We start from the raw sequence: 57,671 nt of genomic DNA, 5'->3' as shown, positions 1-57,671 counted from the left end.
GTCATTTTCCGGGACAACCGATATCCCTGAAATATTATTTTTTATAATCAGCCCGTCAAAATCACCGGTGAACAGAACATTGCTGCCTCCGCCAAGAATGTATTTTCTCCCGGATTGAAATTCCGGTAATTCCATGACCCGAAAAAGGTCGTCTGCATTATGCAGCTCTGCCCACCGCGAAGCAAAGGCTTCAATCCGGAAGGTGTTGTATGGTTTCAGATCAACCCCGGTTTTGATAGTGTGTTTCCCGGTAATTTTCAAAAGGTCGCTGCAATAGTTTGGTGATCAATACTTGCAAAAAGGTAACAAACTTCACAACTAAAATCCCTGTACATCGTATAACATTAGAGAAGGCATGCATATCTGTATTTTGGAGTAATTGCTTTTCAGCTGGTTACGATTGTCTGTTTGAAAAAACGGGTAGCCTGTCGATTTCTGGTATGGAATTGACAGGACATGGCAGTCCGGGCAGAAACCGGATTGTCTCAGTGCCGGTTTGCCACCGCCGGTACTGTAGCAATGTGGCCTCTATATGTTACTATGTAAACTCAGAGGTTAGACATGTCATTGTACAAGTGGAAGAAAGATAACGCCGATTTGAGAGATTACTACATGATTAATCTCCAGGCAGGGCTGATCGTCACGCTGATTGTGTTCATAGTTATCTTCCGGATCAACCTGACATTCAGCCCGGAATTCACGATCAGTCATGTTGAGCCGGAAATCATTGAGATGGAAGATATCATCAGGACGGAGCAGATCATGCGCCCGCCACCGCCACCGCGGCCTCCTGCACCAAGAATGGTTCCCAACGAGGAAATTGCCGACGAAGTTTTCTATGACCTGGGTACAGATTTTACTCTTGAGGAAGGACTTTTCGTCTCAGCTCCCCCCGCTTTACCTGAAGATGATGAGGAAGAGTTTGATGAGCATGAAATATTTACCATAGTTGAAGAAATGCCCGTGCTGCTGGGTGGCATGTCCGCAGTTTACAGAAATCTGCGGTATCCGGAAATCGCACGCAATGCAGGTATTGAAGGAAGGGTGGTTATTCAGTTTGTCATTGATGAGCAGGGCAATGTGGTAGATCCCCGGGTAGTAAGAGGTATCGGGGGAGGATGTGATGAGGCAGCACTTGAAGCAGTCAAGCAGCTGCAGTTTTCTCCCGGACGGCAACGCGGCAGACCGGTGAAAGTGCGTTATTCCCTGCCGATAATGTTCCGGCTCTCCGCTTCCTGAGTGATTGTGCGGCAGTAATAGTATGCCTTGATTCTCCGGGAGTTTAAATCTCAAAAAACAAAAAAGGGCAGCGAGTACATACTCACTGCCCTTTTTTTACTTTCAATCACATGGATGGGTTATCCATGCTGTGCAGGATCAGAACCGCTCCGGTTCCATTCCCCAGCGTTTGGGTGAACGCCACAGTCCTGAGCGCAGCAGTTCACGCATGAAAAGGAATTCTTTCGGAAGCCGGTCGTACAGTTTGGAGAAGAGTTCCTCGTGTCCGAGTACTTCTTCCTTCCAGACATCACTGTCAACCGTCATCAGATCATGGAACTGATCTTCGGTGAAGTTTTCCAATCCTCTCCAGTCGAGATCTTCGTGTGTCGGCATCCAGCCAAGCGGGCTCTCCAGAGCGAAAGCTTCACCATTCACACGCTGAACGATCCACTTGAGAACGCGCATGTTCTCTCCGAAACCGGGCCAGATAAACTTGCCGTTTTCGTCGGTGCGGAACCAGTTAACGCCGAAGATACGCGGAGGGTTGGGGAGTTCGCGACCCATCTGCAACCAGTGGTTGAAGTAATCGGCCATGTGATAGCCAAGGAACGGCAGCATGGCGAACGGATCACGGCGAACTTTACCGAGAGTACCGGCAGCAGCGGCTGTCATCTCTGAACCCATGGTAGCGGCGAGATAGACACCGAAGTTCCAGTTAACGGACTGATATACCAACGGTACGGCAGTACTGCGGCGGCCGCCAAAGATAAACGCTTTGATCGGTACGCCGGCCGGGTCTTCCCACTTCGGGTCGATGGACGGGCACTGTGAAGCCGGAGCAGTGAACCGCGCATTTGGATGTGCGGCAGGTTTGCCGGAATTGGGATCGAACTTCTCACCCTGCCAGGTGGTCAGATTTGCAGGGGGCTCTTTGGTTTTGCCTTCCCACCATACATCGCCGTCCTCGGTAAGAGCACAGTTGGTGAAAATGGTGTTTTTACTGATGGAGGCCATGGCGTTCGGGTTCGACTTGTCATTGGTACCCGGAGCTACGCCGAAATATCCAGCCTCAGGATTGATTGCACGGAGCTGACCTTCCTTGTCTTTTTTGATCCATGCAATGTCATCACCAATGGTGCTGACTTTCCATCCTTCCATCTCTTTCGGCGGGATGAGCATGGCAAAGTTGGTCTTGCCACAGGCACTCGGGAATGCCGCAGCCACATAGGTTTTCTCTTTCTTCGGGGATTCTACACCGAGAATGAGCATGTGCTCGGCCAGCCAGCCTTCATCGCGGGCCATGGTGGAGGCAATTCTGAGAGCAAAGCACTTCTTGCCGAGCAGGGCATTTCCACCATATCCACTACCGAAAGACATGATCTTGCGCTCTTCGGGGAAGTGGGTGATGTACTTCTCCTTATTGCACGGCCAGGGTACATCCTTTTGACCTTTCTCAAGAGGAGCACCTACGGAGTGCAGACACTTCACATACTCGCCATCCTTTCCGATGACATCCATTACCTTCTTTCCGATACGGGTCATGATGCGCATGTTTACCACAACGTATGCGGAGTCGGTGATTTCAACACCTACATGGGAAATCGGGGAGCCGATGGGGCCCATGCTGAAAGGAATGACATACATGGTGCGTCCCTTCATGCAGCCGTCATAGAGCTTGTTGAGCTTGCCCTTCATTTCATCCGGATCCATCCAGTTATTGGTCGGACCGGCATCGGATTTTCTCTTGCTGCAGATAAAGGTTTTGTCTTCGACGCGGGCAACGTCAGAAGGATCGGAAAAAGCGGCAAAACTGTTTGGCCGCTTTTCTTCGTTGAGCTTCACAAAAGTTCCGCCGTCAACGAGCAGCTGACACAGTCTGTCATTTTCTTCTTCGGATCCGTCAGCCCATTCAATATTGTCGGGCTTGGTCAGGGCGGCAGTCTCTTCTACCCATTTTTTAAGCTCTTCATGCTTAACCCAGCTTGGATGCTTCATAATGATACTCCATGATTAGAGGTTTACATATATGGCCGTAAGGCCGTGTTGTCCTCGTTCGATATCAGCCTGGAGTGTTGTGTGACAGGGTAATGACATGCATCGGCATTCACCACGTCAGTCCCAATATCTGATAACCGAACGGATTGGATTGTCCTTCATAGCAGGAAATGCAATGCTTTTCATCCTGCTAAGTCTTTTCAGAACAATGATACATCTTAAATTTGAATATCGTATTAAGAAAACATCAATTGTGAATGAATGAGTCGGAATTTTCAGGAAGCAAGAGCCGGCCTTAAGATTCTGATTTTCAATCTAAGAAACCTAAAGTGGAATAAAAACAGTAAATTCCGCGCCCCCGTCTTCGGCATTCTGCACCTTTATCTGTCCGCCGTGCTTCTGAATAATTTGCTTGGAAATTGACAGGCCCAGGCCCAGTCCGAAGCTGCTGTTTTGCTGCTTGGTGGTAAAATTGGTTTTGAACACTTCATTGATCATGGACGGTGAAATGCCCGGGCCGCTGTCTTTGATGGAGACCCAGACATAACGGTCATCATATCCGCATGATATCACAAGCTCGCCCTTGTCTCCCATCGCGTCACAGGCATTGATGATGATATTGGTCCACACCTGGTTGATTTCTCCAGTAATAACATTAACCGGGGGGATATCCGAGAAATTGAGAACCACATCCACCTTTTTCAGCCTGTTCGAAAGCAGCAGCAGCGTGTCATTAAGGCCGTCCCTCAGGTCTGCTTTCTCATAGCTTCCTTTATCCTGTCGGCTGTAATTCTTCATGCTGGACACAATTTCGCCGATGCGCTTGGTGCTGGACTGCAGGTTTTTCAGGAAGTATCCGCTTTCGAAAAACAGCATGATATTCTCCAGCTCTTCACGCTGTTTTTTGCCGGGCCGTTCGCCAAGCTTGTGTCTGATGATTTCAAGTGCCTCATCACTCATGGATGTTACCTTGCGCAACAGGCTGCGGGGCAGGTCCGGATAAAGATCCTCCCACTCCTTCAGCTTGCGGCGCTGCTCATCCGAATCGCGGAGTTTTCTTTTAAGCCCGATTTTGAAGAACTTTTCGTATGAAAGCTGTTCATCCGGATCAGCCTTGCGTACGATACCGGGCAGATAGTCCATCAAATTGTCCGAAGCCCGGAGCATCGCTGCGGCAGGGTTGTTGATCTCGTGTGCAATTCCGGCAACAAGCTGACCCAGGGTTGCCATTTTCTCCTGGCTGATCAGCCGGTGCTGGGTGTCTTCAAGCTGCTTCAGTGCTTCCCGGAGATGATTCCGCTCTTTTTCAAGCGTCTCATTGATACTTTCAAGCTCAACATGCACAGAGACTACATGGTGATACCGGTCGATCAGGTTGCCGATTATCAGCTGCTGGGCAAGATGAGCAATTTCGCCTTTGCCACGCTGCATATCAAGAAAGTCGGACTCATCGAGTTTAATGGCCTTGCACGGACTTGCGGCTACAGCTGTGGTGAGCACGGCTTCGCCTGTTACAAATGAAATCAGCCCGACCAGTGCACCCGGGCGCAGCCAGTCAATGGTGATTACCCTTCCCTTGGGGGTGGTTTTCGACAGCTGAACGGTTCCCTCAAGCAGAATGTAAACGGATTCATTAAAATCCCCTTCCGAGAAGAACAGATCGTCTTTGTCGCGCTCCACAACTTCGGTATGAAACTCTTCGGAGTTTTCCAGAAAACGGGCGATCTGATCGGTGATTCTCGTGGGATCCTGCAGCCAGTTTTTTGCGAAGTTGAGTATCATAATGTCGCTCTTCTGCCCGGAAGGCGGGATTGCATCAGTGTAATGTGCCCGTTTACCCGGTATTATTCATAACTTAGCTGTCGCTTACATTGCGGCGTGTCCGTATAGCCTCGGATATTTTTCCGGCATCAAGCGATTTCATATAAGGAAGCAGATCTTCCTCATTGGAAATGACATAATCGGTAAGAAGGTCAACAGATACGCGCAGCAGCTCCTCTTTTTTCCAGGGCTTGGCAATATAGTGATGCAGGCGCGCTTCGTTCAGTGCTTTTACGGTATCATCAAGGCCGGCCTGTCCCGTCAGCAGAACCTTCCTGGCGGGATGGGTGCGTTCATCCTTGTGCAGTTCGATAAGCAGCTCAACACCGTTATCGCCGGGTAAAATGTGATCGCAGAGAATCAGCCCGATCTTCATTCCGTCATTCAGCAGTTTTTCGATGATCTTCCTGCCTTCTTCTGCCGTGTTGGCTGTTTCGATGGGGAATTGCTCCTCAAGCTGCTCCAGGTCCCTCACAACGGCATCCAGAACTTCCTGTTCGTCTTCAATGCAGAGTATATATATGTCTGATCTTTCCATTGGTTCGCGCGATTGAAATTAATTGGTGACAAGAGGCCAGTAGAATACGGCATAAGCTAGTATGATCAATAATCCGATCACACCTATGATAACACCCATTTTGGCCATATCCTTGGTCCGGATAATACCGGTTGACATGGCAATGGCATTGGGAGGTGTTGAAATGGGAAGTGCCATGGCAAGACTGCAGGCAACAGCAATCACAATTCCTGTAATCAGAAGATTGAAATCTTCTCCCATAACTCCTGATGTGTGCAGACTGATTACCAGGGGCATAAGCAGCGTTGCGGTAACCGTATTGGAAAGGAAATTGGACATGGCGATGGCGACCACTGAAAAAGCAATAATCAGAGTGATGTAACCCATGGCTCCCCAGTCAAACCCGGAGATCATCCAGACCGCAAGACCGGTTTTGTCCATGCCGATCCCGAGCGAGATACCGCCGGCCATAAGCCACAGAACCTCCCACGGAAGCTTCTGGATGTCTTCTTTATTTAATATGCGGCCTGTAACCAGAGCAGCAACAGGCAGGAAAGCAACCATGCTGCTGGGGATTCCATGCTGATTCTCGGTAATCCAGAGCAATACTGTGGCACCAAAAATGACGTAGAGACCGATTGCTTTAGGCGAGACATTGAGTTTGCCTTTCATATCCAGATTGAACCGCTCCACACTCGGCGGAAACAAGGTGAGCAGCAGAAACCATGCAATGACAAGCATGACCACAACCAGCGGTGCTGCGACGATAATCCAGTCGGTGAACGAAATGTCAATTCCGTAGTCTGAGAGTGCCGCTATTACAATCGCGTTGGGCGGCGTGCCGATGGGCGTTGTGATACCACCAACGTTGGCGGCAATGGGTATGCTCAGGGCGAGCCCGAATTTGAAACGGTCTTCGGGCGGCAGCTGCGCGATGATCGGCAATATAACCGTAACCATCATGGCAGCGGTTGCGGTATTACTCATAAAAGCAGAGAGCGCAGCCGTTACCAGCATCAGTCCAAGCACAATAAAACGCGGGCGTGTGCCGAAGGGACCAAGCAGGTAGCGTGTCAGGTTTTTGTCAAGATTGTACTTTACCGATGCCCTGGCAAGCATGAATCCGCCAAGAAATAATATAATGATGGGATTGGCAAGGGTTCCGATGTAGTCGGTATAGCTGTTGGGTTCATAGTCGACCAGGCGATGACCGGGATCGGTTACAATTTCATGATCCCGGCTCAGCTCATCACTTTGGACAATGACATGCTGGCCGTTGCGGTCTATCACATTGACTCGGACGGACTCCGTTTCACCCGGTTCTTTTGCCACCAGAACCGTTCCGTCCTCCTGCAGGGCGGAAGCGGGTATCTGCCATGTCTCGTCTTCAAGTGCCACAGGTTCGCTGACCGGAAGCTCCGCATCCATATAAACGGGTCCCTGAGCACTTAGCAAGATAATCTGAAGAAAAATGACCAGCATGGATGTAGCATAAATGGGAATGGGCTCGAACATCCAGAAAACAGCCGCCATCAGAAAAATCCCCATGCCAAGCTGGCCGGCTGTTGAAAGGGTCTCAAGGGGAAGCAGAAAGGGCAGGATCAGGCCGAAAATGCCCAGAAACAGTCCTGTAATTTGTATGGGAGTCAGCCCCAATACACCTGATTTCATAGTAATACCTGTCTAAGTGTATGTTTTGTAGTAACTAAAAGCAATGATAACAAATATGGGCGGAATAGCGAAACAGATCATATCGCTGAATGTGGTATACAGATCAGAGCTCCGGTACGGATTAAAACAGTTGCCGGGGAGTTTTGGTATGATACGGCAGACCACGGTCCGCATGTCCCTAATACTAAGGTATCTATTTGAATGAATTATGAAGCCGGTGAGGATAAACGCTTCCTGCATTATATATGCAAACATGTGTTATAATGCATATATATCAATGTTTTTTTGGACTTTTACCGCCGCAGATAGTAATTTGTCAGAGCGTTTTTTAAAGCAGGTACTTATGGATATCGGCAGTATTATGTTCCGGATTAGAGTCCGGCATGCAAAAAGGTAAAACTGCTCAGCTGGACAAATCATTATTACTTCAGCAGATACCTGCGCTTTGCTGGTGTCCGTTCCGGCCGGAAGGTATTGCGCCCGTTGGCCGGACCGATGCTGACCTGCTCTGATATGATATGAATCTCAGATTTTTAAACCTGAAAATTAACCGGGGTTATTTATGACAGATAAAAAGAAATATGTTTACCAGTTTGGTGCCGGCAAAGCCGACGGAGACCGGACCATGAGAGAGCTTCTTGGTGGAAAAGGTGCCAATCTTGCTGAAATGAGCCGAACCGGACTTCCCGTACCGCCGGGCATGACGATTACCACCGAGACTTGCGACCAGTATTACAAAAACAATCAGAAATGGCCAGAAGGGCTCAAAGAGCAGATTCGCGAAGGAATCCGGTTTCAGGAGGAGCAGCTTGGGGCCGGTTTCGGGGATCCGGAAAATCCGTTGCTGCTTTCGGTCAGATCCGGTGCGGCCGCATCCATGCCCGGAATGATGGACACGGTGCTCAATCTCGGGATGAACGACATGGTTGCCGAAGGTCTGGCAGAGCGCACCGGCAATGAATGGTTCGCTTTCGACAGCTACCGCCGTTTTATCGATATGTTTTCGGATGTTGTCATGGGCATTCCGCACGAGAGCTTTGAAAGTGCCATGCAGAAGCTGAAAGACCAGCGTGGGGTAAAAGAAGACAACGAACTTACTGCCAAAGACTTGCGCGATCTGGTCGATCGTTTCAAGGCCATTTACCGGCGTGAAACCGGATTTATGTTTCCCAATGACCCGATGGAACAGCTTGAGTTTTCAATCAATGCCGTTTTCGGATCATGGAACAGCGAACGCGCCAAAAAGTACCGGAAGATCAACAAAATTACCGGGCTGATCGGAACCGCCGTCAACATCCAGGCCATGGTATTCGGCAATATGGGTGAGACCAGCGGCTCGGGGGTATTGTTCACCCGGGACCCAAACACCGGCGAGAACAAACTATACGGTGAGTATCTTACAAATGCACAGGGTGAGGATGTCGTTGCCGGTACACGGACCCCGGAGCCTATTAAAAACCTCAAAAAGGCACTTCCCAAAGTTTATGATCAGCTTGAAGAGATGACCCGTAAGCTGGAAAAAGCCTATCAGAACATGCAGGATATTGAATTTACGATCCAGGAAGAAAAGTTGTTCATCCTGCAGACAAGAAATGGCAAACGAACAGGCCCGGCAGCCATTAAAATAGCAGTTGATTTTGTAAAGGAAGGTATCGTAAACAAGCAGGAAGCTGTAAAAAACCTGGTCACAACAGCACAACTTGACCAGTTGCTCCATCCCCAGTTCGATGACAAGGCAATCAAGGATAAAAAGGTTATCGGCGTCGGACTGCCGGCCTCTCCCGGAGCGGCAGTAGGCAAGGTTTATTTTACCTCTCACGATGCCGAAGATGCTAAAATCACAGGTGAAAATGTCATACTTGCCCGGGTTGAGACGAGTCCGGATGATGTGGGCGGTATGCACGCATCAGAAGGAATTATCACTTCCCGCGGAGGGATGACCAGTCATGCTGCCGTTGTTGCACGCGGCTGGGGAAAACCCTGCGTGGTCGGGTGCGACGATATTGTTATCAACTACAAAAACAAAAGCCTGACGGATGGCAATCACACGGTCTATGAAGGTGACTGGCTTTCGATTAATGGCACAACAGGAGAAGTGGTGCTCGGACAGCTTCCCCTCAAACCGCCCAAACTCAGCAATGACTTCAAGAAGTTCATGAAATGGGTCGATGAGTTCCGGGACATGAAGGTTCGTACCAATGCCGACCGGGCAGAAGATGCCACCAAAGCCAAAGAGTTTGGCGCTGAAGGTATCGGCCTTTGCCGGACCGAACACATGTTCTTTGAGGGTGAGCGTATTGTCGAGGTTCGCCGGATGATCATGAGCGACAATGAAAAAGAACGCCGCGAGTCTCTTGCCCGGCTGCTTCCCTATCAAAAGGAGGATTTCCTCGGGTTGTTCAAGGCACTGGACGGTGATCCGGTGACAATCCGGCTTCTGGATCCGCCGCTTCATGAGTTTCTCCCTCATACCGAAGACGAGAAAAAAGATCTGGCAAAGCAGTTTGGCATTTCCTACAGAAAGGTCAAGGACCGAGTGGCAGCACTGGATGAAGCGAATCCGATGCTCGGACACCGCGGCTGCCGTCTTGGAATTACATTTCCTGAAATTACGGAAATGCAGACCCGTGCCATTCTGGAAGCCGCCATTGAAGCAAAAGAACAGGGAGCTGTGGTTCTTCCCGAAATAATGGTACCGCTGATCGGATCCGGCGATGAGCTTATTGACCAGAAAAACGTCATTAAAGAAACGGCAGAAAAGGTGTTCAAGGACAAGGGAACACGCATCGATTATCTGATCGGTACCATGATTGAGGTGCCAAGGGCCGCACTTGTTGCCGATGAAATTGCTCCGCATGCAGACTTTTTCTCATTCGGAACAAATGACCTGACCCAGATGACATTCGGTTTCAGCAGGGACGATATCGGTAAGTTTCTGCCGGACTATCTGGAGCGGAAAATTGTTTTGCACGATCCCTTCCAGACTCTGGACCAGAAAGGCGTCGGTAAACTTGTTGCAGAAGCGGCGGATCTCGGACGGGCAACCAAGCCCGGACTCAAGCTTGGCATTTGCGGAGAACACGGGGGAGACCCTGAGTCCATTGCATTTTGTTACAAGCAGGGGCTTGATTATGTCTCCTGTTCTCCATTCAGGGTGCCTATCGCCAGACTTGCGGCAGCCCAGGAGGCCATCGCTCAACAGGAAAATAAGTAGATCTTTCCGGACGTCAGACCTGTCCGTTCACCTGACGGACGACTGAGTGACAGGAAAAAACGAAATATCATGCACACCTGCCCTCCGCAGCAAGGACGGGCAGGTGGCATTGGTATGACGGGCAAATAGAATCGGGGCATTTCTTATTTATGGAAAATTATACAGAGGCATTCAGGGTTTTAGGGGATATATCGCGTTTACGGATTATGAATGTATTTGTGCGTGCACGCCAGGCCATCTGTGTATGTGAGCTGGTGGATGCCCTCGGACTTCCGCAGTACCAGGTGTCCCGGCAGGTGCAGCAGCTAAAGCAGGCGGGACTGCTGAAGGTGAAGAAGCAGGGGACATGGGCTTACTATTATCTTAATGAAGAAAACAGCTTTTTCAGGCACCTTTTCGATTTTCTGGAGAGTGTTGCCGCCAATGACGAACCGGTGATGACCGGCAGGGATATGCGGGCATTAAACATGCGGCTCTCACTTCGTGAGAATGGCAGGTGTGTCGTAGGCAAGTTTCCGCACAAACAAATACTGGAAGTTATTGAAGATTGAGTACAAACCGGGATTCCGGCCGGTAAATAATCAGCAAATCATTGTAAAAATTTGACTCTTTATCAGGGGGACAAAGAAGGGGTGTCGCGGTAACTATAGATGGTTATCTTGTAGTGCTTTAGAGGTAAAAATATGACGCTCTCCCCGTGAAATACACAACATTTGTCGGGATAACTGTTGGCTGTTTTACTCAGGAATCAAGCTTTTGAATCTTTTGATTATTTCTTATGTTAACCTTGTTATGCAGCACGCATTGATTAGTGCCAAAGAATGGCATTTGTAGTTGTTCTTTGTGTTAATCGGTGTTGTAAGTTATTTGTATTCAGGAAAATACTTGAAGTATTCCAGTAAATTTTCCTGATCAAAAGAAGGTTAAATTCTAAGTAAACAAAAGGAGAAAAAATATGAGATTTTTTCCACAACTTTTCCTGATAGCAGCAATAATTTCCATGTCACTATATGCTGATGATGTTAAGGCTTCAGGAGCAAATGATCCGTCAGTAACAAGCGGACTTTTTTCCAACAGTTTTGCTCCCAGTTCGGCATACAGCAGCGCCGGCACAGCAACATCGGCAACATCATCAGTTGAAAACGAAGACGGCTTCCAGATCGGTGGCGCACTTCGTTACAATATCGCCAGTGAATTCTATGAAAGCGATCAGGTTGCAACCGATACATATGGAACGCTGGATACCTGGCGGATCAATGTAGACGGCCAGATGAGCGATCTGACTCTGAGTTTTGAATATCGCTTTTACCCGACGTTTAACACACATTTCCTCAAGCACGGTTTTATCGGGTATAATTTTACAGACAATCTCAACATGGAGCTTGGTGTGAATCAGGTACCTTTCGGTAACCTGGCATTCAACTCCCACAGCTGGTGGTTCAATCTGCCCTACTATTTTGGTCTGGAAGATGATCACAACATGGGTATCAAGTTCAGCTATGATGCAAGTGACGACCTTAACCTCATGTTTGCCTACTACCGCCAGCAGGATCCTGCCGGACCTGCCTACGGAATGGCTTCTTTTGGCGGACCGGGTGCAGGTACCTATTCCTACAATGTGATTCCGGATGAAGACGGCGATCTGAGCAGCACCGGTGCACCTTCCTCAATCCAGGAACTCAATCAGTTCAACGTACGAGCCGCCTACATGGTGACCCCGGAAATTGAAATCGGCGCTTCTGGTCAGTTGCAGGGTATTTACAATGCCGTGCTCGATGATACCGAGTACGGACACGCGATTGCCCTTCACACCGACGCCAACTTTGGCTTGTTCAACCTGAAGCTGCAGTACATCAACCATGACTATGCTGCCAAGGATGATGCAGGCGAGACGCTGGACCGTGTTCAGATGGGTGCCTATGGTGACCCCTACTACGGCGACGGTGTCGCCGCCCGTGGTAATACCATTACTGCCGGACTGGCCTACTCGCATGATGTAGGCTGGGGCCCCATCAGCAACATCCAGCCCTACATTAACTACTCCTGGATGACCAAGGACGGCGAACTTGAAGTCGGCGGACAAACCTACGACTTTGAAGACACACATATGATTGTTCCCGGCTTTATGATTACAGCCGGCGGTATCTTCACCTATGTTGATCTTGCCATTGGCAAGAACCAGCCATGGCTGACCGATGCGTTCGGAACAGGTCTTGGTGCCGGTCATCTGGATGCCAACGGCGCCCCCATACCGGTAGAAGATCTTGACTGGAACATGCGTTTCAACATCAACATCGGTTATTATTTCTAAAGAACAGCAGTAAAACAAGTATGCGCCTGCAAAAGGCGCATACTTGCGTATTATCGCGTCTGACATACAGATGCGAATAATAATTTTTAACAAAAACAGGAGGAAAGGAATATGCGTATGCTAAACGCTACCTCAAATTGGAAGTCAGGATGGACGGCCATGATTGTCGCTGTAGCAGCGCTGGTCGGTCTGCAGGCCTGCGAACCCGCAGAGCGGGAAGTTGAACTCGGATATGTACAGTGGGATTCCGAGATTGCATCCACACATGTCGTAGCTTCCGTAATTCAGGATGAGCTCGGACATGATGTCAACCTTACGGCCGTTGATGCCGGCCCGATGTTTACCGGAATGGCCAGAGGTGATTTCGATGCTATCGTAGCTGCATGGCTGCCGGGTACACATGAAGCCTACATGGCAGAAATAGAAGATGACGTTCTGAATCTTGGTCCGAATCTTGAAGGGGCCAAAATCGGATGGGTTGTACCTGATTATATACCCGTCAACAGCATTGATGAGCTCAATGACTATGTTGATGAATTCGGCGGCGAGATTACCGGAATTGATCCCGGTGCCGGTCTGATGGCAGCAAGCGAAGATGCGATCGAAGAGTACGAGCTCAATTTCGACCTGGTATCCGGTTCTGATGCAGCTATGACAGCGGCACTGGACCGTGCCATCCAGCGGGAAGAGTGGATTGTTGTAACCGGCTGGACTCCTCACTGGAAGTTTGCCGCTCATGATCTCAAATATCTCGAGGATCCGCTGAATGTGTTCGGTGATGCCGAGCATATTGCTACCCTTGTAACCCCTGATCTGGAAGAAAGATTGCCGGACGTGTATGCGTTTCTTGATAATTTCTACTGGACACCGGAGGAAATGGGCGAAGTAATGGTCTATATCGAAGAAGGTATGGAGCCATATGATGCCGCCCGTCAGTGGATATCCGAAAACCAGGACAGAGTTCAGGAATGGCTTGGCAACTAAGTCATAAACCCTCTTAAAAAAAATGGTGCATCGATCCTGATGCACCATTTTTTGTTTAAGGGCACATGATGTAATCAGGTAAATCTCAGAATAGTTAAATCAATTCGCTTAAGCGGGTTTTATATGAGTGATATAATTACGGTTAATAATCTTTACAAGATATTTGGTGAAAATCCAAAGAAGGCAATTGAAGCTCTTGAGGAGGGGAAGACAAAAGATGAAATTCTGCAGGAGCTGAAGCAGGTTGTCGGTGTTCAGAAAATCAATTTTTCGGTCAGAGAAGGTGAAACGTTTGTCCTGATGGGGCTGTCAGGGAGCGGCAAGTCGACATTGCAGCGTCTGATCAACCGGCTTCATGAACCGACAAGCGGTGAAATCATTATCAACGGAACCGATATTGTCAAACTCAATCAAAAAGAACTTCGTGAATTCCGGAGAAACACTTTTTGCGGAATGGTCTTCCAGAATTTTGCCATTCTTCCGCACCGGACTGTTCTCGGAAATGTTGAGTTCGGACTTGAACTGCAGGGTGTTGATAAGGAGGTCCGGCAGGAAAAAGCCCGGAAAATGATCGAACAGGTGGGGCTGAAAGGGAATGAGGACAGTTATCCGTCCCAATTGTCGGGCGGTATGCAGCAGCGTGTAGGGCTTGCCCGCGGTCTGGCAGTAGATGCTCCCATTCTGCTAATGGATGAGGCTTTCAGTGCACTTGATCCGCTGATTCGCCGTCAGATGCAGGACGAGCTGATCGAGCTTCAATCCACCATGAAGAAAACCATTCTCTTCGTGACGCACGACCTGGATGAAGCGTTCCGTATTGGTGACCGGATTGCCATCATGAAAGATGGTGAAATTGTACAAATCGGTTCGGCAGAGGAAATTATATCCAGACCTTCAAACGACTATGTCAAAGCATTCGTTGAAGACATGGATCGTGCCGCTGTGCTTACAGCCGGAACGATAATGCAGCCGGCAAAGGAAATTGCATTCACCGGTGACGGCCCGAGGACAATACTCCGGAAAATGAAAAGGAACGGCTTGTCGGGAATATTCATGATCGATTCCAAGCGTGATCTGAAAGGGTACATTCTTGCCGATGAGCTGGCCGAGAATCTGAAAAAACATCAGAAGGAAGATGATGTTCCCTTCGACAAGTCACTTCTGCGTGAGGCAAGCAAAGTTGATCAAGACGAAGCCCTGAGTGATGTCATCAATGCCTATCATGATAGTGAATACGGTCCGATCGCCGTTGTTGACGACAAAAACAGATTAAGGGGCGTCATTGTCCGAGGGGCTATCATTGCTGCCTTGTCCCAGGATCCCGAGGCAATTGATGAGGGTAAAATAAATACGGGTTCCCCGGAATCACTGGGAACGGACAATACAGGCGAACAAGACAATAAGTCCTGACATCGCTATTTCAGAACAGAAATTTTAACGAGTTGATATTTCATTTATGCTACCTTTCCGAGTACCGTTAAGAGACTGGGTGTCTGATGCTGTCGATTATCTGGTCAGAGAATATGCCATTATTTTCGACTCTTTCAGTGCCTTTGTCTTTTTTATTGTTAATAATCTCAAAGACGGGCTGATGGCCGTTCATCCAGCAGTCCTGATTGTTGCCATAGCCGCTTTAACGTGGTATATGGCAGGGTGGAGGGTGTCGCTGTTTGCCGCTCTCGGTCTGCTGCTGTCAGAAAATATCGGACTGTGGAGAGCTTTTATTGAAACCCTGTCACTTGTAATAACAGCTGAATTGCTGGTTATGGCAGTAGGTCTGCCACTGGGTGTACTTGCAGCAAGAAAAGACAAATTTGATTACTTCATAAGACCTGTTCTTGACTTCATGCAGACCATGCCGGCTTTTGTCTACCTGATACCTGCCGTTATGTTTTTCGGTCTTGGTCTGGTACCGGGTGTCGTGGCAACATTTGTATTTGCCCTGCCTCCGCTGATCAGGCTTACCAATCTGGGAATCCGCCAGGTGCCCAAAGAACTGACAGAGGCAGCCGATGCTTTTGGCGCTACAGGCTGGCAAAAGCTTTTCAAAGTACAAATTCCCGTTGCGACTCCGACCATCATGGCAGGGGTCAACCAGTCGATCATGCTCGGACTGTCCATGGTTGTTATTGCTGCAATGATTGGTGCCGGCGGACTTGGTGCTGACGTGCTCCGCGGAATTCAGCGACTGCAGGTTGGTCAGGGATTCGAGGCCGGTCTTGTGGTGGTAATTCTTGCCATTATACTGGACAGAATCACTGCCGGGTTTGGTCAGAAAAACAAATAGACGCAGTAATGGCATCTCTGTTGCCTTAATTGGAGGCAGGCCTGTTCAGAAGCTGCTGTTTTTACAGCATTCATTTTGGCAATACTGCTGAAATTTACTATGTTCACAAAGTCGATGTGGTGGGCCGGCTTCATTGAAGAGGCCCGAAAGAAAACTACTTGACCGAAGGCCGGGCAAGGCCGCGATTAAGATTAAGTTGAGTGTCCTGAAATCCGGTATAATTACCGGCTTTCTGAATATGAACGAACAATGGAGGTTTAATGTCCCTACACAAAAAGCTGAATCTGGAGGTCAATCCATATAACTTTTTTATCTCGATTGTTATAATCATTTTGTTTGTTTTTTTGGGCGCAGCTTTTCCAGATAGAACAAATGTAGTGTTTGGCTATATCCAGGAATTTATTGTAGATCAGTTCGGATGGCTTTACATCCTTTCTGTGTCCATTTTTCTTATATTTGTAATTTACTTGTTCTTTAGTCGGTTTGGGAAGATCAAGTTGGGTCCTGATGACTCCGAACCTGATTACAGCTATGCATCCTGGTTTACGATGCTTTTCAGTGCCGGTATGGGTATCGGATTGGTATTCTTCAGCGTTGCCGAACCCATGTTTCATTACCTGGCACCTCCTACTATAGGTGGTGAGTCTTTGGAGGCTGCTCGTGAAGCAATGCGACTCACTTTTTTCCACTGGGGCTTTCACCCGTGGGCTATCTACATCATAGTCGGAATGTCCCTGGCTTATTTTCATTTCAGAAAAGGACTCCCGCTTTCCATCCGTTCGGCATTCTATCCGCTACTCGGCGATAAAATCTATGGCTGGAGAGGTAATACCATTGATATTCTGGCAATTTTCGGAACCATGTTCGGAGTGGCGACTTCGCTGGGGCTCGGTGTAATGCAGGTTAATGCTGGACTTGAATATCTGTTCGGCGTTGAGGTGTCAACTACCATTCAGATATTGTTAATTGCTGGAATTACAGCTATTGCAACCATCTCCGTAGTGCTTGGACTGGATAAAGGTATCCGAAGACTGAGTAACTTCAATATGAGTGTAGCTGTCGGATTGATTATTTTTGTTTTCATACTCGGTCCTACGGTATACCTGCTGAATGCCACTGTTGAAAATACCGGTTATTATCTCCAGAATCTTGTTCAATCCAGTTTTTGGCTGGGAACATTTGACGGAGAGGCTGTAGATGGCTGGCTTGCCGGATGGACACTTTTCTACTGGGGATGGTGGATTGCATGGTCACCATTTGTTGGTATGTTTATCGCCCGAATCTCAAGAGGCCGAAGTATTCAGGAGTTTGTCGGTGGCGTACTGCTTGTACCGACTGCGTTTACATTTATCTGGCTGACGGTATTCGGCAACACGGCCCTTAATATGGAAATATTAGGAGATGCTGGAATTTCCGGCCTTGATACCGAACAGATGTTGTTTGCGATGCTGGATGGCCTCCCGCTTGCAACGATCACTTCTATTGCAGCTACCCTGGTGATCATTACATTTTTTGTGACCTCATCTGATTCCGGTTCACTTGTTATTGACATGCTTGCTTCCGGTGGAAATCCGAATCCTCCTGTGGGGCAGCGAGTGTTCTGGGCACTTTCCGAGGGTGCAGTAGCAGCTGTACTGTTGCTTGCCGGCGGACTTGGCGGATTGCAGACAGCAGCTATTACCACCGGACTTCCGTTTACCATTATTCTTTTGTTGATGTGTTACAGTCTTTACAAGGGCCTTAGCACAGAAGGAACGGAACGGCTTGTACGGCGCAAAACATTCAAAGCCAAGTCGAAAAAGCCGCAGGATTCCGGGGATATCGACAGTGGATCTCAGTAAGCGTAGTATCCAATCGCAATTTAAACGGGAGTTTCAATGAGTAATTGGAAAAAAACTCTGAAAGAGATTTTTGATGAGGATGTACTGAAGAAGAAAAGAAGAGAAGCAGAATCGAAAGGCAAAATTCGTGTCAAAAAATTTATTGCCGATGTGGTAGAGCCTGCTTTTGAGGAAATAGCCAATGAACTCCAGGAATATGATCGTGATATTGATGTGGAGACAGAAGCAATGTCTGCCACTATCCGCGTATTCCATGAAGGATCGGAAGAGTTCTATTTTTCCATCAGGTCACGGCCGTACCGTCAGAAAGAGTTCTCTTTCCCGGTGTTGCCGCTGAAAGATGAAAAAGGCGATCAGTACCGCGCCGAAGTCTTCCTGAAAGACGGACCGCTTTACCACGATGTGACCAACTACACAAAAGAACAAATTATCGAGGAATTCCTGCATGAGTACAAGCGCCATATGCAGTGGAATCTTTGATCTGCATCGTTCCCTGACGGATACCATTTGTCAGGTCATTGTGTAAATATGTAGTCATTATGCCGCTCTGAATAACTCAGGGCGGCATTTTTTTTAATCTCATAATTTGTATATGACATGGTTTGATGATACTTTCTTCATGCAGTTTTTTTGGGCTTCCGGGTTATCATAAACCATTTTTTTAATACAAAACCCCTCTTGTCAGCATGATTCGATCTGTTTTCCGCTATATTCGGCAGCGGCTTCCGGGCAGGGAAGAGCTTTCGGATCCGGCCAGACTGACCCGACAGTCCCTTGCATTGCTCCGGCGGGAATATCAGGGCCGGCCGCTACTGGAAAAGCATGCGGACACAAATCCGATCAAGCAGTTTGAAACATGGTTCAGGGAAGCAACAAACGTAATTAAGGACGATCCCAATGCCATGATACTGTCAACCGTTGATCAGGACAACCGTCCGTCATCGCGGACGGTACTGCTGAAGGACTTTGATGAAACCGGGTTCGTGTTCTATACAAATTATGACAGCAGGAAAGGCAGGCATATTGCTGCCAATCAGTACGTATCCCTGATATTTTACTGGCCGGATCTGATGCGGCAGGTGTGCATTGAGGGTGTGGCCGGTAAAGTGCCTGACAGCCAGTCGGATGCCTATTTCAATTCCCGTCCTGCGGGAAGCCGCCTCAGTGCCGCAGCGTCACCGCAAAGCGATGTGATCGAATCACGGGGGGACCTGGAGAGAAAAGTAAAAGAACTGGAAGAGAAATATCCTGCTGTTGACAAAATACCAAGACCGGCTAACTGGGGCGGGTACAAGGTCAGTCCCCATCGCATCGAATTCTGGCAGGGCAGGGTTAACCGTTTGCATGACCGGTTGTGCTATACGCGGGACCGGTCCGGCTCATCGGATGAATCAGAATGGGTCCGGTCACGTCTGGCTCCGTAGCGATACATCACTATTGCGTATCACAATTGCACGCCTGCACTGTCTTTATCCCAGCTTCTGAAAATGTGCGAAGTTATTTGCTCTGAGACGCATCATTCCGGCCTCACAGACAATGTGTCAGCTGTCATCGCCTTCGTAAATACAGCCGGTAGTGCATGTTTCCATCACTTCCACGCGGGTCAGTTCCGGCAGCAGTGGTTTCGTCTTGTTCCAGATCCACCGGGCAAGATTTTCGCTGGTCGGATTTTCCAGTCCCTCAATATCATTCAATACATAATGATCAAGCTGTTTGTATACCGGCGTAAATGATTTTTTGATATCGGCAAAGTCTTTGATCCAGCCGATTGCCGGATCTATCGGTCCACCGATATACAGTTTGATTCGGTATGAATGGCCGTGCATGCGCCGGCATTTATGGTCTTCAGGCAGGTTGGGCAGATAATGCGCGGCCTCAAATTGAAATTCTTTATATATCTCCATATCAGTTTGATTTGATTCAGCACAAAAGATACGGAAACGCAAATCAGCAATAAAATTTCAATGAAAAACCTTTTACCGCTTTTTCAACCTGTCCTTGAGCAGTTCTGCAGCAATGCGGGCAAAATCAAATTCGGTGACGATGCCCACGAGCTTGCCGCCTTCAACAACCGGCAGACTGGATATATCATTGTTCTGCATCAGTTCAATGGCTTCCACAGAAGGGGTGTCCGGTGACACCGTCACAATCTCGCGGTCCATGATATCACTAACGGAGACATTGGTGTGATCCAGCTGCTTGGCGATAATATTGTTGAGTGTGCTGATCATGGAACGGTAGGTAACCATTCCGACGAGAAAATGCTGATCATTCTCAACCGGAATATGTTTGATTCGCTGCCATTCCATCACATTGGCCGCCAGATCGATGATGTCGTCTTCCTGCAGGGTGTAAATGTCCGTGGTCATGAACTGCCCTACTTTGGCAAACGCCTTTTCCCAGCGGTTTTTCCGGTGAACTTTAGCCTTGGGCCATTGATGGACCGGTTTGCCGGATTTTTGATTTTTCAAAGTGGAATCGGCAATGGCGGTCAGCTTTTCGTACGGACTCCAGATGTCATCAAGGTTATGGAAGGAATCAAGCTGCCAGATTGCACCATTCTGACCTTTGCGGGTTCGTTCCTGTATAACCCCCAGATAGTGCTCAGTATCCTCGCTGTCAATATCGTGAAGTCTAAGCCCTTCCCTTGCCAGGGGGATAAGCTCGTTCATGATAAGATCCTGGGTAGGATAGCTGTTGCCATCAAGCCATTTAATCTGTGACAGCAGGCCGCGACGGGCAGTGCTCAGGAAGTTGGATTCCACTTCCTTGAATGGTATCAGTTTTGTGATGTCGTCATATTGTGACGATACGCCTGCCATAAGTCCGAGCCAGAACGCCGCATTGGCCACTTCGTCAACAACAGAGGGCCCCGATGGCAGCACCCGGTTTTCGATTCTGAGGTGAGGTTTGCCGTCGGTGATGCCGTAACAGGGCCGGTTCCAGCGGTAAATCGTGCCGTTGAAGAGCTGGAGCGCCTCAAGTTTGGGAATGCGTCCGCTGTCAAGCGCTTCAAAAGGATCTTCGATATCATCGATTGCAAACAGGACCCGAAAACGCGCGATGTCTTCCTGAAATATCTCCATGACGGACTCTTCGATCCAGCGCGAACCAAACTGAACCCGGGGCTTTCTTTCATTTACAAAGTCCTGGGCTTTCCGGTTGTCAATCGACTGCTGGAAAACGGCGATGCGTGTTTCATGAAGAAGCTGTTTCCCGAACAGAAACGGTGAGTTGGCGGCGGCACCAAGTACAGGGGCAGCCACCAGCTGGGCAATGTTGTACAGACGGGCAAAATCCTCCTGGGACACCTGAAAGTGAATCTGAAAACTGGTGTTGCAGGATTCCATCATCACCGAATCGTGCTTTACATGAAGTTCATCGGCACCTTTTATTTTCAGCTCATGCTCCTCGCCCCGCACCCTTGTAAGCGCATCATTAAGCATGTAGTATCGCTCCTTCGGGGTGATGTTTTCCATTCCGAGATCCGACTTGCGGATTGTCGAAAGAGAGCCCATCAAAATGATATCCCCTTCATGCTTTTCAGCTACCTGCCGGGCTTTGCCGATCAGTTTGTTCAGCTCCTGTTCGAGATTCCGGAGGCATTTGCCGCCAAAGGACAGAGGATCGAGGTTGAACTCAAGATTGAACCGGGCAAGTTCATATGCAAAATGCGGATCATCCAGCTCCTCAATAAGTTTGGTGTTCAGAGAATAGGGGCGGCTGGCCCGGTCAATGATGAAAAGTTCCTGCTCGGCACCGATTCGTTTGGTGTCGCGTTCGAACATATCGTCGGCAAGCATCTGTTCCAGCGCTTTTGTGTCCCGGATCAGGTATTTTGTAAAAGCACGCAGCTTTTCAGGATGCCGGGCGGAGGATGGATGTTCCATGGTCGTGAGCCGGTTACAGGAGTCGTGGGTATCGGATTAACCGATAATTGGGGAACGTGTGATTACCGCTCGACATGTTCTTTGCCAATGGGCTTGTCCATTCGCGGATTTATACTGAATACAGCCGTTTTTACCAGCCTCAGAACATTTGCTGCTGTACTGCCAAGCCGCAGATATTTGAGCCCGGTATGACCCAGAGTGGACATTACCACCATGCTGTATTTTTTCTGGTTCGTCAGATGGACTATTGCTTCGTGAATGGAGGATTTCACAGGCAGCACTTCCGCGGTTACATTTTTGCGGATTTCTTTCAAATGTTCATCCACCCACTCATTCAGTTTTTGCTGAAGGCTTTCTATCTGATCGTCAAACGTACTGACTTTACTGAACTGGGACAGGTTTACAAGATGCACCAGGTGAACTTTGGCATGGGTGGCGGCGACCAAATCCCGGGTGTAATCAAATGCGAGAAGCGAGTGATCAGAAAAGTCCGTGGTCAGCAGAATATCGCTGAGCGGTTTGATTTTGGAGTCTTTCTCAACCAGCAGGACCGGGGCTTTGCTGAATCTTACCACACGTTCAGTCACAGAACCGAGAAAGAGCCGGGAAAAGCCGGATTTGCCGTGCGATGTCATGACGATCAGGTCAGCATCCTCCGATTCCTCCATGATGATTTCCCACGGTTTTCCTTTACGGACGACAACCGGTTCCAGGTTGTCTTCATCGACATAAGCTGAGACTTTTTTCTCCAGCTCGGCTTCAAGTTCTTCAATCTTTTTGGGAGGCGTAGGCGGTACAGGAAAGCTTGCACCATCTTTTTCCGGCGGATACACATACAGTGGAAGTACCATGCCGTCCAGTATGTCAGCGAGATAATTGGCTGATTCAAAAGCGACAAGACTTAAATCGGAAAGGTCGGTCGGAACAAGGATGCGTGGATTTTCCATGTCGGCAAGATTGATGTGAATAAGTTAATGTCCGACGAAAATAACAGAGAAATTGACAGAAGTCCAGTCACATCTGTCGGTATTTACACTGTTTTTGAGTATCTGCCCTTTTTTTCGGATGATGCATAATAGGCATCAAATGCAGTGGCTATGTTTCTGAGGAACATCCGCCCGGTATCTGTGACCTTCAGCCCGTCCTCATGCAGAATAACCAGTCCGTCATCTGCCATTTCCTGCAACCTGTCGAAATTATCAGAAAAACGGGATTTCGCGTCAATATCCCATTCAGTGCTTATCTCCGAAAAATCGAGCTCCAGATTGCACATGAGCTTCATGATGGTTTTCCGGCGAATACGGTCGTCTTCTGTCAGGTAGTACTCTTTGAAGTAGGGCATCCGGCTGCCGGAAATCCGCTCGTAATAGGTATCGAGCTCCTTTACGGACTGCAGGTAACCGTCACCGATTTGTGATATGGATGACATCCCGAAACCATAGATGTCCGTGTCCGGACGGGTACTGTATCCCTGGAAATTTCGCTGCAGAGTACCGTTATGTCGTGCCACCGACAATTCGTCGTCGTTTTTTGCGAAATGGTCCATGCCGATGTACTCATATCCGGAGCGGGTTAAATTGGCGATTGTCATTTCCAGCATGGAAAACTTCTCGTAGGAATCCGGCATCGGGTACTTGTCGAGCAATTTCTGGGCCGGCATCATCCAGGGGACGTGGGCATAGTGGAAGATGGCAAAACGGTCGGGATCCAGAGTTTTAACAGCTTCAAGCGTTTCTTCAAAGCTTTTTTTGTTTTGAAGCGGCAGCCCGTAAATCAGATCCACATTGATGTTGTGGATTCCGGCTTGACGCAGCCAGCGGGTAACCCGTTCATTTATCTCCATGGGCTGTATGCGGTTAATCGCTTTCTGCACCTCGTGCCGGACGTCCTGGATGCCGATCGAGGCCCGGTTGCAGCCAATTTCGGCCAGAGCCTGAGCATGATCTTCGGTGAGTCGCCTGGGATCGATTTCAACGGCAAGCTCCATGTCATTGCTGAAATGAAAATGTTCACGAAGCTGTTTTCCCACCGTACGCAGCTCATCCGGACTAAGAAATGTTGGTGTACCGCCCCCGAAATGAAGCTGAACTACCTTGTTTTCAGGGTGGAGTTGTTGCGAAAGTGAGCGTATTTCCGAAAAAAGGTGATCCAGGTAAACGCTGCTGTCACCTTCCTGACGTGTAATCACCCTCGTGCAGCCGCAATACCAGCATAATGAAGCACAAAATGGAATATGTATATAGATGGAGACCGGACCGGGCCGAAGGTTACGCTCTTTTATCAAAGCAGTTGCATCCGAAACATCCTCCATTTCCCTGAAATGCAGAGCCGATGGATAAGAGGTATAGCGCGGTGCCTGCCTGCTGTATTTGTCGACCAGATATGTGGTATTGTGCATGGTAAAGAAATAAAACTGAAATTTTGTGCAGGGTATCCCGGGGGGGGTGTAATACACAGGTTATCTGTCCGGAAATGAAGCTAACGTTTGAAAATACAAGTAATTTTATTCATCATTACTTTATATAGGCAGACGAAATTTGCCGGAGTATCGTTCATTACATGTAAACCGAACCGGAATCTTAAACATTGAATATTGCCCTTGATAACCAAATTGGAACCGCTTTTCAGTTTCAGGGAAGCGTTACCAAAAAAAATCGGTACCTTCTTTTCAAATTTTGTATTTTGAGCCTTATAATGTCCGGCATTACAAGGATTGTATCTGAACAGAAAATTAAAGGTCTTTTTTGGTTTAGAGACTGGGAGTTTAAATCATGAGTATTTTAGAGAACAAGAAACCAAATGTAAATCTGCACAAGTATTACATGATCAACCTGCAGATTGGATTTATTGTGACGCTGATCATACTGATCGCCTTATTCCGAATAGATCTCCAGCCGGGAAGTGAGTTTGAGATTCAGGAAGAAGAGCAGGAGATCATTGAAATGGAGGAGATTATCCAGACTGAGCAAGAGACAACCCCTCCGCCTCCGCCCCGGCCGCCGTCACCGGAACCCGTACCTGATGACGAGATCGTTGAAGACCAGTTTTATGATCTTGATACCGAAGTAGATCTTGATGCACCAATGGATATGCCTCCACCGCCTCCGCCGGAGGATGATGAGGAAGAAGAAGAGCCGGAAGTGTTCACGATTGTTGAGGACATGCCGGAACTGAAAGGAGGAATGCAGGCAATTTATGACAATCTTGAATATCCCGAGATTGCCCGGCAGGCCGGTATTGAAGGACGTGTCGTTGTTCAGTTTATCATTGATGAAGAAGGACAGGTTGTGGATCCGCAGGTAGTACGCGGTATTGGTGGTGGTTGTGATGAGGCAGCTGTTGAAGCGGTCAAGCAGGTTGAGTTTACACCGGGACGCCAGAGAGGCCGTCCGGTTCGTGTCCGCTACTCGCTGCCAATTACATTCCGCCTGTCTCAGTAATACACTTACAAGCATACGTTCCGGCGAAATGTCGGACAGGTAATTTAGAAAAGGCGTGACATTTCGTTCTGAAGTGTTGCGCCTTTTTTGTTTGGTGCGCCCGGCAGGGCGCATTTTCAGACGACATCATACTGATGATTTTACTTCAGTTTCATAGCTGAAAAAAAAGGAACTTTTTTACTTGACATATAGTTATTTATATATGTATATTATCTATCGAATGAAGACCAGTCAATTAAACATGTCAATTATCAATCAAAATCGATCCTGTTATGCTTGAGTTGTTAACACAACCGTGGCCCTGGTATGTGGCCGGACCCATTATCGGTCTGATCATACCGCTTCTTCTGTTTTTCGGAAACAAACAATTCGGAATTTCATCCAGCCTTCGACATGCCTGCGCTGCATGCGCACCGGGTAATGTTTCCTTTTTCAATTATGACTGGAAATCCCAGGGCATGTGGAACCTGGTGTTTGTACTGGGTGTATTTATCGGCGGTTTCCTTGGCGGATACGTTTTCCAGAATCCCGAGCCGATAGCCTTGTCAGCCGCCACAATCGCGGATCTTCAGGCGTTTGGCCTTACTGATTTTTCCGGTTTTGTGCCTTCTGAGCTCTTTTCCTGGAGTAATCTTGGAACATTGCAGGGAGTAATAGTGCTGGTCATAGGCGGCTTTTTGGTCGGATTTGGTGCCCGGTATGCCGGCGGGTGCACTTCAGGTCATGCTATCAGCGGAATTTCCAATCTGCAGCTGGCTTCGTTAATAGCTGTCATTGGATTCTTTGTCGGCGGCCTTGTCGTAACGCATGTCATTTATCCGCTGATTTTCTGATCAGTTAACCGGGAAATTCGAACTTAATCCAAAAACAAGACTCATCATGAATTACATCAAATATCTTCTCATTGGCACACTCTTTGGCTTTGTCCTGACAAAAGCCGAGGTGATTTCCTGGTTTCGGATCCAGGAGATGTTTCGTTTTCAGGATTTCCACATGTACGGTGTGATCGGCACCGCCATCATTGTGGGAATGATTTCCATCCAGATAATCAAGCGGTTTAACTTGAAGGATACCGAGGGCAATCCCATATCCATTCCACCCAAGGATGCTTCACAGAAGAAGAGGTATATCATAGGCGGAACACTGTTCGGATTCGGCTGGGCACTGACCGGAGCATGCCCCGGCCCGCTGTTTGCCCTGCTTGGGAGCGGGATAACCATCTTCATCATACCGATACTTGCGGCACTTGCCGGAACCTATGCATACGGCGTATTCCGTGAAAGTCTCCCGCACTGACGGTTCTCACGTCCCGCAGCGCTGCTCCGGAAAAGCAGCACACAATCGTGACAAAAAGATTACAGAGTTTTTTAAAACAACAACCACAAAAAAGGAGAATCACTATGTTTTTCCGTCAAATCTTTGAACCCAAACTTGCACAGTATGCTTACATGATCGGCTGCCAGAAAACAGGCGAAGCTGTTGTGATTGACCCTATGCGTGATGTTCAGCAGTACTACGACATCGCAGAGCAGGAGAAGCTTGAAATCACGGCTGCTGCCGATACGCACATTCATGCCGACTATATATCCGGACTTCGTGAATTTGCTGAGCGTGGTGTCAAGGTTTATGCTTCCGATGAAGGCGATTCAGACTGGAAGTACGAATGGCTGATCGGCAGCAATTACAACTATGAGCTGATGAAAGACGGCTTTACTTTCATGGTCGGAAATATCGAGATCAAAGCCATTCACACTCCGGGTCACACGCCGGAACATCTCATTTTTGCCGTAACGGACAAGGGTGGCGGTGCTGATCAGCCGATGGGCATTGCAACCGGTGACTTTGTCTTTGTCGGTGATGTGGGCAGACCGGATCTGCTTGAATCTGCCGCCGGCATGAAAGATGTCATGAAGCCTTCAGCCCAGACCCTTTACAAGTCACTTGAGAAGTTCAAGTCGATGCCCGAATACATGCAGGTCTGGCCGGGACATGGAGCCGGAAGTGCCTGCGGAAAAGCACTCGGTGCCGTTCCCAAAAGTACCGTCGGATACGAAATGAACTTCAACGCGTCACTGAAAGAGGCGACATCTGAGGAAAATTTTGTCAATTTCATCCTTGAGGGTCAGCCTGAGCCGCCGCTGTACTTTGCCCGCATGAAGCGTGACAATAAAATGGGTCCGAAAGTACTCAGAGGGCTTCCGATACCCGGCAAAACAGAAACCTCAAAACTTGCTGAATTTGAGGATAACAAAAAAGTGGCGCTTATTGACACCAGAGGGCGTGAAGCATTCATGAACGGACACCTTAAAGGTGCCATATTCTCACCTCTCGACAAACAGTTCAATACTACGGCAGGATCGTTTGTTGAAGAGGATCAGCCGGTCTTTCTGGTCATTGATGAGGAGAATCTGGAGGATGCGGTCAGAGATCTTGTAAATGTCGGCCTGGACGATATAAGAGGATTCATCCCGGTTGATGAATACGAGAAATGGCTGGCAGACAATAACGCGGCCGTATCCATACCGCATCTGTTCGTTGAAAAAGACGGCGACAAAATGCTTGGTGACGATGCCTATGTTCTGGATGTGCGAAAGGCGTCTGAATTTGCCGAAGGCCACATCGAAGGAGCAAAAAACATCCCGCATACGCGCCTTCTGGAGCGTATTGACGAGGTGCAGCCAAACGGCAAAACCGTTTACGTGCACTGCTCCGGTGGCGGACGTTCGGCGGTTGCCTCCTCACTGGTTCAGCGTTACGGCCATGATGTAGCCTACGTTGATGGTGAGTTCGACAAATGGTTCAACGAAAAAGAAGGCGTTGCCGGCTGATAAGCCGCGCTGAATGAAAAAAAGGGCTCGGGGCGATGGATCCCGCGCCCTTTTTTTTAAACATGTACAGCTGTGAAAAACTTTTTACCCATACTATCCTGGCTTCCCCGATACAATAAAGATTGGTTTAAAGGGGATTTGTCCGCGGGCCTTACGGTCGGCGTTATGCTGATTCCCCAGGCTATGGCCTATGCGCTGATAGCCGGCATGCCACCGGTATACGGCTTGTATGCGGCATTGATCCCTCTGCTGATCTATGGTCTCATGGGAACATCCCGTCAGCTGGGTGTCGGTCCTGTTGCGGTTGTTTCCCTTCTTATTGCTGCAGGTGTCAGTGACCTTGCCGAGCCCGGCAGCAGTGAATATGTGCAGCTGGCGATTATGCTGGCTTTTATGGTAGGGGTAATCCAGCTGCTTATGGGCCTGCTGCGGATGGGATTTCTTGTAAACTTCCTGTCCCATCCGGTTATTACGGGATTTACAGCCGCAGCTGCACTGATCATCGCATTCAGTCAGCTTCCCCATTTGATCGGTATCCCTGTTGAAAGATCAGGTCAGGTCCATGAAGTCCTGTTTCAGCTTATTGAAAACAGTGACAAGATGCATTACGGTACGGCACTACTTGGTATTGCTGCTGTAACCCTGATCTATCTGATTTCATGGTGGAACAAGCGCATACCAGCGGCACTGCTGGTTGTTGCTGCTGGTATTGTTCTTCTTGCCCTCACCGGCTGGGATGACAGGGGCATCCGCATCATCGGAGATGTACCCTCCGGTCTGCCATCCGCTATTGTTCCGGTAATTGGCTTTGATGAGGCCTACCGGCTGATTCCCATAGCCGTTGCCATTTCACTTGTAGGATTTATGGAATCCATTGCTATTGCAAAATCCATTCAGGCCAGGCATGGTGACTACAAGCTGGATGCCAATCAGGAGCTGGTTGCCCTCGGATCCGCCAACCTCGGCGGTTCTCTGTTTCAGGCATTTCCGGTAACCGGCGGATTTTCAAGATCGGCGGTCAATGACAAAGCCGGAGCCAAAACAGGGATGGCGAGTATCATAAGCGCACTGCTTATCGGACTCACACTGCTTTTCCTGACACCCCTGTTCTATTACCTTCCGAATGCCGTTCTGGCGGCTATCATCATCACAGCGGTTATCGGGCTGATCAATGTCAGGGAAATACGGTTTCTCTGGAAAACCAAGAAAGAAGACTTCGCTATGATGGCCATAACGTTTGCCGTAACGCTGTTTCTTGGCATCGAGGAAGGAATACTTACGGGTGTGGTCGCATCGCTCGGTGTGGTGGTTTATCACAGCAGCAAGCCGCATGTCGCCAGATTGGGACGTTTGCCTGAAACCAGAGTCTACCGCAATCTTGACCGGTTTGAGGATGCCGGGGAAAGAGATGATGTGCTTGTTATCAGGTACGATGCGCCGCTTTTTTACGCCAATGCCAATCACTTCAGCGATTCGGTACGAAAGCTGACAGAGGAAAAAGGGACAGATGTCCGACTCGTTGTAATTGATGCTTCCGGAATTAATTCAATCGATACCACAGGTATTCATGCGCTTGCCGGGATTGAGAAGGAGCTGGCTCGGAAAAACATCCAGCTCAGGCTGGCAGCGGTGCACGGACCGGTTCGCGACCTGCTTGTGGAAAGCAGTTTTTTCAGAAAACGGGATGATCAGCGGCTGTCACATATGGATGTGCACGATGCTGTTGAATCATTTGACAAATAGAAAGAAAAGGTATCAGCATGACAGAATTCTGGGATCAGCGATATGACAGTAGTGAATATGTCTATGGCGAGGAACCAAACCGTTTCTTCGCAGACAGAATAACCCGGTTATTTAATGAGGGAAGCGGGCCATCAGACCATTCTGAAGCAGATAAGGCTTTCAGGCTTCTCCTTCCTATGGAGGGAGAAGGAAGAAATGCTGTATTTGCAGCAAATCAGGGCTGGATTGTAGATGCCTTCGACCAGAGCAAGGTAGCACAAAAGAAAGCTTCCGGCCTGGCTGCTGCATCCGGTGTCACTGTTAATTATGATATCAGGGACGTCACTTCCGCGGATCTGCCGGACGACCGGTATGATGCTGCCGGTCTGATCTACGCCCACATTCCGCCGCAGTACAGGCAAAAGGTACACAGGCATATTATCAATGCCCTGAAGCCGGAAGGACTGGTGATCATCGAAGCATTTCATGTTTCTCAGCTCGGCAATGCATCAGGCGGCCCGCAAAGTGCTGACATGCTCTACACAGCAGATATCCTGAAATCTGATTTTCAGGATTGTGATGTCCTGGAACTCGACGAAACCGAAACCGTACTTGAAGAGGGGCCGGGACACAGCGGGCCGGCTAATATCGTCCGGGCTGTATTCAGAAAGAGAACATAGCCGGGATACGCGGCGATTTTGACTTGTAATGAAATATCTATATATTTCATATATATTATATGTAGATAACTTGATATTTATTTTTGATTCGAGGTAAAGCAGATGATTGATGCAAAAGCAGGAGCACACAAACTGGAGCATTGTGCTTCAGTGCTGAAGGCAATAGCCCATCCGGTTAGGATAGCCATCATTGAATTACTGGAAGAGCACGGAACACTTTCTGTATCCGAGATCCATGAGAAGCTGGAGGTTGAGCAGGCAGTAGCATCGCATCATCTTGGAATTCTCAAAAACAAGGGCGTGCTGCTTTCCTATCGCGATGGCAAAAATATGAGATATGAGCTGAAACATCGCCAGATCACAAAAATAATTGAGATCATGGAGCGGTGCAGCACGGTTTGACAGATTATTTCAGGCAGATCTATGGATCTTTTCGATGCATCTTCACCGGGCGGGCAAAGCGGAAGGCAGGGACACAATCAGCCGCTGGCAACCAGAATGCGCCCGGTATCCATAACAGAGTTTGCCGGACAGAAACATCTGACCGGTGAGGGTAAACTGCTGCGCCGCATGATAGAGAGCGGGCGTATCGGATCCATGATTTTTTACGGTCCGCCCAGTTGCGGCAAAACGACCCTTGCCCATGTGATTTCCCGTGAGGTTGATGCGGATTTCGTTACGCTCAATGCGGTACTTGATGGTGTAAAGGAGTTCCGGAATGTGGTGGCCAAAGCTGACGAGCAGCGCAAGCTGTATCACAGAAAAACGGTATTGTTTGTCGATGAGATCCACAGATGGAACAAGGCCCAGCAGGATGCCCTTCTTCCTCACATTGAGTCCGGTCTCATTACGCTCATCGGGGCGACGACCCTCAATCCGTTTTATTCACTTGTGGGACCGCTTCTTTCACGGTGTCAGCTTTTTGAGCTGTTTCCGTTTCAGGCTGAAGATATTAAGCAGCTCATTCACAGGGCACTGGCTGATGAAGAACGGGGCATGAGATCGTGGAATGTGTATGTCACACCGGATGCCGTTGACTACTTCACCGAATACTCGGGAGGAGATATCCGTCACGCCCTCAATGCCCTGGAAATGGCCATACTCACAAGCCGGGAAAACAATGAGGGAAAAAAGGTGGTGGATGAGTCCGTCGCAAAAGAGTCTATCCAGAAGCGCTACATCCGTTATGACCGGACAGGGGACGAGCATTACCATTTTGCATCGGCGATGATCAAATCCCTGCGCGGATCTGATCCGGATGCTTCGCTGTACTGGCTTACGGCGATGATCGAGGGAGGAGAGGATCCCCATTTCGTTTTCAGAAGACTGCTCATTTTCGCATCTGAGGATGTGGGGCTGGCAGATCCCCACGCCCTTTCAGTGGTTAACAGCGCCCACGAGGCATTTCAAAAATGCGGAATGCCTGAAGGCTTCTACTTCCTTTCCCAGGCTTGTCTGCATCTGGCACTGGCACCCAAAAGCAACAGTACCGGCGCCATTTTCGGTGTCGTTCGTGAACACAAGGAAAAGGGGACAAAGCCGGTTCCGGATCACCTGAGGGATAAAACGGCCAATGCAAAAAAAGCCAGGTACCTGGATGCAGAAAATGCCTCCGATAATTATAAATATCCGCACAGTTATCCGGATCACTGGGTAGATCAGCAGTATCTTCCGGATTCACTTACTGATGCCCGGTGGTTTCAGCCTGGTAATCAGGGACTTGAGGCACGCCGGTGGGAGCGGCTCATGGAAATCAAAAAAACGGCTGCATCTGGCAAGAACCGGTCCTCCGGTTGATTGCGTTTTATTTTTTTCCGGAGTGAATGATAGAGCAGGTTTTTCATGTTGTGGGTGGTGAAAGAAAAAAAGCCAGGCATAAGCCGGAGGCTTAACCATACATTATATCAGCATTATGAACAAAATCTGCATTTTGAGCGGAACTGACCGGCCCGGTTCCATGTCATTGAAAGTATCCCGATTCCTGAAGCCTCTGTATGAAAAGCAGGGAGCAGAGGCGGAAGTCGTTAGTCTTGAGGATTTTCCTTTGGAAGAAGCAATTGGCGGCAACTATGGCAAATCGCTCTCTAAGATTGAGGCTTTCAGAAACAAGGTAATTGAAGCTGACGGGATTGTAATGGTCATTCCCGAGTACAATGGGTCATTTCCGGGTATTCTGAAGCTTTTTATTGATTATTTGCCATTTCCGGAAGCATTCAATAAAAAACCGATTGCCTATATCGGGGAAGCTGCAGGAGCATTCGGGGCTATCAGAGCGGTAGAACAATTGCAGATGGTATGCTCCTACCGCAATGCGCACAACTTTCCCGAAAGGGTCTTTCTTCAAAGAGTTAACAAAATCTTTGATGAAGACAAAGGTGTTACTGACGAATTCGTATCTGATCTGCTCGACAGCCAGATTGAGGGATTTGTTCAGTTTGTATCCCGGATTCAGGAAAGAGAATCGGTTTGAAAAACCAGATGTGTAAATGGTTCGGGAAAAAATCCGGGCCGGCTGCAGTAAACCGGAGCATGCGGGGCGTCAGCTGTTTTTGATTTTAAGCATATAACCAACCCCGTGCATAGTCACCAGGTATTTCGGATCATCCGGATACATTTCAATTTTTGAACGCAACTTGGATACGTGGACATCCACGGTGCGTGTACTGGTGCTGTGTTCGTAGCGCCAGACATGTTCCAGCAGTGATTTCCGGGTGACCGGCTCATTCGGGAATTCTGCAAGATACCTGAGCACCTCAACTTCGCGCGTGGTGAGTTCAAAGTCACCGTCAGGTCTTTTTACAACGGATGCATTAAGGTCAAGGCGGGTATCACCGAGGTCAATAACATCGTTTTTTGCGCCGTTTCCATCATCACTGCGCCGCAATCTGGCCTGGATTCTGGCAAGCAGCTCCTTGACACCAAATGGCTTTGTGATATAATCGTCCGCACCGATGTTCAGTCCGGTTACCTTGTCAATTTCCTGATCGCGCGCCGTAAGAATGATGATCGGAAACGTGTGTTTTTTATCCCTGAGGCTTTTGCATACATCAAAACCACTCATGCCGGGAAGCATAACATCAAGAATCATCAGATCAGGAACACTCTCTTCAACGATCTCCAAAGCCTGATTACCGTCTTCGGCTGTTAATACAATAAAACCCTCGTTTTCAAGCGTGTCACGAAGCGTGAAAATAAGGCTCGGTTCGTCTTCTACGATTAGAATCTTCTGATTGTTTTCAGACATGCTCTGTTTCCTGTTTATTTGTTGTTTCCGATGTCTCAGTCGTTCCGTTACCATCATGACTCTGCGCCACTGGGAATGAAACGGTGAAGACTGTTCCTTTATTTGGAACACTTTTTACATTTATACTTCCATGATTGCGATGAACAAGGTCTTTTACAATGGACAACCCGAGACCATGACCTTTCGTGTTGGCTGTGTAGGTCTCTTCGACACGGAAAAACTTGTCAAAAATATACTTTTGCGCGTTTTTTGGAATACCAGCGCCGCGATCTTCTATACTCAGCCTGACGCTCTTTCCGTCACTGGTAAGTGCAATTCCGATATATTTTTCATCAGGGCTGTACTTGACCGCGTTTTCTGTGAGATTATCCAGTATGGAGTGGAAGTGGCCCGGATCAATGTCGATCGGTGGAATATCCTTCTCCGAATTGAATGCCACTTCGACGTTGTTCGTTTCGAAATACGTTTTCTTGGTGTCGAGATAGTTGCTGATGAAATCGATAGGATAAATGCGTCTTTGGTCTGTATGGACCCGGGAATTGCCCGATTTGGCGACATCCAGAAGACGGTCAATCATTTTGCGGAGACGCAATGACTCGTTAAAAATGTGGGAGCCATACGATTTTAATCTGTTTTTATTATCAATGCGTCCGTCGGAGAGGTTTTCACCGGCTGCAAGAATAACGGAAAGCGGTGTTTTAAGCTCGTGCGTGACGTTTGCCAAAAAATCGGCTTGTCGCTGGGCAAGTTCCCGTTCCCGCTGGGCAGTAAGAAACATGAATACAAAAGCTCCGATCAGGAGCAGAACGGCCGCTCCCAATACAATCAGGTTCCGCATCAAGGAGGCCTGCGAAGCAGCGATGTCCGGGTTATCCGTAAACGAGACTTTCAGGTTCCAGTCATCCAGCAGATCCGGAAAATTCTGGATAAAATCCACTTTTTGGTAGGAATAGGATACTCCGGTTGCTGTTGTTGCAAGCACCTTGTTTTTGGTCCAGTCGTGCAGCCAGACAATGATACCAGCTTCTTCACCAACGCCGAATGTGTTGATAAGCTTGGGGCCCAGATATTCATTGACCAGATATTCCGGATCAACCAGAAAGTTCAGATAGCCGACAATCTCCCTGTTTCTGTTGTTGATCAGAGCGACCGTCATGCTGTTTTGTGCATCAAAAAATGCACGGGTGCTCCACCGGTAATCCCGGACAAGCGCGTTCATTCTTGTGTTTGCCATTGCCAGTCCGTCCGTGACAAATCTGCTGTAGCTTGTGGTTTCTACAAAACTGGCGGATGCCGGATCATAATGCCAGACAGGAGCGCCGTGACTGTCACAGGCCTGACAATCGGGAAAGACAAAATAAATATCGGAATAGAGTCCGTCCTGCTGGTTTGCCTCAACAATTTCTAAAAAATCGTCGGGAATACTGTCCGGATCTTCCGATGAAATGGCATTTTGCAAATGCTCCATATCAACACGCCACAATTCGGAAAGAGGCTGACGAAAACGGGTTCGTACCTGGTTGGTATACTCAAGCAGCTGACGTTTTTGCTTTTCGACCGTATTTTTGACAGTGTTTTCATGAAGGGCATACAGAGAATATACATTCATCCCGGTCAGTCCGATGACCGCCGTCAAACCCATTGCCAGCAATATCCACCTGATGTATCTGTATTTCTTCATGCGCTATAATGTAAGACCAACTGCAGTAAACAACGGGGACAAGGGTACTTCTATTAAGTAGAAATTAAACTAACTTAAGAAATGTAAATATATGAACTCCTTATGATACTAAACAAATGTTTGAGTGCCGTATTAACAACATTAATTGACGGTATCTAAAACAATGATATTGGCTCTGTTAATCTTTAACAATAATAGGATAGCCATTGTGAATTGATATTTTCAAAATTGAATTGTTTTTCCTATAATTTAGATCTACAGGTAAATTATACCATATCTCATGGCGATACTACGATATCTACTGTTTATCTCTGTAGTCAGCCTGCTGGTCTGCGTGACAGCCTGCGACATGACAGAGAAAGAGAGCAAAAGCGACGACGCTGAAGGACCGGATCTTGTTGAGCTGAACAATGAAATTCACAAAGCTATTCTGTCCAATAATTTCAGCCGGGCTGACCAGCTTGTGGAGGTGGTGCTGGAAGAGGCGGAAAAAAGAGGAGACTATCACGCCTATATAGATGCAAAAACACACCAGGTTTCCGCACTTTTTGACCGGAACAGAGTTGGAGAAGCGTCCGAGCTGATCAAGGAGAATCTCGAGCGTATTGATGAACACGGCACACCCCGGCAGGAGGTGGCGGCACTCATCCAGCTTTCAAATATCTACTTTTTCCAGAATCGTGACAGGGAAGGCCTTGAGGTGCTTAGCGACGCAGAACGGCTGGTTCCTGACGTGGATGATATGAATATCATTGCCACTGTCTACGCTTCCAAGGGAAGAGCCGTCTCCCGTCATGATCCGGTTGAGTCGCTAAGACTTAACATCAGGGCACTTGAAAAATTCAAGGAGATCGGTGACAAACGAAACGAAGCCGTCACCAGGAACAATATTGCGCTCATTTACCATCGGCAGGATAAAAACGAGATGGCGCTGCAGGAATACGATCAGGCAATACGGTTAAACAAAGAAACGGGCAACAAACTGCAGCTTGCAACCAATTACAACAACATCGCCAATTCTCTCAGGGCGATGGACCGAAAGGAAGAGGCTGCAGATTCACTGCTGAAAGCCGTAGACATCAACCAGCAGATGGGTATCAGTCCCAGATTGATTCAGAATTACTACAATCTTGCCGAAGTGTACACAGATCTTGAAAAATATGATCTGGCCCATTCGTTTTTCTCACAGGCATATGAAGAAAGCCGTTCGATCAATTTCCAGCCCGGGATCATGTACCACGCCATCGGCCTGGCCAACGTACTCATGGAGATGGGCCAGCTCAATGAAGTTCAGCGATATCTGAACGAATCCCGCCAGCTGGCCCTTCAGCTCGATAATCTGGATGTACTGACAAGAAGCTGGGATATTGAAGCGTCGCTGATGGAGCGTCAGCAGAACTTCAGTGGCGCGCTTGACGCCAAGCGCCAAATGCAGGCCTATTCCGACAGCCTTGACAGCATACGCAGGGAAAGAGAGTTCGAAGAGGTACGGATGGCCTACGAGGTGGACCTGAAATCAGCTGAAAACGAGCTGCTGCGTCAGGAACTGTCGTATCAGGAACGGCTGAGCCGGAATCAGAGATTGCTGCTTACCGGATTGGTAATCGGAGTAGTTGTATTTGCCGTTTTCCTGCTTGTACTCTTCCGGAATCAGTGGAAACTGCGGAAGGCCTACAAATCAATGGAGCAGAAAAACAAGGTTATTACGGCTAAAAACAACCAGTTGCGATCTCTGAACAGTGAGCTTAAGCAGATCAACAATGAGAAAGACCGGCTTGTGGATATTATTGTTCATGACCTCAGGAATCCGCTTTTCGGGGTCATCGGTTTTCTGGATGTGATCAATGAAAACATCAAGGATGAGACCGATAAAGAACATCTGAACATCGCACGAAAATCAGCACACCGGCTCAATAACATGATCAGTGGACTGCTTGAAGTCCATTCACTGGAAAAAGAACCTGACAGTGTGGAGCTTGAACCGGTTCAGTGTGATGATCTTGTAGCCAATGTGGTTGACAGCTACCGAGAAGTGGCCAGGGAAAAGAAAATCAAAATCAAAAAACGTCTCACGCCTCTCGTGGCGGAGTCCAACCGAACCTATCTGGAGCGCATTGCAGATAACCTCATTTCCAATGCATTGAAGTTTTCGCCCAAAGATTCCGAAGTCAAGGTTGAAGTCAGGAAGGCAGGAAAAGACTACTGGCAGTTTGCAGTAAGTGACGAAGGTCCGGGAATATCCATTGAGGACAGAAAAAAGATGTTCCAGATGTTCGGCAAGCTTTCAGCCCGCCCCACTGCCGATGAGCAGACGACCGGCCTGGGACTTTATACGGTGAAAATGCTAATCGAGCGCCTTGGCGGAACCATTACGGTGGAAAGCGAAATTGGCGACGGCAGCAGCTTTATTTGCGAGTTTCCCAGAGGCTTTGCCGAAGCAAGCATGGAGCAAAGCGATGATGCGACTGAAAAAGGCACAAATGGCGAACCTGCTACTGATTCTGAACCGGATCCGGTGCAGGAAACTGAGTTCCATCAATAAATACGTGTGTCGGCCGGCTCGTATACTCAAACGGATCTCCGTCAAAAATCACTACATCTGCATCTTTGCCTTCTGCAAGCGACCCGGTTCTGTCGTCTATTCCAAGGATTTCTGCGGAACTGATGGTCAGTGACCGAAGAGCCTCCACCCGGTCCATACCGTAACCTGCAGAAATACCGGCCTCAAACAAAGCCACCCGCGTCTTTGGCACATAGGGCTCATATCCGCTTTGAAATACCACCGGAATACCCGCCTCGCTTACCCTCTTTGCAGTGTCAAATGCCGCATTTTCCGTGTCACCTCCTGTCCGGACCATTGTCGGATGTATGATAACCGGAACACCCGCTTCCTTCAGTTCGTCTTTCAGCACGTAGGCTTCAGCGCCTCCATCAAGTATAAGCGGAAAACCGAACTCGCGCTGAAGACGCAGTGCTGCCATAATATCCCGGGAACGGTGCGCCGTAATCAAAGCTGAGATCCGGCCCTCTAGCATATCCACAATGGCATCAAGACCAAGATCCCGGTCAGGACGCCTGTCCGGGTCTTCGTTATTTCGCCGCCCGGCATACTCCTGAGCACGGATCAGTTCCTGCCGGAACATGGCAATACCTTTGGAGCGGGTTCCGGGAGTGTCAAAATTATTCCTGACTACGGATCCGAGAGTAATTGCAAGAGCAGTAGTGGAATCCACGATAGCATCATCCACCGTTCGGCCGGTCGTTTTGACAATCATGGTCTGACCGCTGATCACCGCACCGGGTGCATGACCGGTATGCATCGTCGTGATGCCGTTGTCACGCAGAAAACCAACAAGCTCTTCACGGGCATTGTAGGCATCAATGGCACGGAGTTCCGGCTGAATGGCATGAGTAAGATCAAGCTGGTCCTGGTCGTGATCCTGGTTGTAATAACCTGCCAGACCGACGACCGTTCGGGCATCGATAAGTCCCGGAGTGACAACGGAGCCCTGAAATGTTTCATAACCGTCCGGAATCGTAATCTCCTCTGCCGGTCCCACCTGTTCAATTTTTCCATCTCTGATAAGCACCACTCCGTTTTCCACGGGTTCCCCTTCCATGGTGTAAACCGTGTCGCCCTTTACAGCTTTTTGAGCATAAAGTTCATCGGATAAAAGTCCGGCAGCAAGAAGTATGATGAAAACAAGGGCCGGTAATTTGTCGCAAGGTAAAGTCATGGTGTTATGTTTTGAAGTATACATTCTCCGGTTCGATAAGGATTTTTCTGAAGCGCGGCATCCGGTTGATCTGCTTTCCAAAAATGTTCACTCCTCTCTGATCTTGTATCCGCCTAAAGCATGTTTGCGGTCATCGGAATCATCAAAATCCCAGACTTTCTGTCCTTCAATCCAGGTCTGAAGAATACGGGTGTAAACACTGAACGGATCGCCGCTGATCAGGATAAAGTCGGCATCCTTTCCCGGCTCAAGTGAACCGGTGCGGTCATCTATGTCCATTTGCCGGGCGTTGGCGATGGTCACCGACTCCAGTGCCATTTGGCGGCTCATGCCTTCCCGCATGGCAAATGCCGGCGATCTCAGGAAAAGACGCGAATCCGTAACTCCGTCATCGGTATGAAAGCCAAACTCTGCGCCGGCTTTCTCCAGAACCGGCCCGGCTTTTGGCAGCAGATTAACGGCTTCCATCTTGCCTCCCGGGGCATCAATATAGATGATGGATGCGGGATAACCCGATTCTGCGATAACATCTGCAACCTTCCAGGCATCGGTAACATGATGCAGCACCATGCGGTACCCGAACTCATCGGCCAGTCGGATGGCCGTGAGAATATCATCATGCCGGTGCGTGTGATTGTGCACGATTCTGCGTCCTTCAAGTACCTCAACCAGTGTTTCAAGGGCCAGGTCGCGGGAAGGCATGCGGTCAGCATCTCCGTCAGCAGCCCTGATCTTGTCCCGGTATTCCTCTGCCCGCACGAACAGTGCACGGTACAAGGCTGCCGATTTGGCTCTGGTTCCGGGAAACGGCGGCTCATGCAGCGGGTTGGTCCCGTTGGCAACCTTCAGTCCGCCATAGATTTCCTCCTCCTCATCCACATACATCAGCATGTCCTCAATTTTGCGGGACGGACGCAGCTTGAGATAGACGGTCTGTCCGCTGATAAGGTGTCCCGACCCCGGCATGACATTTACCGAGGTGACCCCACCGGCCAGTGCCCGCCGGAATGAGTCGCTTTTCGGGTCGATGGTGTCGAGTATGCGCACATCGGGATGCAGCGCGTCGGACCGGTCTCCGCCTTCACCTTCGCCGATATGGGAATGCGGATCGACGAGCCCCGGCATCATCACCTTTCCTGAAACATCCCGGACCTCTGCATTACCGGGAATGCTGACATCTCCGGATGCGCCCACATCCGCAATAGTGCCGTCCTGAACAAGCAGAACCCCGTTGTCATATGTGTCACCGGTTACGGTGATGATGGTTCCGCCGGTGAAAGCAGTCGGTTTTTCCTGAGCCCGGAGCGAGGCGGACGTACTCAGCAGAACAAGCACAAGTATACATACCAGTGGTTTGGCGGGTGATGTCATCCGGGAATCATTGCCGGAACGTTCGGTGACGACTGGCTTACGTATCAATTGAAGCATGATATGAATGGGTTACATGTCAGATTTTGCAGGAAGGAAATAAATATCTGAAATTTCGCAATCAATTAAACCAATAATTAAAAAAGTTGCCCCGGGACGTCCAATTGTGATAAATTGCCTCAATATCAACAATATTAAAATACCCAATGCGACCTTGATGCCATGCTATTACATAAAAACTGCCTCCGACACACTCTGATTCCATTTCTGTTTGTTTTTGCCATTCTCGTTACCGCCTGCGGGGCAACTGAGCCTGCATCCGATGCTCTGCAGCCTGAAGAAGGAACTGAAGAAAGGCCGGAAGCTTATGCCGGTGAAGAAGTTGCCGAATTTTCGGTAACATCTCCCGGAGAGCTGAACACAATCACGTTCTGGCTCGATGCTGACGGCACACCGGTTTACAGTGTGGAGCGGGACGGGCAGGCGGTGCTGAAACCTTCAAAAATGGGTTTTGAACTGGCCGATGTGCCGGATATGCGCGACGGTTTCGTAGTATCATCGGTGGAAAGCGGATCGATGGATGAAACCTGGGAGCAGGTCTGGGGGGAAAAGCAGTTCATCAGAAATAACTATAATGAGCTCAAGGTTCACCTTGCCGAAGAAGATGACAAGCAGCGCGAGCTTACTCTGGTTTTCCGGGCTTTTGACGATGGCATCGGTTTCCGCTATGAATTCCCTGAGCAACCCGAACTCGATACACTGGTCATCATGGATGAGCTCACCGAATTTGCGCTTACAGGTGACCACCGCTCATGGTATATCCATGGCTACCAGTGGAACAGGTTTGAGTATCTGTTCGAAGACACCCCGATCTCACAGGCCGATACCGTGCATACGCCCCTGACCATGCAGACCGACGACGGTCTCTATCTGAGTTTTCATGAAGCAGCTCTGGTGGACTACTCCACAATGACTTTGGAGCGCGTGGACGGTTACACGCTGCAGTCCAATATCATGCCCTGGTCGGACGGGGTCCGCGTACGCGGTTCAGCACCCATGGTCACCCCATGGAGAACACTGCAAATTGCCGATGATCCCGGCGATCTGATCACATCCTACCTGATCCTCAACCTCAACGAGCCGAACAAGATTGAGGATACCTCCTGGATTGAGCCCGGAAAATACATCGGTATCTGGTGGGGAATGCATCTGGATAAATACACATGGGGACCGGGTCCGAATCTCGGGGCAACTACCGAACGTGCCAAAAGATATATCGACTTTGCGGCCGAACATGATTTCGACCATGTCCTGGTGGAAGGATGGAATCCGGGCTGGGATGAAAACTGGTACGAGGAAGGCGTGGTGTTCGATTTCACCGAATCCATTCCCGAGTTTGATCTCGAAGGCGTGGCACAGTATGCCCTTGAGAGCGGCACCCGGCTGATGGGGCACCATGAAAATTCTGCTACGGTTCTGCACTATGAAAGCCAGATGGAAGAAGCCTATGCGCTCTATGAAGACCTTGGAGTGCGTGCGGTCAAGACCGGCTATGTGGGTCATGGCCAGGAAATTATGCGCTATGATGAAGATGGAAACGAGCAGTATGAGTGGCATCACGGACAGTTTATGGTCGATCATCATCAGCGTGTGGTGGAGCTGGCCGCATCCCACAAGATCTCCCTGAATGTCCACGAAGGCGTCAAGGACACCGGCCTTCGCAGGACCTGGCCGAATCTGATGACGCGGGAAGTGGCTGTCGGGCAGGAGTACAATGCCTGGGGTGAGTGGGGCGGAAATCCGCCGGAGTATGTCGTCCAGCTGCCGTTCGTCCGCATGCTGTCCGGGCCGTTTGACTATACACCTGGCATCTTTGACCTCCATTTTGACGAGTACCGTCCCGACAACCGGGTCAAGCACACACTCGCAAAAGAACTGGCGCTCTATGTCACCATTTACAGCCCGCTGCAGATGGCGGCTGACCTTCCTGAAAACTACGAAGCCAACCCGGAGCCGTTTCAGTTTATCAAGGATGTTCCGGTTGACTGGTACGATACCCGCGTGCTGCATGCCGACATCGGGAACTTCGTGACCATTGTCCGCAAGGACCGCAACAGCGATGAGTGGTTTTTGGGAAGCATCACCGACGAGGAAGGCCGGACACTGGATGCAGATCTGGATTTTCTTGATTCCGGCCGGCAATACGTTGCCGAAATTTATCGTGACGGGCCGGAAGCCGACTGGGATACCAATCCCTACGACATCGTTGTCGAAGACCGTCTGGTTGACAGCGAAACAATGATGTCACTTGAACTGGCGCCCGGCGGCGGTCAGGCAGTGCGTTTCCGTCCGGCTGATGATGAAGACATTGAGCGGCTGAGTCAGTGAGTAATACCCCCGTCAACATGCGGCTTTTTGCGCAATTTCTGGTTTTATTTTTCATAACAGCTTTTCTGCCGGAGCGACTTGCAGCCGGTCAAAATACTGACGGTGATAACGACAATGCGGTGGTCATCAACGAGGTGCTGGCCTCAAATGCGACTACCAATGCTGATGAAGACGGAGATTACGAAGACTGGATTGAACTGTACAATCGCGGTGATCAGCCGGTTGATCTTGCTAATTTCGGGCTGTCTGATGACTATGACGAACCCTTTCAATGGCTTTTTCCGGAAGGAACCGTAATAGAGCCCGGTGAATATCTGCTTGTATGGGCGTCAGGAAAGAACCGCCGCAACCCCGGCGAACCGCTGCACACCAACTTCCGCATTGCCCAGGCCGGTGAAGAGGTGCTTCTGACCCACCCATTTACCGGAGAAAGGCTTGACGAAATAACGCCGCGTCTCATTCCCACCGATATTTCGTTCGGCCGTTATCCCGACGGCGGTGATGAATGGTACTTTTTCTACGATCCTACTCCGGGTGCTGCCAATGATGAGCCGGGTCTGACCGAGCTTATAGAAACACCGGAAATTTCCGTTCCATCCGGATTTTTTGAAGATGAAATTGAAGTTTCGATCCATGCCGATGACCCCGAGGCCACCATTCTGTACACGCTTGACGGCTCCGAGCCGGATCCTGCAAATCTGAACGGCCAGGGCGAATCCTTTTCTGTAGCTTACTTTTTCCCCGGTGAAGACAGCGAAAAACAGATTGTCGGGAAAACCAATCGCACCTATATCTATGACGGGCCGCTTACCCTGTCAGACCGCACCGACTCTGGTAATATTGCCGCTGATATCATCACTACTTACGATAAATCCCGCGGGCGCCACTTGTGGCATCGCCCGCCTGAAGACTTGCTGAAAGCACGGGTGGTTCGTGCTGCGGTCTACAAGAACGGGCAAACTGGTCCGACCGCCACTGCCACCTACATCCCTGAAGGCCCGGGGAAACCACAGTTTAAACTGCCGGTACTCTCCATTACTACAGGGCTGGACAATCTGTTCGGCCATGAAAACGGGATTTACGTTCCCGGCCAGATCTATTTTGATGAGGGGGACAGGAGAATGACTTTGTTTCTGCCGGTAATTATCAGCAGCGGGGCCATGACTGGGAGCGTCCGGTTCACATAGATTTTATTGACCCCGGACAGGGATCCTTTTTTTCGCAGAATGCCGGTATGCGGATTCATGGCGGCGGTTCACGCAACAATGACATCAAGTCGTTCCGGCTCTATGCGCGCGGGCAATACGACTTCGAAAACCGTTTCAACTATCAGTTCTTTGCCGGTGCTGAAGACAAGGCGGAAAACAAACCGCTGGACACGTTCAACCGGCTGCTCATGCGAACGAACGGAAACCTCAGAGACTATCTGAATGATATTGCCGCACATCGTCTGATGGAGCCGGCATACGCCGGGTCACAGCGAAGCAAAGCCATGCATCACATGATCAATGGTGAGTACTGGGGCCTGGTCTATCTCCGGGATCGTTTTGATCGGTTTCACATTCGCTATAACTATGGCGTACATGAAGACAATGTGGTTATGATACAGGGTCCGTACGGTGAAAATCATCCTGGCCGTGTAGAGGAAGGTTACCCTGAGGACTTTGTTTTGTATCTGGACATGTATCGTCATGCCGTGGATAATGATCTTTCCGATCCGGATCACTACGCCGGGATGACGGAAAAACTTGATATCATGAGCTACATTGATTTCAATGTTGTGTTCATCTACCTCGGGAATGTAGATTGGTACGGATCAAGGCATTTCCGGCTCTGGCGTGCGCGGGATACCGGTGAGGGGCCTTACGAGGACGGAAGGTGGCGGTATCTGGTCTGGGATTTTGACGAGGCCGGATTAAAACGCAACCTCGAATATGACCTGCTTTACAATGCCATTTCTCCCGAGGGCGGCGGAGAACCGCCATATGATTTCGGAGGTGCGGACCGGACGGCCCTGCTGCGAAACCTGCTTGAAAACCAGGAGTTTTATCACCTGTTCCTGAACCGGTTTGCGGATCTGATGAATACAACCTTCAACAAGGATCATGTGCGTTCGGTGGTTCAGCAGGAGTATGACCGGATTGCCTACATGATACCCTTTCATGAAGATCGTTGGGCTTATCCCCTCACTACACGCAACAGTGCTGACGATTTTATCGAATACGGCAACCGGCGCCCGGAGATTCAGCGGCAGCATATCATAGACAATTTTGACCTTCAGGATGATTACGTATTAAAACTGGATGCTTCTGGTGATCGTCACGGTTCCATTACTGTGAATACGATCACTGTGGAGCCGGGTGTAGAGGGTGCCGGTGATGAACTTTATCCGTGGCACGGGCATTACTTCACCGGAATTCCTGTCACGCTCGAGGCCGAGCCGGAACCGGGATTTGAATTTTCTCACTGGGAAGGAGTGGATGGTTCCGAAGCTGAGAAAAGGCGAATAACCATCGATCCGGAAGAGGATACCGCACTCAAGGCGGTATTTATTCCCGATGGCGAAGAGCGGTTTCCCGATCCCTGTCAGCTCGCAAACACAGACTGCCGGTTCGGATACTGGAGTCCGGACACTTCCGTCGCCGTTTATCCTGACAACATGGCTTTTGTTTACATGGAGGAAGAAAACGGCGGCCCGCAAACACCGGTCGCCGGCTTTACAGAAGGAGGCTACAATCAGCAGTTGGGTACGCGCATAAATGGTCTTGGTGAGAACGGCCTTGCCATGGTGAATGCACCATCGGGTGACGATGAAGAAATGTATCCTGAAAACCGCCTCGGTGGCGTGTTGTTTGCCCTGGATACCCGCACCGATGACAATTACGAGTTGAGTTGGACGGGAGGAACCGTGCAGCCGGGAACCGGAATTTACAGCTGGCGCCTTCAGTATCGCATCGGTGATGAGGGAGAATTCCGGGACGTTACGGATGAGAATGGTAATCCCGTGCAATACGAGGCAGAAAGTGAAGCCGGACATGAACTGGAACAGACAGTCAGGCTTCCTGATGACATGCACGACCGGCCGTATGTCCAGCTGCTTTGGCGATACGGTCTCAGTGACGATGAGGTGCAGCCGGATACTCTGGAGGCTGATAAACTCCGGCTTGATAATATTCACTTCAGGTCTGTAACCAACGGCGACAGAGATGATAAACCGGAGCGTGTCAAACTGCATCAGAACTACCCCAATCCGTTCAACGACATAACCACAATCCAATTTGATATTCCTGAGCAGCAGCAGGTCCGGATCGATGTTTATGATGTAACCGGCCGGCATGTCCAGACCTTGCTGGACAGGGTTATGGATCCGGGCAATCATACGGTATACTTTCGGGCCAGGGAACTGGCCAGCGGTGTTTTACTCTATCGTCTGCGCACGGAGAGTTACCAGCAGACACGTACCATGATGCTGGTACAGTAGTTAATCCCGCCCCGGTGCACTAAAAGGGGACAAATTTTTGCATGTTATTTCTGGTGCACTGTGTATATTGTTCTGGCAGCATTACAATATTTCAGATCTAACCGAACAGGAACTATGTACTATTTCGTTACGCGCACGTTATCCATAATTTGTATGGCAGCTTTACTTTTTTCTTGCAGCCGGCCGAAAGAGGCCGGACCCGATGATGTGGTAACCGAAATTTCCGGTGCTTCGGCGCACTGGGTTTCTTCCGACCGGCTGATCTGGGACAGTGGTGAGTTCGGATACCGCCATGAAATCCGTTACAGTGCCGATGCTGATATTGTAGTCGATGAAGAAGGGGTGTCCGGCGGCGAAGTGATCGAAGTCGGGAGTGAAGTGAGTGCCGGAAGTGAGATCAGGGATCGCTATCCGCACCTGTCAGACCGTCCGGTCCGCAGAGTCGGGGCAGACAAACCCATCGTCAAAGAAGCCCTGAAAGGCCAGCTCGTGGCGGTTGCCTATGATCCCAATGACAAGCCGGTAGCGGCCACCCGGGTGCAGTTTCCGGGTGTCATCGACGAACACTATTTTTATGACGGCGAACTCGGCCCGATATACGATGGTGATAATATCACACTAAAACTATGGGCACCGACGGCGCAGTCGGTCAGGTTGAATATCTATGATGCCGGAGAAGACCGCCTGGAGCAGTTAGAGCCTGTAAATGATCAGCATCCGGAAGACGGTGTCTGGCATTTCCGCGGTGACCGGGAGGAGTGGGACAGGAAATACTACCGGTTCGACATTTCGGTGTACCACCATGACAATCAGAAGGTAAATCATTACGAAGTAACGGATCCCTATTCCGTGAGCCTGACGACCGACAGCCGCTTCAGTCAGTTTGTCAATCTCGACGACGAAGATCTGAAACCCAACTGCTGGGGACGATTGAAAAAATCACTTCCCCATCCGTCCGACATAACCCTTTATGAAGCGCACGTCCGCGATTTCAGCATGGAGGACCAAACCGTTCCGGAGGAGTATCGCGGAAAATACATGGCATTTACCCATAATGGTGTGGGTGACCGCCCGCTTTCCGACGGCATGGCTCACCTCAGGCGGCTTTCGGATGCCGGACTGACACATCTTCACTTGCTGCCTGTCAACGACATAGCTTCGGTAATCGAGGATACCACACGTCGAATCGACCTGCATCATCCTTACGACCGGATTTGTGAGTTCTTCGATCATCCGGAGCTGAATCAGCTGTGTGATGAGCATGGATCGCGGTCAATCCGGGAAGTTTTCGGGGAAATGGCGGAGGAAGATCCGGCCACCGAGCTCATCCAGAAGCCGTACAGTGTGCCCGGCCGGATGGAGGGAATGGCAGCCCGTGACGGTTTCAACTGGGGGTACGATCCGTTCCACTTCAATGTCCCCCAGGGAAGTTATGCCACGGATCCGGACGGAACGGCGCGCATTCTTGAACTGCGGCACATGGTGCAGTCACTGGCACAAATCGGGCTGAATGTCGTGGTCGATGTTGTGTATAACCATACATTTGCATCCGGTCCGGAGTCGCGTTTTTCCGTGCTGGACAAGGTTGTGCCGGGATATTACCACCGCTACGACGTTGATACAGGGGAGATGGAAACATCCACCTGCTGCGAAAATACTGCCGCCGAACATGGCATGATGGAGAAACTGATCATCGATTCCGTGGTGCTTTGGGCAAGGAATTACAAAATTGACTCCTTTCGCTTTGATCTGATGGGACACCATCCGAAATCGGTAATGGAGCGGCTGAAAGAGGAGCTGGCCGGGCTTACACTGGAAGATGACGGTGTGGACGGCGAGAACATTTACATTTATGGTGAGGGATGGAATTTTGGCGAGGTTGCCGATGACCGCATATTTGTACAGGCCACGCAGTTTAACATGGGCGGCACCGGAATCGGTAATTTCAATGACCGGAGCCGGGATGCCATCCGAGGCGGCAACTTTACCGACCACGGCCGGTCCCAGGGGTTCACGAGCGGAATGTACCTGTTCCCGAATGAGGATGCATACAGCGAGCAGGAAGATAACCTCGCCAGTTTGCTTGAAGCAGGTGACCGCATCCGTGTTGGAATGGCAGGAAATCTGTCGACCTACCCCTATCTGAACCGAGATGGCGATCGTGTAGATGGTGGTAACGAAATGATTGGCTTTGCGCTCAATCCTCAGGAATCCGTGAACTATATCGATAAACACGACAATGAAACATTGTGGGACAACACCCAGGTTAAACTGCCGCTGGATATGGGTATGTCTGACCGCGTCCGTGTCCACATGCTCAGCAATGCATTTATCAATTATGGCCAGGGAGTCCCGTTCTATCAGATGGGTACCGATATTCTCCGGTCGAAATCGCTGGACCGCAACAGTTTCGATTCCGGTGACTGGTATAATGCCGTTGATTTCAGTCTCGATTCCCACAAATGGGGCAAAGGACTGCCTCCGGCCTGGGACAATGAACCGAGATGGGATCAGATGCGGGATTTTCTGCGCAATCCGGTGTTTGATGTTCAGAAAGAGTTGATGGATCTGGCACATCAGCTTTTCCGGGAACAGCTCAGGATACGCTATTCCTCACCGCTGTTCCGTCTGAGGGAAGCCGAACAGGTTCACAAGCGTGTCGCATTTCTCAATACCGGACCTGAGCAGGAGCCCGGCATTATCGCGATGGCCATATCGGACGGTCAGTGTGCCGGTGAGCCGCTCGATCCCGAACTCGATGGCATTCTGGTGATATTCAATGCTGACAATGAGTATCGCACCATATCACTTGAACGCGAGGGTGTATCATGGGAAGGGTTGCAGCTTCACCCGATCCAGGCTGATGGTGTTGATCCGGTTGTAAAGGAGTCCGAACGCGATGGAAACAACTTCCGGATCCCTCCCCATACTTCTGCAGTTTTTGTGAAACCCCAGGCTGATGGGCAGGGTACATTTATCTGTAATGAGTGATTATTTTAAACCAAAATCATTGATTTTATTTTGAAATGTACCTCTGTTTAGATAATTTCTTTAGTAATTAATATTTATGGATCCGGATGTAAGTTGCCGGTTCCGTCCGTAGTGTCTTGTATTTTTTTTTTGACCTGAGACAGTTCTACCTGCGGTCAGTTTCTGTGTTGTCAACAGGTGAAGGCGGAGAGCAATTATTTTCATTTCTGCCTTAATACTCTGACTTGCCTGGTGCTGCTGTCTGAACCAAAACCATTGAATCCATGAGTACCGGTGCTTTTATTCTGGTCATATCTTCACTTTTGATTATTTCAGGTGGTCTGGCCCTGTTCCTGTGGGCATTCTTCAACGGACAGTTCGACAATATCCAAAAAGGAAGCATGCTTCCTTTTGATGAGGAAGAGCCGGCAGGTAAGCGTACCGACCAGATATTCATGGAAAAAGAGGAAGGAGAAGCTCAACAGCGTGAATCAAGAAAAACAAAGTAATCAAAACAAAGAGCTCAGTGTAACAGAACTGGATCAGAAAGCACGTTTTGTCGTACTGTTCCTGATTCTTTCAGGCGTATTCTGGCTGCTTTTCGGAACATTGCTGGCTTTGGTCGCATCCATAAAAATGCACCTGCCCGAGTGGCTGGGTTCAGCAGAATGGCTCACTTTCGGCAGGGTCCGTCCCCTTCACCTGAACACCATGGTTTATGGATGGGCCTCCCTCACAGGGGCCGGTGTTGCACTGTGGATGCTCAGCCGCCTGCTCAAAGTGCCGATACTGCTCAGAGGCTATATCATTGTGGCAGGGGCAGTCTGGAACATCGCACTGCTTGTCGGCAGTATTCAGATCCTTGCAGGTTTCTCAAGGGGAATCGAATGGCTCGAGTTTCCGGTATCAACCATGGTCGCCATCGTACTTTGTGTGATCATCATGTCGGCATCGGTCTTGCTCATGATACTCACAAGAAGAGTAAAACAGCTCTATGTGTCGGTTTGGTACATACTGGCTGCGTTTCTCTGGTTTCCTCTGCTCGGACTGGTATCGTCCCTTCCCATTTTTGATACACCCACGGTTCAGGCTGGAATGAACTGGTGGTATGCACACAATGCCCTTGGCCTGTGGTTCACGCCTGTCGGACTGGCCGCCGCCTACTACTTTATTCCAAAAGTACTCGGCCGGCCCATATACAGTTACGGACTGTCACTGCTTGGCTTCTGGGGACTCGCCCTGTTCTACAACTGGAACGGATTCCATCACCTGATCGGCGGCCCCGTTCCCACCTGGTTTGTTACCATTTCCATCGCCGCCAGTGTTATGATGGTCATTCCGGTAGTTGTGGTTGCCGTAAATCACCACATGACCGTAGTCGGATCCTTCAGTGCCATAAAGTACTCACCGACCCTCAGGTTTGTTGTTTTTGCAGCCATGAGCTACACCTTTGTGAGCCTGCAAGGCAGCATGCAGGCGCTTCGCTCGGTCAACGAAGTGATCCACTTTACCCACTTTGTTGTGGCTCATGCCCACATCGGCATGTATGCCTTTGTCACCATGATGCTTTTCGGCGCATGCTATTACATCCTGCCCCGGATTACGCTAAGGGAGTGGCATTCCAAAAAACTTATCAAATGGCACTTCTGGCTCACCGCCATCGGTATCATCATCTATGCCGGCGCGCTGCAGGGGATAGGCCTGTTTCAGGGATTTGCCATGAATGACCCCGATGTTCCCTTCACAGATACGGTAACCATGACCATTCCCTATCTCATAGCCCGCTCGGTATCCGGCATTCTTATGGGGGCCGGACACCTCATCTTCGCATGGCTGCTTGTCCGCATGGTCTTTCAACCCGGTGAGCAACCGGCAACGCCGCTGATCTGGGAAAAAATCAGAAAGGAGTTTGCTTTATGATCCGGTATTCCATTTTACTTTTCGGCATTATTGCCACGTTTATGATTGCCATGTTCGGACTGACCATCCTTCCCAAAATCTTTATTGATGAAGGAGTCAAGGAACCCATCTATTTTACTCCGTTTGAAGTAACCGAGGGGCACCGGATATTCGTCAGGGAAGGATGCATCTACTGCCATTCGAAACAGACACGTCCGGAAGGTTTCGGGGCGGACGTGGAACGGGGCTGGGGACGCGGAAGCGAAGCCACCGACTACCGCAATCTGCTCCCGCACAATCTGGGGACCATGCGCACCGGTCCCGACCTTGCCAACATCGGTGCCCGCCAATCCGGACGGGAATGGCATTACATCAATCTGTATCAGCCCAGGGCGATCAACGAAGAAAGCATCATGCCTCCGTTCCCTTGGCTTTTTGATGTCGTCAGCGAAGACGCCCGGCCCGGGCGGGACGGACTGAATCTGCCCGAGCGGTTCCGTATACCAGGCAAGAAAATTCTGCCGACAGATGAAGCACGTTATCTCGTGGCCTATCTCATATCTCTGGATCAGGAAACAGGAGTTCAATAATGGCTGATGAACGATTTTTTGGTGATCGGGAGGATTATCGCAGCATGGAAGAACTCCATCAGGCTGCCCTTGAAAAAGAAGAACAGATTCCGGAAGAGGGCAATGAGCGCGGGCCCTGGTGGATGTATGTCATCATTGTACTGACACTCGCTTTCGGTTTTTTCTATATGGGAAGATATCTGGGAGAGGTTTCCGATCGTCCGCATGTGCTTTTTACAGAAGCCGAACCTGCCGTGGCAGAAGAAGAGGAATTCGACCCGATGCAGGTGGGCAGCCGGGTCTATACGCGGTTGTGCCAGTCATGCCACCAGCAGGACGGCGCCGGGGTGGAGGGGGCATTTCCTCCGCTTGGCGGTTCCGACTGGGTGGTTGGTGATCCGCAGCGTCCCGTCAATATTGTACTGCGCGGTTTCGAAGGTGAAATCGTTCGCGAAGGTGTGACCTATAACGCACCCATGCCCGGCTTTTCACGGCAGCTCTCCGACGAAGAGGTCGCCGCCGTTGTGACTTACATCCGGAATTCGTTTGATAACGAAGCCCCGGAAGTTTCTGAAGATGAAGTTGCTGAAATAAGGGAAGCCACGGAAGACCGCACATCCGCCTGGACCGAAGAGGAGCTCGAACAGTTCATTGAACAGCAATAAGGAACATAGTACCTCAGCTTGCACACATTGCGGTTTGCCCGTCCGCAGCGGACCGGCCTCCGGGTCACCCCGAAAACAGCGTCAGGAATCTCACGTTTTCTGTTGTTTCGGGTGCCGGATGGTTTGGGAAATGGAACGTCACGGCAGCAGCCCTGACGGGGATCCGTCCGGTAACCGCCTGTCGCCGTTGAATCTCCTCTATCTGAGATTTGCTCTGGCCCTGATCGCATCCATCTTTCTGATATTCATCAGCCTTACCCTCCACTTCGAATCCGACCAGGCTCCTGTCTTTCTGCGATATGTCAGCCTGATACTGGCAACCGGCGTGATTGTACTGCTTGCCGGACCCTTTATCGACAATCTCAGGCGTGAGATTTCTGACCGGAGACTGAGTCTGGCTTCCCTGATTTTCACCGGTTCGGGAGCTGCCTACCTGCTTTCAGCCTGGAATACATTATCGGCAGGCATCCCGGATAGTCTGGCGCTTCCTGTTGGGGATGTCGCCCCGTATTCCGGACCCACTTATTTCGAGACTTCGGCGATGATTCTCACTTTTTATATCGGGAGTCTTCTGATAGACACGCGGATCAAACGGGGTATGGCGGCTTATTCGAGGTTTTGGCAGCCTCAGTCATCGCCCGAGGTGCTGAAGGAGCAGCCGCAAAACGACGGCTCCGTGGCAGCAATCCGAACAACGGCTGACAGTCTGGCCGTTGGTGACCGGTTCCTGACCGAAGCCGGACAACCGGTGCTTACAGATAGTCTGGTTGCCGGCGGAAGCGGATTTGTTGACGAGTCGCATCTTACCGGAGAGCCTGACCCTGTTTCAAAAAAAGAGGGTGATACCGTATCGGCAGGAAGTATCAGCATTGACGGCGGTCTTACGCTAAGCGTCACTCATCCCTACAGGGAGTCTTCACTTCATGAATATATCCGGCAGGCACGTGCAATGCGCTCCCGGCCCGGCTATTATGAGCGGGCAGCCTCCCGGGGCGCGTCAATTTTGCTTGTATGCGTCATTATGGCCGCTTTTTTTGGCCTTGGCTATCACTCATCCGCATACGGCATGGCCGACGGGCTGCAGGTATTTCTGGCAGTTTTGCTGATAGGTTGTCCTTGCGCCTTTTCCATATCAACACCGGCAGCCCTGTGGGTAGCCAATCAGCGGCTTCATCGCTCCGGTGTGGTTGCAATGGGGGGAAGCCGGGCCCTGGAGAAACTGTCCGACACCAGAGTCGTTTTGTTTGACAAGACCGGCACGCTGACCGAGGGTGTGGCATTCCGCTCTATCGATCAGGCAGAAGATGACCCCGAATGGCCGCTTGAGCGGCTGATGCGTGTCGCCGGCGGACTTGAAATGGATCAGTCCCATCCATTTGCACGTGCTTTTCGCAGATATCTGGATCAGAACGATCTGGACCCGGTGCATCCGGACGAGACACGGTTGCTGCCCGGAAAGGGTATGGAAGGATGGGTGCTGGACCGCAAACACCACATCCTGCTGGTGAATGACCGGCATGAAGCTGCAGGCAGACGGCTTGTTTCTGGTGAGCTCGGCTTGTTTCTGGATGACCGGCTTATGCTCAGGCTGCAAATTTATCAGCCTCCGAGAGATCAGCTTGAAAATGTCATTACGTCGCTTCGCAACGATCTCAATATGAAAGTAGCGGTTCTTACGGGAGATCCGAGTACCGCATCATCGGCGATGCCGGAGGATGGCAATGTGCACTGGCATGAGGGCTTCTCTCCGGGATATGATGATGTGGACTATCACAAAGGCTGTACTCCCGAACAAAAAGCGGAATGGGTCGACCGGTACCGGAAAACTTACGGAAAAGTGATGTTTGTCGGCGACGGAACAAATGATCTGATGGCAATCAACAAAGCCGATCTGGGTGCGGGTGTGTACAACGGCACACTCAGTATAAAAAATCATGCCGACTTCGTGTTTTTTCACCCCAACCTGGGTGTAATTCCCGAAATCCTGCGTTTTTCCGGAAAAATTCACAGCACCATACGGGGCAACTTCTTCTGGGCTGTCGCATACAATGTCGTTGGGGTAGGTGTGGCACTGATGGGATGGCTCCATCCGTTTTTTGCCATTCTGGCCATGATGCTGAGTTCGCTTTTTGTGACAATGCACTCCGGATCACTTCAGCGGCGCCAGCAGTCACTGGCAGAGCTGGAAAACCAGGTCAATAATATCACAAATGAGGCTCTGCTGAAGCCCGGAGTCAGCGAAACATAACACATCGAAAGGTAATCGAATAAATGGATATTCTCTGGACAGCATTTGTATTTGGATTGCTTGGTTCTGCGCATTGCATCGGAATGTGCGGACCCATTGCCGTGGCCCTGCCGGGAAGCCGTGACTTCATGCGATCCTATGTAACCGGACGCATATTCTATAACCTGGGCAGAACGGTAACATACATACTTCTCGGAGGGCTGCTTGGAATGATGGGTTTGGGAATCTGGCTGGCCGGATATCAGGAACTACTGTCCGTGCTGACCGGCACAGGCATTGTGCTGGCCACACTTCTGACCTGGAAAAGGAGCTGGATACCGGGAGGGTCGGTTTTTTCAGGACTCTCCGTCCGGTTTGAGCAAATGATGCGGCCGCTCATGCAGCATAACTCACAAACGGGCATGTTTGCGATCGGAATTATCAACGGTTTCCTGCCCTGCGGACTGGTGTATATTGCACTAGCAGCAGCACTGGCGTCCGGCAGCCTGCTTGGCGGTATGGCTTATATGGGACTGTTCGGCATAGGAACCATCCCCGTAATGTTTCTGATGGCGCTTTCACCGGGACTGCTGAGCGGGAACTGGCATCTGCGCCTGCAGAAGGCCATACCCTGGCTGGCCCTGCTGGTGGGTATACTGCTGATATTGAGGGGGCTTTCACTCGGAATACCATTTATAAGCCCCGATCTGGCCGGAAACGGATCCTGTCATTAACGGTGCTTCCGAACGGCTGCGGGACCTGCCGGGAATAAAATTACCAGGTTATTCCCAGGAAAAATCCGGAATAGTTCATCTCATTGGGTGGAATATCGTCACCCACAACGGCGCTGAAAAGCTCACTGAACTCGTAAGGTCCGGCCGACCAGTTCAGCTTGCTGAAGCGCATGCCCGCGCTCAGGCCGATATTGGCCTCCAGAAAGCGATGAACACGTGCCATAAGCAGGAATTCACTGGACACAGCCGCGCCAACCTCATTTCCGTTGTCATTATCGAACGGGTCGTCATCATCGTTAATAAAGCGAATCATCACACCGGGGTTGCGGGTATAAACAGCATCAAAACTGAAATCCGAACCCAGAATGGGTATTCTGTCCAGCACCGTCAGATCATAACTGGCCCCCAGTCCGGCTCCCAAGTTGGCATTAAGAAAATTTTTGGTCGATCTGGCAGCGTTGTCATCATTTCCGGCGTATTGACCGTCAAACATCAGGCGGTTGTATCCGGAGTGGAACCTGATGGGAACATAGACATGCAGCGGAAGTCTCAGAAAACGGTCCCAGATGGTCGCATCGCCGCCCAACTGAAGACTTGCGTGAAAAATTTGCGTTTCATACGCCCGGTTTCCCGTCGCATGATCCGTATAGATATCCCCGGATTCGCCGTATCCGATAAGAAGATTGTTCTTCGGTGTTCCGATCATGGCCATGTAGGCAAGTTCATTGTACCATGTCTGATTTTCATAGTGAAAATAGAATGGCATTGTTCCGCCGACCAGTGACTGTCCGCGGTAATCCGATGCAGATACTGCTGTTTCATTTGTCTCCTGATTGTTATCCTGAGCTTTCAGTGCAGCCGGCAGTACCAGGACCAGTAACCCGGCCAGTACAAAATTTGTAATGGTTTTCATAAACCCCTCTTGTCTTTGACGATATATGATTGCTGGTGATCAGACAGAATTAATTGCAATACGTGCTTAACTCTGCTTGCATCAAACCTATAGTTTTAATGTTTTATCCGCAAAAGTATTAAAAAAGTCTATAAAACAATGCTTCCCGGCTCTGAAAAACAGGATGATCCCGCAAATGCATGAACCGCAGGAGAGATAAGCGCTTTCTTCTGAATTCCGGGCAAAATACTATATTGGACACCAGGCAAATTGCCTGAAACAGCAAAAGTCATACACTACAACCTGTCATAATGATTACTTCTGATATGTCCGGATCGGTTTTATTTTTCTGTTGTTTTTTCTTTCTAATGCTGACGGCAGCCGGGGCAAAAGCTTCCGGGGAACAACAGGCAATTATCATTCATAATGTTACCGGTTATACCCTTGTTCCCGGCAGCATTGCTGAAGATTCAAATGAAAAAGCAAAACCGGGGTCGGAAAACAGCCTTAAAGCGGCTGACCCGAACCGGAATGCCTGGCTGCCGGATGCCGCCACCCTCAAACAATTTGAGGCAATTGCCATTCAGGACGGCAGAGTTCTTCTGACCGGCACCAGGAGTGAACTGAATGAAAAATACCCTGATGCCAAACTGATCGACGGCAATGGGCATGCCCTGCTTCCCGGACTAACCGATGCCCACGGCCACATTATGGGGCTGGGCGAAGCCAATTTGAATGTGAATGTCATGGGACTGCAGTCACTGGAAGAGACACTGCAAAAAGTGGAAGCGTATGCACAGGATTATCCCGACCTGCCCTGGATTCGCGGACGCGGATGGAATCAGGTGCTCTGGGATGAGGATCGTTTCCCAACGGCCGAAGTTCTCGACAAGGTGGTTCCGGACCGGCCGGTTTGGCTTACCAGAGTGGATGGTCATGCCGGGTGGGCCAACTCCAAAGCTCTGGAAATAGCGGGTGTTACCAAAGAAACCACGGATCCGGATGGCGGTTCTGTTATACGTGATGACGATGGCGAACCGACTGGTGTCTTCATCGACCGGGCTATGGATCTGATCCGTGACCACATCCCCCCGCCGCGGGAAGCCGAGCGAAAAATGGCTCTGGAGGCTGCTCTCGACAAATTGCGCTCCGAAGGTCTGACCGGTGTGCACGATGCCGGCCTTGGATTTGAGGATGTCAGGCTGATGAAGGAGTTTGCTGACAAGGGCAAACTTACAACAAGAGTGTATGGCATGACTGGTGGTGCCGGCGATGATTTTGACCGCCTGTCCGGCGGAGAGATGGCCCGCCGGGACAAGGACCGGTCCGGACAAAAACCCGTTGCTCATTCGGATACCTGGCCGGAATCCGGCCCGGTTGACGGCTACGCTGAT

The 57,671-nt window shown here is 49.7% G+C and carries 46 protein-coding genes (2 of these 46 only partly in view); 32 read left to right on the top strand and 14 right to left on the bottom strand.

Annotated features, from left to right (window positions below):
* Window positions 1-261: the 5' portion of a UDP-N-acetylmuramate dehydrogenase gene (gene murB / locus NATSA_RS02115; protein ID WP_246481565.1), read on the bottom strand. 813 nt of this gene lie to the left of the window's left edge; 261 of the gene's 1,074 nt are visible here — the first part of the coding sequence; it begins with the start codon at window positions 259-261; the stop codon falls past the left edge of the window.
* A 300-nt stretch (window positions 262-561) separates the two neighbouring features.
* On the opposite strand from murB, the gene NATSA_RS02110 reads away from it, so the two are divergent.
* Entirely contained in the window at window positions 562-1,239 is a 678-nt protein-coding gene (locus NATSA_RS02110) for an energy transducer TonB (protein ID WP_210509976.1), read from the top strand.
* 138 nt (window positions 1,240-1,377) lie between these two features.
* On the opposite strand, the gene NATSA_RS02105 is transcribed toward NATSA_RS02110, so the two are convergent.
* From NATSA_RS02105 to NATSA_RS02090, 4 genes are all read right to left on the bottom strand, one after another.
* Complete coding sequence (locus tag NATSA_RS02105; RefSeq protein ID WP_210509974.1) at window positions 1,378-3,216, bottom strand: phosphoenolpyruvate carboxykinase (GTP); 1,839 nt, start codon at window positions 3,214-3,216, stop codon at window positions 1,378-1,380.
* A gap of 324 nt (window positions 3,217-3,540) precedes the next feature.
* Window positions 3,541-4,998, bottom strand: a complete 1,458-nt coding sequence (locus NATSA_RS02100) for a sensor histidine kinase (protein WP_210509972.1) — start codon at window positions 4,996-4,998, stop codon at window positions 3,541-3,543.
* Window positions 4,999-5,071: 73 nt separating this feature from the next.
* Complete coding sequence (locus tag NATSA_RS02095; RefSeq protein WP_210509970.1) at window positions 5,072-5,575, bottom strand: response regulator; 504 nt, start codon at window positions 5,573-5,575, stop codon at window positions 5,072-5,074.
* A gap of 18 nt (window positions 5,576-5,593) precedes the next feature.
* Entirely contained in the window at window positions 5,594-7,225 is a 1,632-nt protein-coding gene (locus tag NATSA_RS02090) for an SLC13 family permease (RefSeq protein WP_246481563.1), read from the bottom strand.
* A 383-nt stretch (window positions 7,226-7,608) separates the two neighbouring features.
* On the opposite strand from NATSA_RS02090, the gene NATSA_RS15560 reads away from it, so the two are divergent.
* The 10 genes from NATSA_RS15560 to pdxH all read left to right on the top strand — a co-directional run bounded on the left by NATSA_RS15560 (window position 7,609) and on the right by pdxH (window position 19,286).
* Window positions 7,609-7,737 (top strand): hypothetical protein, encoded by a 129-nt coding sequence (locus NATSA_RS15560; protein ID WP_272491733.1) that lies wholly within the window; start codon window positions 7,609-7,611, stop codon window positions 7,735-7,737.
* A 50-nt stretch (window positions 7,738-7,787) separates the two neighbouring features.
* Window positions 7,788-10,439, top strand: a complete 2,652-nt coding sequence (ppdK, locus tag NATSA_RS02085; RefSeq protein WP_210509968.1) for a pyruvate, phosphate dikinase — start codon at window positions 7,788-7,790, stop codon at window positions 10,437-10,439.
* A gap of 149 nt (window positions 10,440-10,588) precedes the next feature.
* Window positions 10,589-10,990: an ArsR/SmtB family transcription factor gene (locus tag NATSA_RS02080; RefSeq protein ID WP_210509966.1), complete on the top strand. Its 402-nt coding sequence runs from the start codon at window positions 10,589-10,591 to the stop codon at window positions 10,988-10,990.
* 404 nt (window positions 10,991-11,394) lie between these two features.
* Complete coding sequence (locus NATSA_RS02075) at window positions 11,395-12,750, top strand: hypothetical protein (RefSeq protein WP_210509964.1); 1,356 nt, start codon at window positions 11,395-11,397, stop codon at window positions 12,748-12,750.
* 111 nt (window positions 12,751-12,861) lie between these two features.
* Window positions 12,862-13,734, top strand: coding sequence for a glycine betaine ABC transporter substrate-binding protein (locus tag NATSA_RS02070; RefSeq protein WP_210509962.1), 873 nt, complete (start codon window positions 12,862-12,864; stop codon window positions 13,732-13,734).
* A gap of 123 nt (window positions 13,735-13,857) precedes the next feature.
* Window positions 13,858-15,144 (top strand): quaternary amine ABC transporter ATP-binding protein, encoded by a 1,287-nt coding sequence (locus NATSA_RS02065; RefSeq protein WP_210509960.1) that lies wholly within the window; start codon window positions 13,858-13,860, stop codon window positions 15,142-15,144.
* Window positions 15,145-15,190: 46 nt separating this feature from the next.
* Window positions 15,191-16,021: an ABC transporter permease gene (locus tag NATSA_RS02060; protein ID WP_210509958.1), complete on the top strand. Its 831-nt coding sequence runs from the start codon at window positions 15,191-15,193 to the stop codon at window positions 16,019-16,021.
* A 260-nt stretch (window positions 16,022-16,281) separates the two neighbouring features.
* The gene (locus tag NATSA_RS02055) at window positions 16,282-17,862 is read left to right on the top strand and encodes a BCCT family transporter (RefSeq protein WP_210509956.1); all 1,581 of its coding nucleotides are present in this window, start codon (window positions 16,282-16,284) and stop codon (window positions 17,860-17,862) included.
* A gap of 36 nt (window positions 17,863-17,898) precedes the next feature.
* Window positions 17,899-18,342: a hypothetical protein gene (locus NATSA_RS02050; protein WP_210509955.1), complete on the top strand. Its 444-nt coding sequence runs from the start codon at window positions 17,899-17,901 to the stop codon at window positions 18,340-18,342.
* Window positions 18,343-18,548: 206 nt separating this feature from the next.
* Window positions 18,549-19,286 carry a pyridoxamine 5'-phosphate oxidase gene (gene pdxH, locus NATSA_RS02045; RefSeq protein WP_210509954.1) on the top strand — a complete coding sequence of 246 codons (738 nt, stop codon included), beginning with the start codon at window positions 18,549-18,551 and terminating at the stop codon, window positions 19,284-19,286.
* Window positions 19,287-19,403: 117 nt separating this feature from the next.
* Here pdxH and queD read toward each other — a convergent pair whose 3' ends face one another.
* From queD to hemN, 4 genes are all read right to left on the bottom strand, one after another.
* Entirely contained in the window at window positions 19,404-19,766 is a 363-nt protein-coding gene (gene queD / locus NATSA_RS02040; RefSeq protein ID WP_210509953.1) for a 6-carboxytetrahydropterin synthase QueD, read from the bottom strand.
* Between the two features lie 72 nt (window positions 19,767-19,838).
* Window positions 19,839-21,752, bottom strand: coding sequence for a glutamate-cysteine ligase family protein (locus tag NATSA_RS02035; protein WP_210509952.1), 1,914 nt, complete (start codon window positions 21,750-21,752; stop codon window positions 19,839-19,841).
* A gap of 62 nt (window positions 21,753-21,814) precedes the next feature.
* Window positions 21,815-22,699, bottom strand: a complete 885-nt coding sequence (locus NATSA_RS02030; RefSeq protein ID WP_210509951.1) for a universal stress protein — start codon at window positions 22,697-22,699, stop codon at window positions 21,815-21,817.
* Between the two features lie 83 nt (window positions 22,700-22,782).
* On the bottom strand, window positions 22,783-24,150 hold the full coding sequence (hemN, locus tag NATSA_RS02025; RefSeq protein WP_210509950.1) for an oxygen-independent coproporphyrinogen III oxidase: 1,368 nt from the start codon (window positions 24,148-24,150) through the stop codon (window positions 22,783-22,785).
* Window positions 24,151-24,523: 373 nt separating this feature from the next.
* Between hemN and NATSA_RS02020 the strand changes: the two genes are divergently transcribed.
* The 9 genes from NATSA_RS02020 to NATSA_RS01980 all read left to right on the top strand — a co-directional run bounded on the left by NATSA_RS02020 (window position 24,524) and on the right by NATSA_RS01980 (window position 32,892).
* Window positions 24,524-25,192: an energy transducer TonB gene (locus NATSA_RS02020; RefSeq protein WP_210509949.1), complete on the top strand. Its 669-nt coding sequence runs from the start codon at window positions 24,524-24,526 to the stop codon at window positions 25,190-25,192.
* 272 nt (window positions 25,193-25,464) lie between these two features.
* Window positions 25,465-26,025: a YeeE/YedE family protein gene (locus NATSA_RS02015; RefSeq protein ID WP_210509947.1), complete on the top strand. Its 561-nt coding sequence runs from the start codon at window positions 25,465-25,467 to the stop codon at window positions 26,023-26,025.
* Window positions 26,026-26,071: 46 nt separating this feature from the next.
* Complete coding sequence (locus tag NATSA_RS02010; protein ID WP_210509945.1) at window positions 26,072-26,488, top strand: DUF6691 family protein; 417 nt, start codon at window positions 26,072-26,074, stop codon at window positions 26,486-26,488.
* Window positions 26,489-26,592: 104 nt separating this feature from the next.
* A complete protein-coding gene (locus tag NATSA_RS02005) occupies window positions 26,593-28,020 on the top strand; it encodes an MBL fold metallo-hydrolase (protein ID WP_210509943.1) in 1,428 nt (475 codons plus the stop codon).
* Window positions 28,021-28,092: 72 nt separating this feature from the next.
* Window positions 28,093-29,763 (top strand): SulP family inorganic anion transporter, encoded by a 1,671-nt coding sequence (locus NATSA_RS02000; RefSeq protein WP_210509940.1) that lies wholly within the window; start codon window positions 28,093-28,095, stop codon window positions 29,761-29,763.
* 17 nt (window positions 29,764-29,780) lie between these two features.
* Window positions 29,781-30,422 (top strand): class I SAM-dependent methyltransferase, encoded by a 642-nt coding sequence (locus NATSA_RS01995; RefSeq protein ID WP_210509938.1) that lies wholly within the window; start codon window positions 29,781-29,783, stop codon window positions 30,420-30,422.
* A 102-nt stretch (window positions 30,423-30,524) separates the two neighbouring features.
* On the top strand, window positions 30,525-30,824 hold the full coding sequence (locus NATSA_RS01990) for an ArsR/SmtB family transcription factor (protein WP_210509936.1): 300 nt from the start codon (window positions 30,525-30,527) through the stop codon (window positions 30,822-30,824).
* Window positions 30,825-30,845: 21 nt separating this feature from the next.
* Window positions 30,846-32,219, top strand: a complete 1,374-nt coding sequence (locus NATSA_RS01985) for a replication-associated recombination protein A (protein ID WP_210509934.1) — start codon at window positions 30,846-30,848, stop codon at window positions 32,217-32,219.
* 115 nt (window positions 32,220-32,334) lie between these two features.
* Complete coding sequence (locus NATSA_RS01980; RefSeq protein WP_210509933.1) at window positions 32,335-32,892, top strand: NADPH-dependent FMN reductase; 558 nt, start codon at window positions 32,335-32,337, stop codon at window positions 32,890-32,892.
* Window positions 32,893-32,961: 69 nt separating this feature from the next.
* Here NATSA_RS01980 and NATSA_RS01975 read toward each other — a convergent pair whose 3' ends face one another.
* Window positions 32,962-33,666, bottom strand: a complete 705-nt coding sequence (locus NATSA_RS01975; RefSeq protein ID WP_210509930.1) for a response regulator transcription factor — start codon at window positions 33,664-33,666, stop codon at window positions 32,962-32,964.
* Window positions 33,659-35,347: a sensor histidine kinase gene (locus tag NATSA_RS01970; protein ID WP_210509927.1), complete on the bottom strand. Its 1,689-nt coding sequence runs from the start codon at window positions 35,345-35,347 to the stop codon at window positions 33,659-33,661. The genes NATSA_RS01975 and NATSA_RS01970 overlap by 8 nt, the downstream gene beginning before the upstream one ends.
* Window positions 35,348-35,627: 280 nt before the next feature.
* Here NATSA_RS01970 and NATSA_RS01965 point away from each other — a divergent pair, with 280 nt between their 5' ends.
* Window positions 35,628-37,889 (top strand): tetratricopeptide repeat-containing sensor histidine kinase, encoded by a 2,262-nt coding sequence (locus tag NATSA_RS01965; RefSeq protein WP_210509925.1) that lies wholly within the window; start codon window positions 35,628-35,630, stop codon window positions 37,887-37,889.
* Here the strand turns inward: NATSA_RS01965 and NATSA_RS01960 are convergent.
* Together NATSA_RS01960 and NATSA_RS01955 are read right to left on the bottom strand one after the other, a co-directional pair.
* Entirely contained in the window at window positions 37,840-39,084 is a 1,245-nt protein-coding gene (locus NATSA_RS01960) for an amidohydrolase family protein (RefSeq protein ID WP_210509923.1), read from the bottom strand. The two genes, NATSA_RS01965 and NATSA_RS01960, sit on opposite strands and share 50 nt — an antisense overlap.
* Window positions 39,085-39,171: 87 nt before the next feature.
* Window positions 39,172-40,503: an amidohydrolase family protein gene (locus NATSA_RS01955; protein WP_246481561.1), complete on the bottom strand. Its 1,332-nt coding sequence runs from the start codon at window positions 40,501-40,503 to the stop codon at window positions 39,172-39,174.
* Window positions 40,504-40,674: 171 nt separating this feature from the next.
* On the opposite strand from NATSA_RS01955, the gene NATSA_RS01950 reads away from it, so the two are divergent.
* The 10 genes from NATSA_RS01950 to NATSA_RS01905 all read left to right on the top strand — a co-directional run bounded on the left by NATSA_RS01950 (window position 40,675) and on the right by NATSA_RS01905 (window position 55,385).
* Window positions 40,675-42,840, top strand: coding sequence for a glycoside hydrolase family 97 protein (locus tag NATSA_RS01950; RefSeq protein WP_210509921.1), 2,166 nt, complete (start codon window positions 40,675-40,677; stop codon window positions 42,838-42,840).
* Complete coding sequence (locus NATSA_RS01945; protein ID WP_210509919.1) at window positions 42,837-44,027, top strand: lamin tail domain-containing protein; 1,191 nt, start codon at window positions 42,837-42,839, stop codon at window positions 44,025-44,027. Before NATSA_RS01950 ends, NATSA_RS01945 begins: the two co-directional genes overlap by 4 nt.
* 47 nt (window positions 44,028-44,074) lie before the next feature.
* Entirely contained in the window at window positions 44,075-46,321 is a 2,247-nt protein-coding gene (locus NATSA_RS01940) for a CotH kinase family protein (protein ID WP_210509916.1), read from the top strand.
* A gap of 153 nt (window positions 46,322-46,474) precedes the next feature.
* Complete coding sequence (gene pulA / locus NATSA_RS01935) at window positions 46,475-49,312, top strand: pullulanase-type alpha-1,6-glucosidase (RefSeq protein WP_210509914.1); 2,838 nt, start codon at window positions 46,475-46,477, stop codon at window positions 49,310-49,312.
* Between the two features lie 263 nt (window positions 49,313-49,575).
* A complete protein-coding gene (locus NATSA_RS01930; protein WP_210509910.1) occupies window positions 49,576-49,800 on the top strand; it encodes a cbb3-type cytochrome oxidase assembly protein in 225 nt (74 codons plus the stop codon).
* Entirely contained in the window at window positions 49,778-51,211 is a 1,434-nt protein-coding gene (locus NATSA_RS01925; RefSeq protein WP_210509907.1) for a cbb3-type cytochrome c oxidase subunit I, read from the top strand. The genes NATSA_RS01930 and NATSA_RS01925 overlap by 23 nt, the downstream gene beginning before the upstream one ends.
* Window positions 51,208-51,780 carry a cbb3-type cytochrome c oxidase subunit II gene (locus NATSA_RS01920; RefSeq protein WP_210509904.1) on the top strand — a complete coding sequence of 191 codons (573 nt, stop codon included), beginning with the start codon at window positions 51,208-51,210 and terminating at the stop codon, window positions 51,778-51,780. Before NATSA_RS01925 ends, NATSA_RS01920 begins: the two co-directional genes overlap by 4 nt.
* Complete coding sequence (locus tag NATSA_RS01915) at window positions 51,780-52,424, top strand: c-type cytochrome (RefSeq protein WP_210509902.1); 645 nt, start codon at window positions 51,780-51,782, stop codon at window positions 52,422-52,424. Before NATSA_RS01920 ends, NATSA_RS01915 begins: the two co-directional genes overlap by 1 nt.
* A 130-nt stretch (window positions 52,425-52,554) precedes the next feature.
* Entirely contained in the window at window positions 52,555-54,672 is a 2,118-nt protein-coding gene (locus tag NATSA_RS01910) for a heavy metal translocating P-type ATPase (RefSeq protein WP_210509899.1), read from the top strand.
* Between the two features lie 23 nt (window positions 54,673-54,695).
* Window positions 54,696-55,385 carry a sulfite exporter TauE/SafE family protein gene (locus tag NATSA_RS01905; RefSeq protein WP_210509897.1) on the top strand — a complete coding sequence of 230 codons (690 nt, stop codon included), beginning with the start codon at window positions 54,696-54,698 and terminating at the stop codon, window positions 55,383-55,385.
* Window positions 55,386-55,425: 40 nt separating this feature from the next.
* Here NATSA_RS01905 and NATSA_RS01900 read toward each other — a convergent pair whose 3' ends face one another.
* Window positions 55,426-56,298: a hypothetical protein gene (locus NATSA_RS01900; protein ID WP_210509896.1), complete on the bottom strand. Its 873-nt coding sequence runs from the start codon at window positions 56,296-56,298 to the stop codon at window positions 55,426-55,428.
* A gap of 347 nt (window positions 56,299-56,645) precedes the next feature.
* Here NATSA_RS01900 and NATSA_RS01895 point away from each other — a divergent pair, with 347 nt between their 5' ends.
* Window positions 56,646-57,671: the 5' portion of an amidohydrolase gene (locus NATSA_RS01895; RefSeq protein WP_210509893.1), read on the top strand. 807 nt of this gene lie beyond the right edge of the window; 1,026 of the gene's 1,833 nt are visible here — the first part of the coding sequence; its start codon is at window positions 56,646-56,648; its stop codon lies beyond the right edge, outside the window.

The organism is Natronogracilivirga saccharolytica, assembly GCF_017921895.1.
GTDB lineage: Bacteria > Bacteroidota > Rhodothermia > Balneolales > Natronogracilivirgulaceae > Natronogracilivirga > Natronogracilivirga saccharolytica.
This window is presented reverse-complemented; position numbering and strand designations above follow the sequence as displayed.

Excerpts from the sequence above, each read along its gene's own strand:
- NATSA_RS02005 (WP_210509943.1), top strand. The coding sequence starts at position 26,593 with ATGTTTTTCCGTCAAATCTTTGAACCCAAACTTGCACAGTATGCTTAC.
- NATSA_RS01940 (WP_210509916.1), top strand. The coding sequence starts at position 44,075 with ATGCGGATTCATGGCGGCGGTTCACGCAACAATGACATCAAGTCGTTC.
- NATSA_RS01980 (WP_210509933.1), top strand. The coding sequence starts at position 32,335 with ATGAACAAAATCTGCATTTTGAGCGGAACTGACCGGCCCGGTTCCATG.
- NATSA_RS02080 (WP_210509966.1), top strand. The coding sequence starts at position 10,589 with ATGGAAAATTATACAGAGGCATTCAGGGTTTTAGGGGATATATCGCGT.
- NATSA_RS02010 (WP_210509945.1), top strand. The coding sequence starts at position 26,072 with ATGAATTACATCAAATATCTTCTCATTGGCACACTCTTTGGCTTTGTC.
- NATSA_RS01930 (WP_210509910.1), top strand. The coding sequence starts at position 49,576 with ATGAGTACCGGTGCTTTTATTCTGGTCATATCTTCACTTTTGATTATT.
- NATSA_RS02070 (WP_210509962.1), top strand. The coding sequence starts at position 12,862 with ATGCGTATGCTAAACGCTACCTCAAATTGGAAGTCAGGATGGACGGCC.
- NATSA_RS01975 (WP_210509930.1), bottom strand. The coding sequence starts at position 33,666 with ATGTCTGAAAACAATCAGAAGATTCTAATCGTAGAAGACGAACCGAGC.
- NATSA_RS02065 (WP_210509960.1), top strand. The coding sequence starts at position 13,858 with ATGAGTGATATAATTACGGTTAATAATCTTTACAAGATATTTGGTGAA.
- NATSA_RS02075 (WP_210509964.1), top strand. The coding sequence starts at position 11,395 with ATGAGATTTTTTCCACAACTTTTCCTGATAGCAGCAATAATTTCCATG.
- NATSA_RS01900 (WP_210509896.1), bottom strand. The coding sequence starts at position 56,298 with ATGAAAACCATTACAAATTTTGTACTGGCCGGGTTACTGGTCCTGGTA.
- NATSA_RS02015 (WP_210509947.1), top strand. The coding sequence starts at position 25,465 with ATGCTTGAGTTGTTAACACAACCGTGGCCCTGGTATGTGGCCGGACCC.
- NATSA_RS01985 (WP_210509934.1), top strand. The coding sequence starts at position 30,846 with ATGGATCTTTTCGATGCATCTTCACCGGGCGGGCAAAGCGGAAGGCAG.
- NATSA_RS02110 (WP_210509976.1), top strand. The coding sequence starts at position 562 with ATGTCATTGTACAAGTGGAAGAAAGATAACGCCGATTTGAGAGATTAC.
- NATSA_RS02050 (WP_210509955.1), top strand. The coding sequence starts at position 17,899 with ATGAGTAATTGGAAAAAAACTCTGAAAGAGATTTTTGATGAGGATGTA.
- NATSA_RS02055 (WP_210509956.1), top strand. The coding sequence starts at position 16,282 with ATGTCCCTACACAAAAAGCTGAATCTGGAGGTCAATCCATATAACTTT.
- NATSA_RS01965 (WP_210509925.1), top strand. The coding sequence starts at position 35,628 with ATGGCGATACTACGATATCTACTGTTTATCTCTGTAGTCAGCCTGCTG.
- NATSA_RS01910 (WP_210509899.1), top strand. The coding sequence starts at position 52,555 with ATGGAACGTCACGGCAGCAGCCCTGACGGGGATCCGTCCGGTAACCGC.
- ppdK (WP_210509968.1), top strand. The coding sequence starts at position 7,788 with ATGACAGATAAAAAGAAATATGTTTACCAGTTTGGTGCCGGCAAAGCC.
- NATSA_RS01960 (WP_210509923.1), bottom strand. The coding sequence starts at position 39,084 with ATGACTTTACCTTGCGACAAATTACCGGCCCTTGTTTTCATCATACTT.
- NATSA_RS02095 (WP_210509970.1), bottom strand. The coding sequence starts at position 5,575 with ATGGAAAGATCAGACATATATATACTCTGCATTGAAGACGAACAGGAA.
- NATSA_RS02090 (WP_246481563.1), bottom strand. The coding sequence starts at position 7,225 with ATGAAATCAGGTGTATTGGGGCTGACTCCCATACAAATTACAGGACTG.
- NATSA_RS02030 (WP_210509951.1), bottom strand. The coding sequence starts at position 22,699 with ATGGAAAATCCACGCATCCTTGTTCCGACCGACCTTTCCGATTTAAGT.
- pulA (WP_210509914.1), top strand. The coding sequence starts at position 46,475 with ATGGCAGCTTTACTTTTTTCTTGCAGCCGGCCGAAAGAGGCCGGACCC.
- NATSA_RS01990 (WP_210509936.1), top strand. The coding sequence starts at position 30,525 with ATGATTGATGCAAAAGCAGGAGCACACAAACTGGAGCATTGTGCTTCA.
- hemN (WP_210509950.1), bottom strand. The coding sequence starts at position 24,150 with ATGCACAATACCACATATCTGGTCGACAAATACAGCAGGCAGGCACCG.
- NATSA_RS01970 (WP_210509927.1), bottom strand. The coding sequence starts at position 35,347 with ATGAAGAAATACAGATACATCAGGTGGATATTGCTGGCAATGGGTTTG.
- NATSA_RS02035 (WP_210509952.1), bottom strand. The coding sequence starts at position 21,752 with ATGGAACATCCATCCTCCGCCCGGCATCCTGAAAAGCTGCGTGCTTTT.
- NATSA_RS01915 (WP_210509902.1), top strand. The coding sequence starts at position 51,780 with ATGGCTGATGAACGATTTTTTGGTGATCGGGAGGATTATCGCAGCATG.
- queD (WP_210509953.1), bottom strand. The coding sequence starts at position 19,766 with ATGGAGATATATAAAGAATTTCAATTTGAGGCCGCGCATTATCTGCCC.
- NATSA_RS01920 (WP_210509904.1), top strand. The coding sequence starts at position 51,208 with ATGATCCGGTATTCCATTTTACTTTTCGGCATTATTGCCACGTTTATG.
- NATSA_RS01905 (WP_210509897.1), top strand. The coding sequence starts at position 54,696 with ATGGATATTCTCTGGACAGCATTTGTATTTGGATTGCTTGGTTCTGCG.
- NATSA_RS02100 (WP_210509972.1), bottom strand. The coding sequence starts at position 4,998 with ATGATACTCAACTTCGCAAAAAACTGGCTGCAGGATCCCACGAGAATC.
- NATSA_RS02105 (WP_210509974.1), bottom strand. The coding sequence starts at position 3,216 with ATGAAGCATCCAAGCTGGGTTAAGCATGAAGAGCTTAAAAAATGGGTA.
- NATSA_RS02020 (WP_210509949.1), top strand. The coding sequence starts at position 24,524 with ATGAGTATTTTAGAGAACAAGAAACCAAATGTAAATCTGCACAAGTAT.
- NATSA_RS01995 (WP_210509938.1), top strand. The coding sequence starts at position 29,781 with ATGACAGAATTCTGGGATCAGCGATATGACAGTAGTGAATATGTCTAT.
- NATSA_RS15560 (WP_272491733.1), top strand. The coding sequence starts at position 7,609 with ATGCAAAAAGGTAAAACTGCTCAGCTGGACAAATCATTATTACTTCAG.
- NATSA_RS02060 (WP_210509958.1), top strand. The coding sequence starts at position 15,191 with ATGCTACCTTTCCGAGTACCGTTAAGAGACTGGGTGTCTGATGCTGTC.
- pdxH (WP_210509954.1), top strand. The coding sequence starts at position 18,549 with ATGATTCGATCTGTTTTCCGCTATATTCGGCAGCGGCTTCCGGGCAGG.
- NATSA_RS01950 (WP_210509921.1), top strand. The coding sequence starts at position 40,675 with ATGCTATTACATAAAAACTGCCTCCGACACACTCTGATTCCATTTCTG.